The 56984-nt window shown below is 53.4% G+C and carries 59 protein-coding genes (2 of these 59 only partly in view); 28 read left to right on the top strand and 31 right to left on the bottom strand.

Going from position 1 to position 56984, the window contains the following annotated elements; all coding sequences use genetic code 11:
- A protein-coding gene (locus tag JRG72_05610; GenBank protein ID MBW2134697.1) for a YdcF family protein crosses the window boundary here: on the bottom strand, nt 1-369 show its 5' portion. Its footprint begins 408 nt before the window's first position; 369 of the gene's 777 nt are visible here — the first part of the coding sequence; the start codon lies at nt 367-369; its stop codon lies beyond the left edge, outside the window.
- 157 nt (nt 370-526) lie between these two features.
- On the opposite strand from JRG72_05610, the gene JRG72_05605 reads away from it, so the two are divergent.
- The 7 genes from JRG72_05605 to JRG72_05575 all read left to right on the top strand — a co-directional run bounded on the left by JRG72_05605 (nt 527) and on the right by JRG72_05575 (nt 7622).
- On the top strand, nt 527-1300 hold the full coding sequence (locus tag JRG72_05605; GenBank protein MBW2134696.1) for an ABC transporter permease: 774 nt from the start codon (nt 527-529) through the stop codon (nt 1298-1300).
- A 21-nt stretch (nt 1301-1321) separates the two neighbouring features.
- Nucleotides 1322-2056 (top strand): ATP-binding cassette domain-containing protein, encoded by a 735-nt coding sequence (locus tag JRG72_05600; protein MBW2134695.1) that lies wholly within the window; start codon nt 1322-1324, stop codon nt 2054-2056.
- A gap of 171 nt (nt 2057-2227) precedes the next feature.
- The gene (locus tag JRG72_05595) at nt 2228-3211 is read left to right on the top strand and encodes an MCE family protein (protein ID MBW2134694.1); all 984 of its coding nucleotides are present in this window, start codon (nt 2228-2230) and stop codon (nt 3209-3211) included.
- Nucleotides 3212-3220: 9 nt separating this feature from the next.
- Entirely contained in the window at nt 3221-3673 is a 453-nt protein-coding gene (locus JRG72_05590) for a low molecular weight phosphatase family protein (GenBank protein MBW2134693.1), read from the top strand.
- A 133-nt stretch (nt 3674-3806) separates the two neighbouring features.
- Complete coding sequence (locus tag JRG72_05585; GenBank protein ID MBW2134692.1) at nt 3807-5201, top strand: hypothetical protein; 1395 nt, start codon at nt 3807-3809, stop codon at nt 5199-5201.
- Between the two features lie 264 nt (nt 5202-5465).
- Nucleotides 5466-6032 carry a SagB family peptide dehydrogenase gene (locus JRG72_05580; GenBank protein MBW2134691.1) on the top strand — a complete coding sequence of 189 codons (567 nt, stop codon included), beginning with the start codon at nt 5466-5468 and terminating at the stop codon, nt 6030-6032.
- 207 nt (nt 6033-6239) lie between these two features.
- Nucleotides 6240-7622, top strand: coding sequence for an MBL fold metallo-hydrolase (locus JRG72_05575; GenBank protein MBW2134690.1), 1383 nt, complete (start codon nt 6240-6242; stop codon nt 7620-7622).
- Nucleotides 7623-7934: 312 nt separating this feature from the next.
- On the opposite strand, the gene JRG72_05570 is transcribed toward JRG72_05575, so the two are convergent.
- Nucleotides 7935-8249, bottom strand: a complete 315-nt coding sequence (locus tag JRG72_05570) for a hypothetical protein (GenBank protein MBW2134689.1) — start codon at nt 8247-8249, stop codon at nt 7935-7937.
- 50 nt (nt 8250-8299) lie between these two features.
- Nucleotides 8300-9118: an AAA family ATPase gene (locus tag JRG72_05565; GenBank protein MBW2134688.1), complete on the bottom strand. Its 819-nt coding sequence runs from the start codon at nt 9116-9118 to the stop codon at nt 8300-8302.
- A gap of 304 nt (nt 9119-9422) precedes the next feature.
- Here JRG72_05565 and JRG72_05560 point away from each other — a divergent pair, with 304 nt between their 5' ends.
- The 3 genes from JRG72_05560 to mtaB all read left to right on the top strand — a co-directional run bounded on the left by JRG72_05560 (nt 9423) and on the right by mtaB (nt 12390).
- Nucleotides 9423-9770 carry a PilZ domain-containing protein gene (locus JRG72_05560; GenBank protein ID MBW2134687.1) on the top strand — a complete coding sequence of 116 codons (348 nt, stop codon included), beginning with the start codon at nt 9423-9425 and terminating at the stop codon, nt 9768-9770.
- A gap of 262 nt (nt 9771-10032) precedes the next feature.
- On the top strand, nt 10033-11085 hold the full coding sequence (mnmA, locus tag JRG72_05555) for a tRNA 2-thiouridine(34) synthase MnmA (protein MBW2134686.1): 1053 nt from the start codon (nt 10033-10035) through the stop codon (nt 11083-11085).
- Nucleotides 11086-12390, top strand: a complete 1305-nt coding sequence (gene mtaB / locus JRG72_05550) for a tRNA (N(6)-L-threonylcarbamoyladenosine(37)-C(2))-methylthiotransferase MtaB (GenBank protein ID MBW2134685.1) — start codon at nt 11086-11088, stop codon at nt 12388-12390.
- A 166-nt stretch (nt 12391-12556) separates the two neighbouring features.
- On the opposite strand, the gene JRG72_05545 is transcribed toward mtaB, so the two are convergent.
- Both JRG72_05545 and pyk read right to left on the bottom strand, forming a co-directional pair.
- The gene (locus tag JRG72_05545) at nt 12557-13483 is read right to left on the bottom strand and encodes a UDP-3-O-acyl-N-acetylglucosamine deacetylase (GenBank protein ID MBW2134684.1); all 927 of its coding nucleotides are present in this window, start codon (nt 13481-13483) and stop codon (nt 12557-12559) included.
- A gap of 300 nt (nt 13484-13783) precedes the next feature.
- A complete protein-coding gene (pyk, locus tag JRG72_05540; protein ID MBW2134683.1) occupies nt 13784-15211 on the bottom strand; it encodes a pyruvate kinase in 1428 nt (475 codons plus the stop codon).
- Between the two features lie 332 nt (nt 15212-15543).
- On the opposite strand from pyk, the gene JRG72_05535 reads away from it, so the two are divergent.
- Nucleotides 15544-15735 (top strand): zinc ribbon domain-containing protein, encoded by a 192-nt coding sequence (locus JRG72_05535; GenBank protein MBW2134682.1) that lies wholly within the window; start codon nt 15544-15546, stop codon nt 15733-15735.
- Nucleotides 15736-15964: 229 nt separating this feature from the next.
- Here JRG72_05535 and JRG72_05530 read toward each other — a convergent pair whose 3' ends face one another.
- The 3 genes from JRG72_05530 to JRG72_05520 all read right to left on the bottom strand — a co-directional run bounded on the left by JRG72_05530 (nt 15965) and on the right by JRG72_05520 (nt 17991).
- A complete protein-coding gene (locus JRG72_05530; protein MBW2134681.1) occupies nt 15965-16417 on the bottom strand; it encodes a DUF523 domain-containing protein in 453 nt (150 codons plus the stop codon).
- Between the two features lie 8 nt (nt 16418-16425).
- Nucleotides 16426-17469, bottom strand: coding sequence for a phosphoribosylformylglycinamidine cyclo-ligase (locus tag JRG72_05525; protein ID MBW2134680.1), 1044 nt, complete (start codon nt 17467-17469; stop codon nt 16426-16428).
- A 102-nt stretch (nt 17470-17571) separates the two neighbouring features.
- Entirely contained in the window at nt 17572-17991 is a 420-nt protein-coding gene (locus JRG72_05520; GenBank protein MBW2134679.1) for a DUF134 domain-containing protein, read from the bottom strand.
- Between the two features lie 415 nt (nt 17992-18406).
- Here JRG72_05520 and JRG72_05515 point away from each other — a divergent pair, with 415 nt between their 5' ends.
- Entirely contained in the window at nt 18407-19240 is an 834-nt protein-coding gene (locus JRG72_05515; protein ID MBW2134678.1) for a purine-nucleoside phosphorylase, read from the top strand.
- Between the two features lie 164 nt (nt 19241-19404).
- On the opposite strand, the gene JRG72_05510 is transcribed toward JRG72_05515, so the two are convergent.
- Entirely contained in the window at nt 19405-19788 is a 384-nt protein-coding gene (locus JRG72_05510) for a hypothetical protein (GenBank protein MBW2134677.1), read from the bottom strand.
- A 740-nt stretch (nt 19789-20528) separates the two neighbouring features.
- On the opposite strand from JRG72_05510, the gene JRG72_05505 reads away from it, so the two are divergent.
- The 16 genes from JRG72_05505 to JRG72_05430 all read left to right on the top strand — a co-directional run bounded on the left by JRG72_05505 (nt 20529) and on the right by JRG72_05430 (nt 34899).
- A complete protein-coding gene (locus tag JRG72_05505) occupies nt 20529-21926 on the top strand; it encodes a glycosyltransferase (protein ID MBW2134676.1) in 1398 nt (465 codons plus the stop codon).
- 129 nt (nt 21927-22055) lie between these two features.
- Nucleotides 22056-22532 carry a hypothetical protein gene (locus JRG72_05500; GenBank protein MBW2134675.1) on the top strand — a complete coding sequence of 159 codons (477 nt, stop codon included), beginning with the start codon at nt 22056-22058 and terminating at the stop codon, nt 22530-22532.
- Nucleotides 22505-22972, top strand: a complete 468-nt coding sequence (locus JRG72_05495) for a hypothetical protein (protein MBW2134674.1) — start codon at nt 22505-22507, stop codon at nt 22970-22972. Before JRG72_05500 ends, JRG72_05495 begins: the two co-directional genes overlap by 28 nt.
- Before the next feature lie 2 nt (nt 22973-22974).
- Entirely contained in the window at nt 22975-23802 is an 828-nt protein-coding gene (locus JRG72_05490; GenBank protein MBW2134673.1) for a formyl transferase, read from the top strand.
- Nucleotides 23799-24893 carry a hypothetical protein gene (locus tag JRG72_05485; GenBank protein ID MBW2134672.1) on the top strand — a complete coding sequence of 365 codons (1095 nt, stop codon included), beginning with the start codon at nt 23799-23801 and terminating at the stop codon, nt 24891-24893. The genes JRG72_05490 and JRG72_05485 overlap by 4 nt, the downstream gene beginning before the upstream one ends.
- Nucleotides 24894-24931: 38 nt before the next feature.
- Nucleotides 24932-26251, top strand: a complete 1320-nt coding sequence (locus JRG72_05480) for a hypothetical protein (protein MBW2134671.1) — start codon at nt 24932-24934, stop codon at nt 26249-26251.
- A 121-nt stretch (nt 26252-26372) separates the two neighbouring features.
- Nucleotides 26373-26609, top strand: coding sequence for a DUF465 domain-containing protein (locus JRG72_05475; protein MBW2134670.1), 237 nt, complete (start codon nt 26373-26375; stop codon nt 26607-26609).
- Nucleotides 26606-28297: a biosynthetic-type acetolactate synthase large subunit gene (ilvB, locus tag JRG72_05470; protein ID MBW2134669.1), complete on the top strand. Its 1692-nt coding sequence runs from the start codon at nt 26606-26608 to the stop codon at nt 28295-28297. Before JRG72_05475 ends, ilvB begins: the two co-directional genes overlap by 4 nt.
- A 13-nt stretch (nt 28298-28310) precedes the next feature.
- On the top strand, nt 28311-28793 hold the full coding sequence (gene ilvN, locus JRG72_05465) for an acetolactate synthase small subunit (protein ID MBW2134668.1): 483 nt from the start codon (nt 28311-28313) through the stop codon (nt 28791-28793).
- Nucleotides 28794-28880: 87 nt separating this feature from the next.
- Nucleotides 28881-29873: a ketol-acid reductoisomerase gene (ilvC, locus tag JRG72_05460; protein MBW2134667.1), complete on the top strand. Its 993-nt coding sequence runs from the start codon at nt 28881-28883 to the stop codon at nt 29871-29873.
- 7 nt (nt 29874-29880) lie between these two features.
- Nucleotides 29881-30525, top strand: coding sequence for a phosphatidylserine decarboxylase family protein (locus JRG72_05455; protein ID MBW2134666.1), 645 nt, complete (start codon nt 29881-29883; stop codon nt 30523-30525).
- On the top strand, nt 30522-31310 hold the full coding sequence (gene pssA / locus JRG72_05450; protein MBW2134665.1) for a CDP-diacylglycerol--serine O-phosphatidyltransferase: 789 nt from the start codon (nt 30522-30524) through the stop codon (nt 31308-31310). Before JRG72_05455 ends, pssA begins: the two co-directional genes overlap by 4 nt.
- Nucleotides 31311-31440: 130 nt before the next feature.
- Nucleotides 31441-32982 carry a 2-isopropylmalate synthase gene (locus JRG72_05445; GenBank protein MBW2134664.1) on the top strand — a complete coding sequence of 514 codons (1542 nt, stop codon included), beginning with the start codon at nt 31441-31443 and terminating at the stop codon, nt 32980-32982.
- Nucleotides 32983-33066: 84 nt separating this feature from the next.
- On the top strand, nt 33067-34332 hold the full coding sequence (leuC, locus tag JRG72_05440) for a 3-isopropylmalate dehydratase large subunit (GenBank protein ID MBW2134663.1): 1266 nt from the start codon (nt 33067-33069) through the stop codon (nt 34330-34332).
- A gap of 104 nt (nt 34333-34436) precedes the next feature.
- On the top strand, nt 34437-34652 hold the full coding sequence (locus JRG72_05435; GenBank protein MBW2134662.1) for a hypothetical protein: 216 nt from the start codon (nt 34437-34439) through the stop codon (nt 34650-34652).
- Between the two features lie 106 nt (nt 34653-34758).
- On the top strand, nt 34759-34899 hold the full coding sequence (locus JRG72_05430; GenBank protein MBW2134661.1) for a hypothetical protein: 141 nt from the start codon (nt 34759-34761) through the stop codon (nt 34897-34899).
- Between the two features lie 345 nt (nt 34900-35244).
- On the opposite strand, the gene JRG72_05425 is transcribed toward JRG72_05430, so the two are convergent.
- The 22 genes from JRG72_05425 to JRG72_05320 form a co-directional block, all read right to left on the bottom strand.
- Complete coding sequence (locus JRG72_05425) at nt 35245-36606, bottom strand: putative sulfate exporter family transporter (GenBank protein MBW2134660.1); 1362 nt, start codon at nt 36604-36606, stop codon at nt 35245-35247.
- A gap of 261 nt (nt 36607-36867) precedes the next feature.
- Complete coding sequence (locus JRG72_05420) at nt 36868-38325, bottom strand: NADH-quinone oxidoreductase subunit N (protein ID MBW2134659.1); 1458 nt, start codon at nt 38323-38325, stop codon at nt 36868-36870.
- Entirely contained in the window at nt 38322-39857 is a 1536-nt protein-coding gene (locus JRG72_05415) for an NADH-quinone oxidoreductase subunit M (GenBank protein MBW2134658.1), read from the bottom strand. The genes JRG72_05420 and JRG72_05415 overlap by 4 nt, the downstream gene beginning before the upstream one ends.
- A gap of 16 nt (nt 39858-39873) precedes the next feature.
- Complete coding sequence (nuoL, locus tag JRG72_05410) at nt 39874-41781, bottom strand: NADH-quinone oxidoreductase subunit L (protein ID MBW2134657.1); 1908 nt, start codon at nt 41779-41781, stop codon at nt 39874-39876.
- Nucleotides 41782-41791: 10 nt separating this feature from the next.
- Nucleotides 41792-42091, bottom strand: a complete 300-nt coding sequence (gene nuoK / locus JRG72_05405; protein ID MBW2134656.1) for an NADH-quinone oxidoreductase subunit NuoK — start codon at nt 42089-42091, stop codon at nt 41792-41794.
- 91 nt (nt 42092-42182) lie between these two features.
- Nucleotides 42183-42677, bottom strand: coding sequence for an NADH-quinone oxidoreductase subunit J (locus tag JRG72_05400; protein MBW2134655.1), 495 nt, complete (start codon nt 42675-42677; stop codon nt 42183-42185).
- Between the two features lie 28 nt (nt 42678-42705).
- Nucleotides 42706-43110, bottom strand: coding sequence for an NADH-quinone oxidoreductase subunit I (locus JRG72_05395; GenBank protein MBW2134654.1), 405 nt, complete (start codon nt 43108-43110; stop codon nt 42706-42708).
- Between the two features lie 10 nt (nt 43111-43120).
- A complete protein-coding gene (nuoH, locus tag JRG72_05390; protein ID MBW2134653.1) occupies nt 43121-44146 on the bottom strand; it encodes an NADH-quinone oxidoreductase subunit NuoH in 1026 nt (341 codons plus the stop codon).
- A gap of 4 nt (nt 44147-44150) precedes the next feature.
- Nucleotides 44151-46796, bottom strand: coding sequence for a molybdopterin-dependent oxidoreductase (locus tag JRG72_05385; GenBank protein MBW2134652.1), 2646 nt, complete (start codon nt 46794-46796; stop codon nt 44151-44153).
- Between the two features lie 54 nt (nt 46797-46850).
- A complete protein-coding gene (gene nuoD / locus JRG72_05380; protein ID MBW2134651.1) occupies nt 46851-48023 on the bottom strand; it encodes an NADH dehydrogenase (quinone) subunit D in 1173 nt (390 codons plus the stop codon).
- A gap of 30 nt (nt 48024-48053) precedes the next feature.
- A complete protein-coding gene (locus JRG72_05375) occupies nt 48054-48512 on the bottom strand; it encodes an NADH-quinone oxidoreductase subunit C (GenBank protein MBW2134650.1) in 459 nt (152 codons plus the stop codon).
- Nucleotides 48509-49024, bottom strand: coding sequence for an NADH-quinone oxidoreductase subunit B (locus JRG72_05370; GenBank protein MBW2134649.1), 516 nt, complete (start codon nt 49022-49024; stop codon nt 48509-48511). The genes JRG72_05375 and JRG72_05370 overlap by 4 nt, the downstream gene beginning before the upstream one ends.
- Nucleotides 49015-49371, bottom strand: a complete 357-nt coding sequence (ndhC, locus tag JRG72_05365) for an NADH-quinone oxidoreductase subunit A (GenBank protein ID MBW2134648.1) — start codon at nt 49369-49371, stop codon at nt 49015-49017. The genes JRG72_05370 and ndhC overlap by 10 nt, the downstream gene beginning before the upstream one ends.
- 35 nt (nt 49372-49406) lie before the next feature.
- On the bottom strand, nt 49407-51251 hold the full coding sequence (nuoF, locus tag JRG72_05360) for an NADH-quinone oxidoreductase subunit NuoF (GenBank protein ID MBW2134647.1): 1845 nt from the start codon (nt 51249-51251) through the stop codon (nt 49407-49409).
- 400 nt (nt 51252-51651) lie between these two features.
- Entirely contained in the window at nt 51652-52206 is a 555-nt protein-coding gene (locus JRG72_05355; protein ID MBW2134646.1) for a YdcF family protein, read from the bottom strand.
- Nucleotides 52207-52396: 190 nt separating this feature from the next.
- The gene (locus JRG72_05350; protein MBW2134645.1) at nt 52397-52660 is read right to left on the bottom strand and encodes a nucleotidyltransferase domain-containing protein; all 264 of its coding nucleotides are present in this window, start codon (nt 52658-52660) and stop codon (nt 52397-52399) included.
- Nucleotides 52661-52770: 110 nt separating this feature from the next.
- Nucleotides 52771-53526, bottom strand: coding sequence for an RNA 2'-phosphotransferase (locus JRG72_05345; GenBank protein ID MBW2134644.1), 756 nt, complete (start codon nt 53524-53526; stop codon nt 52771-52773).
- A gap of 340 nt (nt 53527-53866) precedes the next feature.
- On the bottom strand, nt 53867-54682 hold the full coding sequence (locus JRG72_05340; GenBank protein MBW2134643.1) for a metal ABC transporter permease: 816 nt from the start codon (nt 54680-54682) through the stop codon (nt 53867-53869).
- Entirely contained in the window at nt 54675-55451 is a 777-nt protein-coding gene (locus JRG72_05335) for an ABC transporter ATP-binding protein (GenBank protein ID MBW2134642.1), read from the bottom strand. Before JRG72_05335 ends, JRG72_05340 begins: the two co-directional genes overlap by 8 nt.
- On the bottom strand, nt 55451-56422 hold the full coding sequence (locus tag JRG72_05330; GenBank protein MBW2134641.1) for a zinc ABC transporter substrate-binding protein: 972 nt from the start codon (nt 56420-56422) through the stop codon (nt 55451-55453). The genes JRG72_05335 and JRG72_05330 overlap by 1 nt, the downstream gene beginning before the upstream one ends.
- The gene (locus tag JRG72_05325) at nt 56380-56754 is read right to left on the bottom strand and encodes a transcriptional repressor (GenBank protein MBW2134640.1); all 375 of its coding nucleotides are present in this window, start codon (nt 56752-56754) and stop codon (nt 56380-56382) included. Before JRG72_05325 ends, JRG72_05330 begins: the two co-directional genes overlap by 43 nt.
- Before the next feature lie 149 nt (nt 56755-56903).
- On the bottom strand, nt 56904-56984 hold the 3' end of the coding sequence (locus JRG72_05320; protein ID MBW2134639.1) for a D-tyrosyl-tRNA(Tyr) deacylase. 369 nt of this gene lie beyond the right edge of the window; 81 of the gene's 450 nt are visible here — the last part of the coding sequence; its start codon lies beyond the right edge, outside the window; its stop codon occupies nt 56904-56906.

Genomic DNA, 56984 nt, shown 5'->3' with positions numbered 1-56984 from the left:
GGAGAGCAGGTGGAACAGACGGATGCCTTCCGCAACCCGCAGGGCGCTACTTTCATCAAGCTGACTGGTAGCAGGGACCTCCGAATTAAACCGGGCCCCGCCGCTAAGTATTACAATATATTGAACCTCGGTTAGCTCCTGGGGTCCGGCAATGGGCTGATACTCGTTCTCCAACGGCCGAATCAAATAATTGGGAAAAGGCTTGGTGGTAAAAAGATAGAAACAAACTATTCCCAGCGCCAGGTAGCCCCAGCCGCGTTTTCGTCCCTCCCGCGCCAGACTCAATTTGAGCAGCCCATAGCCGAGTACAAATAAGACTAAAACTCCCGGGTTCAGAAGGATGTCGATGATTTTTTTCAGCGCCCACATAATGCCAAGTTACCTAGTTTGCTGCGTCATTGTCAAGCTTAGTTTGATGGTCGGTCGCCTCTGAGTCTTTTGGCCTGTCAAGGGCTTCCCGCCTTGACTTCTCCCCCCGTCTCTCATAGGATAAATACTATTATTAAACCTCCTTTAAGGTTGGGAAATGTTTTCCAAGATGTTGGCTTATCTGGGTCGAGTATTCTTAAGCTTGTTGCGGGAATTGGGAGAATTGGCTTTACTTCTGGTTGATTGCCTTTGCTGGTTACCTCGCCCACCTTACCGAATACGTAATTTTTTCAAACAGTTAGACTTTATCGGAGTCCGGTCTTTATTTATCGTCACTCTCACCGGACTGTTTACCGGCATGGTTCTAGCCCTGCAGGCCTACTATGGATTCCGCAAGTTTGGCGGCGAGACCCTTTTGGGAGGGGCAGTGGCCCTGTCCATGACCCGGGAAATCGGACCGGTGCTGACCTCACTGATGGTCGCGGCCCGAGCCGGTTCGGCCATGGCCGCGGAATTAGGCACTATGGCAGTAACTGAGCAGGTAGACGCCCTGCTGGCCATGGCGGTGAATCCGGTGCATTATCTGGCCTTGCCGCGCCTCTTATCCGGCCTGATCATGGTGCCGTTGCTGACTGTGGTGGATGTATTCATCGGCATCCTGGGGGGTTATTTCGTCGGGGTGATGCTGATCGGCATCAATCCCGGTACCTTTATGCAAAACATGATGGAAATGGTAGCGGCCTCCGACCTGTTTAACGGCCTGTTTAAGTCTATGGTTTTTGGTTTGCTGCTGGCGCTGATCAGCTGCCATCAGGGACTAAAAGCCCACGGCGGCGCTGAGGGCGTAGGGTTGGTTACCACCCGGGCCGTGGTCTATTCCGCCATAGCCATCCTGATCGGGGACTACATGCTGACGGCCCTGTTGTTTTAACCAGCCATTTAATTTAAGCTAATGGACATAATCCGTCTGGTAGATTTGTATAAGTCCTTTAATGGCCTGTCGGTTCTGCGGGGCGTCCATCTGACCGTCAAGCGGGGCGAAATTTCCGTTATTCTAGGACGCAGCGGCACTGGAAAAAGCGTCCTGCTCAAACACGTGATCGGTCTGATCCGGCCGGATCGGGGCCAGGTACTGTTGGAAGGGGTAGACCTGGTCCGGTTGCCGGAAAAAGAATTGTTTGCCCTCCGCAAACGGTTCGGGTATCTGTTTCAACATGGGGCCTTGTTAGATTCTTTGAACATTGGAGAAAACATCGCCTTTCCTTTGCAGGAACATACTTCTTTGACCCAGACTCAGATTGAGGAAATTGTTGCGGCTAAACTGACCCAGGTCGGTCTGGCGGGGGTGGAGGCCAAAATGCCGGCGGAACTTTCCGGCGGCATGCGCAAACGGGCCGCACTGGCCCGGGCCCTGGCTTTGGATCCGGAAATTATGTTGTTTGATGAGCCGACTACCGGTCTGGATCCCATCACCACTACCACCATCAGAAATTTGATTGCCGATACCGTCCGTAAATTAAAGCTAACCGCAGTGATCATCAGCCATGATTTAGAATTGGCCCTGTCATTGGCTGATTCCATTGCCTTTTTGCACCAGGGGAAAATTTTAACTCAGGACCCCCCGGCCAGCTTTAAGTCATCGGCTTTGCCCGAAGTGCAGCAGTTTTTACGAGGGGAGCCGGATTAACCCGGCTAAGTACTTATTTCCAGAAGTAATTAATAAATTAACTCTGCGTCGGGGCGATCCGCCGGGTCGCCCCTACCTGAGCAGATCAAAAATATTCAATTTTCTAGATCAAGTTATATCACTCGGAGCATTTAAAAGGTTAATTCGAAGAGACGTCTGCGCGGAGGGTTTATGGAAACAAAATCAGGCTGGAGCCCGGAAATTAAGGTAGGCATCTTTGTGCTGCTGGCTTTGGTGCTGCTGGCCTACATGAGCCTGAAAGTAGGGTTTGCCACCATTGGCTGGCTGCGAGGCGAAACCTACTATGCCCGCTTTGACTCGGTATCTGGGCTGGCCCCTAATGGCCGGGTAGAGATAGCGGGGGTGGAAGTAGGACGCATAAAAAATATTAGCCTTGAAGACCACAAGGCCCGGGTGGAGGTGTTGCTCCGGTCCGGACTGGACCTGCGGCAGGATGCCCAGGCCGCGGTGCTCACCAAAGGTATGTTGGGGGAAAAATATATCGAACTTCAACCTGGCACTACTACATCTCCCCCCTTGGCTCCCGGAGGCACTATCACCAATACCCAGTCGGCGGTGGAATTTGATAAGGTCTTACGTCGGATTCCGGAGTTAATGGAGGAACTCCACCCCATCCTCACCGATGTCCGGGCCATCAGTAATAGCTTGCAACGGGTGATCGGCACCCCTGAAGGGGAATCTTCGCTGAAACAAATGTTGACCAATTTCCAAAGTGCCAGTAAATCATTAAGCCAGTTGGCTCAAGGGCTGGAACAGGGCCAAGGTACCCTGGGCAAACTCCTCAAGGATGATCAGCTCTATCGCCAGGTGCAGGGGACCATGGCGGAACTAGAAACTGCCATCAATAACCTTAACCGCTTTTCTACCAAACTGGCCAAGGGCGAAGGTACTTTGGGGAAACTGGCCAACGATAATAGACTGTATGACCAGGCCCAGCAGGCGATTAACCGCCTCAACCAGCTAGCCCAGAAGATCGATCAGGGCCAGGGCACCTTAGGGAAACTGGTGAACGACGAATCTCTCTACGACGAAACCCAGAAGGCGGTAAAAAATGTCAATCAGGCCATGGAAGGTATCAAGGAACAGACACCCATTACTGTTTTGGGTACCATTGGTTCAACGGTCCTGCGCTGAAGATAAAATATGATGATCAGCTCCAATTCCCTACAGGGTTTAAAGATTTTGTTTGTGTGCCAGGGCAATATCTGTCGCAGTCCCATGGCGGCTGGGCTGGCCTGCCGGCTCTTTTCGGATGGCGTCTATATTGACAGCGCCGGCCTCAACCCGGTTTACGCTCACCCCACTCCAGAGGCCATCCAGGTCATGGAAACCGAGGCCGGAATTGATATCTCAGGTCATTACCCTAAACCGGTGGCCGCGGTCAATCTGGAGGAGTTTGATTATATCATTGCCCTTGACGCAGTAATCTATGCCTATCTGAAGCGGATTTATCCCCAGGCGGACCATCGATTGATCAGCTGGAATATCGCTGATCCCTATTTCGGTGGGATCGCCACTTATCGTAAGTGCTTCAGAGAGATCAAGCTCAATTTGCAAAATTTACGCAGTCAGATAGCTAAACAAACCAGGCATTGAACCTGAGACAATCAAGGTTGGGTGTTACGTTGTTGAGGCATATGTGGAGGGAGGCGGCAGGGCTAAGAGACCCTGACCCCTCCCTAAATATTTTGGTTTAGGGGAGTTGAGCTTAATTAAAAAATTTAAAATTATGTTTTACCGGGCTAAGATCATCCCCACCTTACTAACTTTGCTTTCCCTTGGGGCTTGCGTTCCAGGGCCGCAGGGCGGACAGCGGCTTAATCTAGCTCCCCTGGTCTTTTACAGTCATGATCCTCAGGATGAAGTTACCCGGCTGGAATTGCTAGGGCCGTTGTTTTCCCGGGAACAGACCGCCGCCGTGACCACCACCGTAACGCCCTTGTTTTGCTGGCAGAGTTGGGGGGAAATTCAAGAAGTGGAATTCCTCTATCCCCTGGGACGCTACCGCCGCGATCCTTCCGGGACCCGTTTTAATTTTCTGCCCCTGAGCCGTTACCGGGATATGGGCGAGGCCAACGAGTTCCAGTTTTTTCCCTTTTTTGGGGGTCGCACCGCGGCCGGCGTCCCCTACGGGGGTATCTTTCCTTTGGGCGGCATCCTCAAGGAGCGTTTCGGCCGGGAATCCCTCACCTTTGTACTCTGGCCTTTGTTTTCCACCTCTTCCGGGGAGGGCAGCCGTCATTATCATTTCTTATGGCCCCTTTTTTCTTATTCCACCGGCCGGGAATCAGCTTTCACCTTCTGGCCGTTGATGGGCCGCATCACCAAGTCCGGAGTCTATGACAAATACTATGCCCTATGGCCCCTCCTGCATTATCAGCGCCTGAATCTGGACACCGAGCGGCCCCGCACCCTCAAGGCGGCGCTGCCGTTTTATCTGGAAGACACTACTCCGGTCAGTTTTAGACAGGGCATTATGTACCCTCTTTTCAGCTACTATCGCCAGGATGAGGGAAATTACACCCAATGGGACTTCCCCTGGCCGGTGCTCATCTGGGGGGAGGGAGAGCGATTTTATCTACGCTCCTGCTGGCCCCTTTATTACCGCTGTAAAGATCGGGACCGGGACCGAACGCAACTGTTCTGGCCCCTTTACATCGGCGAGCGGGAAGAAACGGCCGAGCGTCTGGATGTGCAGCATCGGTGGCTGTTATTCAGTAGCTATCGCAGTCGCATCGACCCATCCGGGGATTGGCAAGAGAAGGTCCGTATCTGGCCATTGGTCTATTTTGAAGGTAACTCCGACCGGTCCCGGGCGCATGTTCCTGAGCTGTTGCCTCTCCAGACCGGGGGCTGGTCCCGAATTTATGGTCCCTGGCTCTATCTCTGGTCCCAACAGCGGCAGGGGGAACACCGGCAAGGGCGAGCCCTGTGGGGCCTGTACCGCTGGGAACAGACTCCCAGCTATCGTCTCTGGGAATTGAGTTTTCTGGCCTCCCGTCAGGTGACCCCCGCTGGCAGCACTTTTCGCTTGCTGTCGGGCCTGTTCACCCTGGAGCGCCACGGCGACCTTTGTCGACTGCGCTTCTTCTACCTGCCCTGGAAGCTGAGTTGGCATAATTAATCTGTCCCTGGAAGGGCTGATATGAAATTACGCCATTCTAAAAAATATCCGGCAAAAAATCATTAAATCAATCTCACCTGCTTCCCCGCCCTGAATTTGTTGTTATATTAACTTAGGACGTGATGACATCAATCGAGGGTAAAGGTCATGAAAATTTTAAGGGTATGGGGAGGAATTTTGCTTATGTTAGGGATTTTTCTTAGTCCAGAAGGCTCAAGAGCCGGCCCCCTAATAAGTCTGCCGACGCCCACCAAAAAAGGTAAGATGTCGGTGGAAGAAGCGCTCCAGGCCCGGCGTACTGTCCGCCGGTTTGCTAACCGGGCTTTAACTATGGGCCAATTATCCCAATTGCTGTGGGCCGCGGATGGGATCACCGATCCGGGCCGGGGTTATCGTTCCGCCCCTTCTGCCGGCGCTCTTTATCCGCTGGACCTTTATGTAGCGATTGGAGAACGGATGGTAGCGGAATTGCCACCCGGGGTTTATCACTTTCATCCCGACCGCCATGGCCTAGAACTCCAGAGGAAAGGCGATGTCCGCAAGGAGTTGGCGCGCGCCTCGCTTTATCAGAGTTGGATGGCTGAGGCCCCGATTATGGTTGTGATTACCGGCGAATATGCGCGGTGCACCAGGAAATATGGCGAACGCGGCGTCCTCTACACCCATATCGAAGTGGGTCACGTCGGGCAGAATCTATTCCTCCAGGCCGAAGCCCTGGGTCTGGGGGCCGGAATCGTGGGGGCCTTTGAAAATCGGACGGTGAGCCGGATCCTCAGACTTCCCGAAGCTCATGAACCGCTGTTAATTATGCCTTTCGGTTATAAACATTGATAATCTAAACGTGATAATTAATTTAATGAAGTAATTGTTCCTTTATGGTATTATTTTTTTGATAAATGTCCAAAGGCCTTATAAGTCGCAATGACTATATGCGATTATGGCTGGGCTTAGTCGCAGGAATCGCCCGGTTTGGCCGTTGAATTAACAATCGGGACGGGGCAGGGATCGTCCGGACCTTAGGAAAGTGAAGGAGATTAGATGTTTTTTAAGCAATTTTTCAATGAAGGTTTGGGTTGCTGTTCGTATATGGTCGGCTGTGCCCAGGCCGGGGTAGTGGCCGTCGTGGACCCGCGGCGAGACATTGTCGATTATCTGACTCTGGCCGATCAGGAAGGGTTGAAGATCACTCATATCATTGATACCCATGTCCACGCCGACCACGTTACCGGCAGCCAGGAACTGCAACGGGTGACCAGGGCACCGATTTACATCCATGAGCAGGCGCCGGTGAAATACGATCATCAAGGTTTGCGAGAAGGCCAGGAAATTGTCCTAGGGACAGCCCGATTACAGTTTCTGGATACTCCCGGTCATACCCCGCAGAGCGTGTCGATCCTGGTGACCGATACCGGTCGGGGCCAGGAACCCTGGTTAGTACTCACCGGCGATCTGTTATTTGTCGGCGATGTCGGCCGGCCGGATTTAGCAGGAGCAGAAAAGCTGGAGCAGCAGGTGGAAAATCTGTATCATAGCCTGTACGACAAGCTGGGGAGATTTCCCGGCCGCCTGGAAATTTATCCGGCCCACGGCCACGGCTCCCTCTGCGGGCGGGCGCTGAGCAGCAAGCTGAGCTCCACCCTGGGGTTTGAACGCCATAACAATCCGATCCTGCAGAAGGGTTCCCTGGAAGAATTTAAGGCGGCCATGATGCAGGAATTTCCGGCCCGCCCGAAAAACTTCAGCCACATAATTAGCACCAATATGGCTGGCCCGCAGTTAGTTGACCAGCAGCGGCCTTTCCGACCTATGACCCCGCAAGAGGTCAAAAACAAACTGGACAGCGGCTATGTCGTAGTCGATACCCGGGACGAAGCTGCCTTTGGCGGCGCTCATATCCCCGGAAGCATCAATATCGGCCTGTCGCCGCCCATCGGCAATTGGGCCGGAATGGTGCTTGAACCTGGCTCCCCCTTGGTGGTGCTGGTAGATAACCAAGAACGTCTTAAAGAAGTGGTCAAACAATTCTTCCGGGTCGGCTATGACCAGATTGAAGGCTATCTGCACGGGGGAATCAAGGCCTGGGAGATGGCCGCCTTGTCAACCGCCTTTTTGCCGCAATTGACTCCCCGGGAGTTGGCCGACCTCATAAAGGCCGGAAAACCGGATGTGGTGCTGGACGTCCGGACGCCGACGGAATGGAAGCAGGGTCATATAGCCGAAGCTCAACACGTCCCGTTATCGAACTTGGGGCAGATCGATCTCAGTCCCTATGTTGATCAAAGAGTGGTCACCATTTGCGGCAATGGTTACCGTGCCAATATCGCCGCTAGTCTACTGATGCGGCAAGGGGCCAGAAGAGTGTCGGCAGTTGCTGGAGGTATGGTCTCCTGGCGCAATGCCGGACTACCGGTTACCAAATAACAGCCGGCAAATTTATACGGCTGCTGTTACCTTAGGTCATAAAATAAATGAATCGGGGCCATGACTAACTCTCCCCCCAACCCCTTAATACCGATTAGCTTTCAAATGAGTAATTTTATTCTTTATCCCCTCTACCCCGCTGGCGGGAGAGAGGGCGAGGGTGAGGGGGCCTTTTAGCTCTTTGATTGCAGCTTGGTATAAGTGGGGCCAGGGGGGGCCGGTCACCCGGCTTGCCCTTTAAATTAACCTATTAAATGCATTGAGTAACAAAAAGGCGACCTAGTGGTCGCCTTTTTGTTGGAAGGCACCGGACTAATCTACCAGGGTTCGGAGTTCCTGTAAGGTTGCAACGGTTTGACGGACGATTTCCTGGAAAACCTCCGGACTGGGAAGAAACAACCGGCCCTTTCGTCCCTCTACGGAGGCCGCAGGCAGTCGGCTAGGATGCAGCAATTCTTGCAATTCCTGAAGGTCATGAAGAAGATGAAAGTAGGAATATTCAGCCCCCGGTAAGAATCTTCGGGTGGCCGGGGTTTTCTGGGAAGGCCTCACCGGTGATTGCAACTCGGGATGTAAAGCTCGCAAAGCCTCGACCACTTGGGTCAGGGTAGGTCTTGTCGAGGCCAAAGCAGGGGAAGACTCTGGAACGGAAGGAGATTTATCGGTCAACGCCCGGGTCAGAGCATGCTTAGCAAGCTTGGTCTTTTTTCCGGCAAGCAGTTTCTTTTTTGACATAAGTAAAGGAATTCTTGGGTTAAATGGTAATAATCTCGGGCCCCGGTACCTTTTGGGTCATAATCAAAGACGGTTCGCTGAGCTATGTGGGCCTGATTCAGGGCTTCACATTTCATGATGATAGTGGCAAAGGTAACCTCCAGATAGGGTTTCAGTTGTTCTAAGATATATTCGTTGGTGACCCGATTACGCTTATCAAACATGGTGAGCAGGATACGGAAGAAATTACCGGTGAATAATTCCTCCGCATCCAGATTTTTGACCTCTTCAATAGTGGTTAGCAGGTCAGCCAGGCCATCCAGGGAATAACGAGACATCTGACAGGGAATAATAATGAACTGGGCGGTATAGAGGGAATTGGCGGTAAGCACCCCCAGGGACGGGGGGCAATCAATCAGAATAAAATCATAATCCAATGACCTAAGCGCCTGGTGGAGAATAGTCTCCCGGAATAGACGGGAGTAAACCTGTTCGGAGGCTCGGGCCAGCTTGATGTGACTGGGAGCCAAAAATAAACCATTAATATGAGTAGCCAGGATCACATCCTCAATTTTCTTGCGAGGTATGGTGATGACCTCGGCCATGGACTCCTCGAAGGAATCTGGCTCCACCCCCATACCCAGGGTGGTATGGCCTTGGGGATCAAGATCGAGCAATAGGGTCTGATAGCCCTGATAAGCCAGACCGGCCCCCAGATTAATGGTCGTGGTAGTCTTTCCAGTACCCCCTTTTTGGTTGATGATAGCAACTACTACTGACATCTCGGTCTCTCCTGGAAGTCGGTCAGTAACAATAATGGCCAAAGTGTCGAGCTATTCTGGATCCAATAATAGACTATAAATCTTCGGGGGTATAGAGATTGAATAATTCTGCCCTATAGTAAAAGAAACCCGAGTGGACGTCAAGCGCAAACCCCCCCGACCAGAGTCTTCTGCACCATTTGGCATTTAACGTGAAGCGAAACCGAGTAATTAGAGGCATGAGAATTGCACTTCGAAGGCTATATTGTATGCCAATGGTAACGAAAAATGAAACCAATCATAATCTCCGGCCTGGTTGCCCCTCATGACCTCCTGGTTTGAGAAGCGTCGGCATCAGCGTTTGAATGTCGCCTTGCCCATGGTTTATAAAATTATTAACCGAGGAAGGAAAAACTATAAGGAATATAAGGCTGTTACAAAAAATATCAGCATGGGCGGGATATATTTCGTCTGCCTTGTTTACCAGGACCTAAATATCAATCAAATACTTAATATTACTATTGAACTACCCAGGCAGGCCTTTAACTTACCTGGGACCACGATCTTGAAGACCCGGGGTCAGGTTTTGCGGATCGAAGAAATGCCGCAGCGCCCTTATGTCTTTGGAGTGGCTTTAAAATTTTTAGACACCCTGCAATTTGCCGAAGCTTAACCAATTCTTACGCTCCGTCTGTCTACTTCAGCAATAAAACCGAATAGTTATTCTAAAGGTCTTTTAGGCTCCGCCTTCCTTCTGCCTGGATCAGTAAGTTTTTAAAAAAATCGGCGATTACCGCCATGCTTACCATTTCTATGTCAAAATAATACTTTAAATGATATAAATTATTAATAGTCCACTAACCCCGCCTTGTTTCGCAAAATTAAACATTGTGTTAATAATATTAAACAAAAGAAGCAACCTAATTAAAATATAAATGACCACCAGGGAAGACAACATTGTAATATCATTAAGCGGCGGATTGGACAGTGCGGTCGCCGCGGCTTTGCTTATAAACCAGGGGTGGACAGTCAGGGCCGTGCACCTGCGGCTGGTGGGAGGCCACTTCCAATCCACCCAACTGGCCGCTTTAGCCCACCATTTAGGAGTGGGTTTAGTAGAACTGGATCTCACGAAGGATTTTGCCCATCTGGTGATAGATTACTTCGTCCGGGAATATTATCAGGGTCGGACCCCCAATCCTTGTGTCCGGTGCAATGCGGCCATCAAATTCGGGCGACTTTGGGAAATTATCCAGGGTTGGGGGATTGATTATCTAGCCACCGGCCATTACGTCCGCGCCAAGCGTTTGCCCTCCGGAGAGGTCGCTCTATTACAAGGGGTGGACCGGACTAAAGACCAGTCATATTTTGTCCATCGGTTGAGGCGAGAACTTCTGCCCCATCTGGTCTTTCCCCTGGGAGATTTAAACAAGACCCACGTGCTGGCCCTAAGTCGTGAAATTGGTTTGGAGTCTTATCTCAAGGATTCTGAAAGTCAGGAAATCTGTTTTATCGGTCGAACAAATTATCTGGAATTTCTCAGGTCCCGGCGGCCAGAGGGTTTGAGGACGGAAGGGGATATTGTCAATCGCCAGGGCTGGGTGTTGGGGAAACATTACGGTCTGGAGGGCTATACCGTCGGGCAACGCCGGGGCTTAGGGCTGTGCGCCCCCGAACCTTTTTATGTGCTGGAAATTTTACCTGAGACCAACCGGTTGGTTGTAGGTCATCGGCAAGAGTTGTTTGCCCCGGGATTGGTGGCCGATCATATTAACTGGCTGATTGATCCCCCCGGCCAACCTTTTACGGCCATAGCCCGGATCCGCTACCGTCATCCAGGGGTCACCTGCCAGATCAGGCCGTTGTCTGCCGATCAGGCCGAAGTAATCTTTGCCCAACCCCAGGCGGCCGTGACGCCTGGCCAGGCAGTGGTTTTCTACCAGGAGGAGCGGGTTCTGGGCGGCGGCTGGATTGACCGGAGGCTGTGAATGCCGGAAGCCGCTATCGCCACCTTTGGTTGCAAGGTTAATCAATACGAATCGGCCTTTTTAGCCGAGGTTTTGGCCCGGCACGGTTGGCGGTTGGTGCCGCTGAGCGCCTCCCCGGAATTGGTGGTGGTCAATACTTGCACGGTCACCGGGGCCGCCGATCGCCAGGCCCGTCAGTTTATCCGGCGTCTGGCGCGTACCAGGCCATCGAGCACAGTGCTGGTGACGGGCTGTTATGCCCAACGGGCTCCGGAAGAATTGGCCCCATTGCCAGGAGTGCGCTGGGTACTGGGCAACCGCGAAAAAACCCGGCTGATCAAAATTATCCAAGAAGATTGCCAACATGCCGCTGCCATCATTAGGGTGGGATCGATAGCTGCGGCGCAGACCCTGGAGTCGATGCCCATCACCAGCTTTTATGGACATACCCGCGCCTTTGTGAAAATTCAGGATGGCTGTCAGAACTATTGTAGTTATTGTATCCTTCCTTACGTGCGCGGCCCCTGCCGCAGTCTGCCGCTGACTCAGATTATTGATCAACTAGAACAATTATCCTCCCGGGGTTATCAGGAGATAGTCCTTACCGGCATCAATCTGGGGAAATATGGTCATGATCTGCCCAATCACGAAAACCTCTCGGAGCTGGTCCAGACCCTGGCTCAGGCCGGACTGCCGGGCCGCTACCGTCTCAGTTCAATAGAACCACAGGAGATCACCCCGGCCCTGCTCCGACAACTGGCCGCCTGGCCGCAGTTTTGCCCCCATTTCCACCTGCCGCTGCAAAGCGGCTCGGCCTCAGTGCTGCAAGCCATGCGGCGGCCTTATAGCCCGGAGGATTTTCGGGAATTAGTTAACCAGATCAATCGATACTTTCCCCAAGCGGCCCTGGGAGTGGATGTCCTGGTAGGCTTCCCCGGGGAGACCGCGCGGGATCTGGCTCAGACCCAGGAACTTATCGAAGCCTTGCCGATCAGTTACCTGCATGTCTTCCCGTTTTCGCCGCGCCCGGGGACTGCGGCGGCCCAAATGCCCCAGAGATTATCCACCACTGCGGTAAAAAGACGGGCCCAGAGCCTGCGAGCCTTGGGACAAGAAAAAAAGGCAGTTTTTTATCAGCGACAGGTGGGACAAGAATTAGAAATATTGGTCGAAGGACCCTGTTCTGGGAAACCTGGCTGGGTTAAAGGTTTGTCGGCCAATTATCTGCGCTTGGTGTTAGAGGGTGGGTCTGAGTGGACCAACCGGCTGGTCCGGGCTCGTTTAGTGGGAATAGTCGGAGAACAGGGGGTGGCTCTGCCGGTGTAAGCCCAAGCTTGGGAGAATAGCGGGGTGAGTCCAAAAGGCCAAAGATCAATGCCCGGAAAGTTTAGGCCGCACAGGTGTCTTGCCAGTGTGGCCAATATTTTTATGATTTATGGTTGTCTCACAGGTTCAAGAACCACTGTTCAGCATGGCGGACAAAGACCTAAAGCTAGGCCAGGGCCAACTTTAAGCGGGCCGGTGCCGAGAGACCGGATTCCGGTTGCCGGTCGGTAGACAAGGTGCCTGGTATGCCCAGCCGCCAAGCCTGGGTATGGGAGGCCAGAACTTCCATAAAGCGGTGGTGGAGAGCATGACTGCCTTTGACTACCTGAAGGTGGCCATGGATGGGCCAACCCAACAGGGCCAGGTCGCCGATAAAATCCAACAGCTTGTGCCGCACAAACTCATCCGCAAACCTGAGGCCCCCCGGATTCATAAGGCCAGAAGCAGTCAGGACCAAGGCATTGTCCAGAGAGCCTCCTAAGGCCAGGCCATTGGCCTGCAGGGCTTCAACGTCCTTCAGGAATCCAAAAGTCCGGGCCGGGGCGATTTCCCGACAGAACCTCTCGGGGCGCATCCGGAAATTGACCTGTTGCCTGCCGATCAAGGGATGGGGAAAATCTATGGCATAGCTAAAGCAAGGGTCGGAGGCCGGTTCTACCCGGATAAATTTATCCCCCTCCACCACTTCCAGGGCCTGTTGAATCACGCAATAGATGCGCGGCGACCTCAAAGTCCGCACACCCGCCTGCTGTAACAGGGCGACAAAGGGAGCCGCGCTACCGTCCAGAATAGGCAGTTCGGAACCCCAAACCTCTACCCGGGCATTATCTATACCCAGACCGGCCAAGGCCGCCAGCAAGTGTTCGACAGTGGCCAGGGTGGCTCCCGGCACCCCCAGGGTGGTGGCCATGGCAGTATCCACCACTTGCGAGTAGCAGGCCCGAATCATCGGCCGGGCTGGGAGGTCGGCCCGGACAAATCGGATGCCGCTGTTGGCCGGGGCGGGGGAGATAACCATCCGCACGGACTGCCCGCGGTGGAGGCCAATGCCCTCACAACTGACCCGGTGAGCCACGGTTTGTTGAAATTGCATAGTCTTCCCCTTTGATGATTTTCAATTCAGCAAATCACGTGCCACCGGCTAGTCAGAGCTGAATCGGTCCCAAAGCCTTTAAATATCAAGGGGATAAGCCTGATACGGCCAGGCCAGCAGGTTGATCCTGACAAATCTTGTGGCTAAATTAACACAGAATTTAGTGGATAATTGGCAATATTGACACAAAATATCATGGACAAATGGTATTTATTATTCCCCGGCCTCTGGCTGGGGTAAGCTGATAAAAACTGATTTATAAGTTCAAGGATGCTTTCTGGCTGCGTTTAGATAGTCTTCTCAGGTGATAATGTCAGCCTTGATCAGGTTGGTGGTGCCCCGGATGCCGATCGGGGTACCCGCGGTAACAATTACCCGATCACCTCTGGCCACCCATCCCGTCCGTACCGCTTCGTCTTTGACCAAAGACAGCATATGATCGGTACTTTGCAGATCCCGGCATAATAGCGGGAAAACCCCCCAGGACAGGCATAGACGCCTCCAGGTTTCTACCAGAGGAGTAATACCAATAATCGGGGTCTTAGGGCGGAATCTGCTGATTAACCGGGCAGTGCTACCCGAGGCGGTAGTGGCCAGAATCGCCTGGGCCTTGAGATCATCGGCTATTCCACAAGCCGCATAACTAATCACATCGGAGATCTCCTCCCCCCGAAATCTGCCTCGGGTTTTAAGCCAATCCTCGTAGGGTAAACTGGCTTCTGTTGCCCGGGCGATTCGGTCCATAAATTTAACCGCCTCCCGGGGGTAGAGACCGATGGCGGTCTCCTCGGATAACATTACTGCATCAGTGCCGTCCATGATAGCATTGGCCACATCGGTGGCTTCCGCCCGGCTGGGATTGGGATTGGAAACCATCGAGGCCAGCATCTGGGTGGCGGTAATCACCGGCTTGCCGACCCGGTTGGCAGCCTCGATAAGGTGTTTTTGTACCAGCGGCACCCGCTCCAGGGGCGTTTCCACCCCTAGATCTCCTCGAGCCACCATCAAGCCATCCGCCACGGCCAGAATTTCTTCCAGATTTTCTAAGGCCTTCTGTTTTTCGATCTTGGCAATCACCGGGGTCTCGAAGCCGTGCTTTTTAATCAGCTCTTTCACCTCTTCGACATCGTGGCGATAACGGACATAGGAGAGGGCGATTAAATCAACCCCATTTTTCAGGCCAAAGAGCAGATCTTCACGATCCTTGGCAGTCATTGCCGAAATTGGCAGACCCAAGGAAGGCAGGTTGATGCCTTTGTGGGAACTTAGGGTACCTCCTACCACGACCCGGCAGTGGAGATCTGTATCCGATTTGTCTTGGACCTGAAGTTGAATAAGGCCATCGGCCAGCAATATAGAAGCTCCAACCGGCACCGCCCCGATCAATTCGGGATAGTTTACCGCCCCCTGATGTTGATCCCCGATAATGGGACGGTTGGTCAGGGTAAAACTCTGGCCAGGGGATAAATTCACCCTTTCGGGGTAAAATTCCCCAAGGCGGATCTTAGGGCCGGCTAGATCCTGGAGAACCGCCACCGGTTTCCCCAAGGCCTGGGCCGCCCCTCGCACCTGCCTGATCCATTGGCGGTGTTCTTCCTGAGTGCCATGAGAAAAATTAAGCCGGGCCACATTCATCCCCGCCTCTATCAGGCCAGATAGAACCTCGCCGCGGCAGGCCGGGCCTAAGGTGCAAACAATCTTGGTACGGCGTTGAAAATGTAAATCCACTATCCCTTCCCCCTCAAGTTATCGTTTTTTTTATGCTTATAGCCATGGGCGGGCTAATCATGGCTTAATCTGAGTGATTTATATACTAATCAAATTTTTCGCTTTGGATTCTTATAACCCTTAATGATCCCCAAAAGCTATATTTTTACCGAAAAACCAATGAGACCCTATTGCATCAGCTACAAGAAATTATTATTCTAAAGTAATTATTATTCTAATTTAATTTTTGGTTGAGAAAGAATAAATCACCCTGTCGGTTTTTAATGCAAAATATGGTATAATAATTGCATGTCATTTTTTAAACGTCTTTTTATATGAGGGGGTTGTGGTAAATGCCAGCTTATGAATACCAGTGTATCAATTGTCTCACCAAGGAGTCCCGGATCGGCGGGGTCGATGATAAGACCGCCATCTGTATGGAATGCGGCCATTTGATGCTGCGCCTCGACGAGGATGTTTTCCGACCCTATTTTGACAAGCAGCAAAAAGAAGCTGAGGTCCGGAAAAACACCCGAGTGGCATAAATAGCTATTGGGTTTATCAACTGTTTGGGTTCCCTCCGAGGGGTTGGGGGAGAAACCGGAGCAGGGAACTCTTACAGCCATAAAAGCCGTCGACCGCGCTTGTCCCGAGGCCCGAGTGCAATATTGTTTTAAGCTATCGTTACGCTGAGGAACGAATTCGGTGATTGAGATTCGCTTCCTTAAGAGGGAATTTCTGTGCCTGCTGTCCAGCATGCCATGGCTGTCACCGCTAACCCAATCCAATATTATCTATCCGGCAATCTGCCTCGGACGCTATGACCCGGTATCCTTCCTGAACTAGCAAGCCCGCAAAAACACCCACCACGCCATTGGTTTCTCCTGACTCAGTCCAACCGCAGGACGGACTGCGAGCCTTCAAATAACAGACCGGTGAGGATAGGGAACGGACTAATTCCAAACAGCGGTAGGCCCCCGCCAGAAATTGAGGGGTAACATCCTGTCCCTGGTCATTTATCAGGTAGGCCCGACCTGCCAGGACATCGAAACCATCGCCGCCCTTTATTTCCGCTGGCCGACGGGGAACCGACAGGCCCCCCAGAACCTCGGGACAGAGCGCCAAAAACGGGATCTGGCGTAGGCAGTGGATCAAGGCAGGGGACTGGCAGTGGCCGCCGTTGTAACGGCAAGGGATACCCACTAGGCAAGCACTGATTACTACCACTGCCAGCCTCAGAGGTAGACCAGGGGAAGTTCTTCGGGATTGCGGGCCACGATTTCGCCTATCACAAAGGCCTGCTCATTGACCGCCTCGAGGCGCTGCAAGACCTCGGTCAGCAATTCTTCCGTAACCACTACCACCATGCCGATGCCGTTATTGAAAGTCCGCCACATTTCTGACTCCGGAATGTGACCTCGGTGTTGAATTAAGTCAAAGATCGGCGGCCGGGGCCATCGTCCCGGGTAGATTACTGCCTGACAAGATTTTGGCAAGATCCGGGGAATATTGTCAGTCAGACCCCCACCGGTAATATGAGCCAGGCCGGAGATCTGGAAATCCCGGAGGAGGTTCAGGATGGTGTCAACATAGATCCGGGTGGGTTTCAGGAGCTCCTGGCCCAGCGGTCCCCCCAGTTCCGGGACTTCATCCCAGACGCTGAGCTGGCCCGCCTCTAATAACACCTTGCGCACCAGTGAAAAACCATTGGCATGCAGGCCACTGGAGGCGATGCCCACCAGGCGGTGCCCCACCGCAATCTCCGAGCCATCCAGGAGCCGGTCCCGCTCCACCACCCCGACCACAAATCCGGCCAGATCATAATCCTGATCCTGATAAATGCCGGGCATTTCAGCGGTTTCACCGCCGATCAGAGCACAACGGGCTTGCAGACAGCCATCGGTGATACCTTTGATAATCTGGGTTGCCACCTCCGGCTCAAGCCGCCCCATGGCCAAATAATCTAAAAAAAATAGCGGCGTAGCCCCATGGACAACGATGTCGTTGACACACATAGCCACCAGATCAAGGCCAATGGTATCATGCTTATTCATTAGGGTGGCAATCTTGAGCTTGGTGCCTACCCCATCGGTGGCCGAAACCAGAATAGGATGCCGATATTTTTCCCGATTGAGGCGGAAAAATCCCCCGAACCCACCCAAATCGCTGATAACCCCGCTACGGTAGGTGGATTTTACCATGTCTTTGATGCCGCGGATAAAGCTGTCCGCTTTATCGATGTCGACCCCAGCTTCGCGGTAGGTTATGGACTCGGACACTTTCAGCTCCCTGCTCTGACTTCTAACCCTGATGGCTAAAGGCTAAACGAACCCATTGATCAGATCCTGAACCCTGTTTGGATAAACACCCGAGGGGGTAAATTAAGGGGTAGCATTTTTTTGCAGAGTCTGAATGGCCTCTCCCTGACAGTGGGGACAGGAGCTCGGACGGTTTTCACCGGCAGGAGCAACCCAGGTATGCGCACAGGTCTGGCAGAAAAATCGCTCTTTGGCGATCTGGTAGTCACCACCTTCAATCTTGATGGCTTTACCATGGACCAGGGCATCGGCTATTGCCTGATGGGCTCGGGCCAGCATCCGGGTCACCGTTGGTCGGGAGACATTTAATCCCTGAGCCACCTCTTCCTGATTCATTCCTAAATAATCTGACAGGCGTAAGGCCTCCAGTTCGTCAACACTGATTACCACCTGTTCTAAACCACGAAGCGGAATGCCCTTGGGTTTAAAGAAGGTGATGTCTGGTTCGCTCTCCACCCAGCGAGATTTTCTTGGTCGGGCCATAATTTTTTTTATTCTCTATCTACAGTTATGGTGATCAGTGAGATTTGGCTTAACATAAAAAATAAACCATTTACACAACTTATAAGCCAAGGCTCCTTCGCCCTTTATCTTTCCACCCGGACTGCGGTCTTCCTCGAGGGGGCCGGACCAGGGCCCTTCAACAAAAAGGATTGACAGCGGGGAAAAGTCACTTTATCTATTCAAATAATAACAAAATTTTTAGCAAATGCCCACAAATTTTTCGTGGTCGAAGCGGCAACTATATTGCTTTTCAACCCTGTTCAGAAGAAAGCAAAACCCAGGCCGACAACTCATAGGTATTTAAATTTATTTTATATTTTTAACTTAAAATGCAAATGGAACAATATTACTCCAATACTGGAACAAGGGCTAAATTTGGGAGATTGGCATGCCCATGGAAGTTTATCAGCAACAGGTGGAAGAGAGCGCCGCTTTTCTGAGAACACGATTGGCAGTCCGCCCTCAGGTAGGTATTATCTTAGGTACTGGCCATGGCGCTCTGACCCAAAATCTAAGCCAGCCGCTTATTCTATCTTATGAGGAAATCCCTCATTTTCCGCGCGCAACCGGTCCCAGTCATCGAGGGCAATTGATCAACGGCAGTTTAGGGGGTAAAGCCTTATTAGTATTCCAGGGGCGGTTTCACGCCTATGAAGGTTATTCTCTGCGTCAGGTAACCTTTCCGGTCCGAATCATGGCTGCCTTAGGCATGAAGTTGATCATTATTACTAATGCTGCCGGGGGCCTCAATCCCCTGTTCCGGACCGGAGAGCTGATGCTGATCACTGATCATATCAATCTGATGGGGGATAATCCATTAGTGGGTGACAATGTGGCTGCCTGGGGGCCCCGCTTTCCGGATCTCAGCGCCGTCTATGACCGGCAACTACGGGACTTGACGGAACAGGTAGCCTTAGAGCAAGGATTGATGCTGCGACAGGGGGTCTATGTGGCGGTTAAGGGCCCTAGTCTGGAAACCCCGGCTGAAACCCGGTTCTTACGGTTGATCGGTGCGGATGCGGTGGGGATGTCGAGTGTTCCCGAGGCGATTGTCGCGGTCCATGCTGGGATGCGCATTTTAGGCCTTTCAGTGATCGCCAATGTCAATCTACCCGATGCCATGGCCCCGATCTCCCTGGACGAGATCATCCAGGCAGTTCAGCAGACAGAGCCGCAAGCGGTCCGCCTCCTGGTCGGCTTTCTGGAGAGACTGTCAGCCGAATTTTAATCGGCCTTCCTAGATAATATCGAGCCACGGTCTTAAATAAAAGGTTAACCCCAGATAGGCTAACAGGACCCCGGCCGACTCCCCCAACTAACCTTAATCTGTTACTCAATCCTTATACTTGGTCTAAGTACCGGTTATTCCCAGGCTTCTGGTTATTCCTTGAGTTACTCAGCCTCAGTCGCGGGTTTTTTCTTCTTGCGGGTGCGTTTCTTTTTTTTTGGCTCTTTTTCGGTTTTTTCCGCCTCTTGCTTGGCCTCAACCTTCTTTTTGGCGGCGGCCGGTTCTTGGGCTTCCATTTCTTCCGCCGGTCGGGCCTCGGGAGCAGGAGGCTCGGGTTCGGAGGGCACCGCGGCTAACTCGGCTGCTGGTTCGGCCTCAGGACTCACCTTCTCTTCTGGGGCGGCTGCTTTGATCTCCCCCACCTGCCCCAGGAAATAACGGCGTTGCTCCAGAGGAAGATTTTGCAGATTCGCCCCACATTGAGGACAGATTTGGAAATGCATCGCTACCTTAGCCTGACATTGCGGGCAGATCAAGAAAAGCCCCATAATGATTCTCCTTTATAACTCCCGGATCTAATTAACGTTATACCATTAGCAGAGATAAAGCGATTTTTCAAGTCTTTTTCTGGGCTAAATTTCACATTTTTACTTGCTGGTAACCAATTAATCAATGGTAAGGCCCTCAGGTTCCTGACCTGCTAATACCCGTACTACTGGGTTGACCGCCAATGTCAAAAGGCTATTCTAGTTAGTAAAGACAATATAAAACTGCTAGCCGCAGGTTTAAGTTTACTCAAGCTATTATTTAGGTCCAAAAGCAATGACTTGGGGGCAAAAAAACGGGCCTGGGGAGAGGGGGCCACTATAAAGCTAACTCCGGTTTTTACCAAGACAATTTTTTTTCCTTCGGTTGGCTAGGCGATGCCTAAGTTAGTAATAAATAAACTCTTTTAATTTCAGCATATTATAAGATTATTTATCGCCGCCCAGGGGAAGAAAGGTCCTGGATTTATTCCAACCAGGGGGACCGTTATCATTTTGATAATGAACAAAAGTTGGGCATGGACTTTCTCTCAAAACGAGAAGATCTAACCGGAAAAGATTAGAATTAGCTAGCGGTATTGAAAAAATTACCCGTATTTCCTACAGGTTAATTAATTATAAAATTCAGGCCGACTGGCAAGACACTTGCAGACTTAATGGCAGGTTAATCCTATCGGCCTGGCCAGGCAGAAATCTGGCCATAAATTTCCGTTTAGCAATAATAAGGAGGAAAATCCGCGTCCATGCGCAGCGCCACTTCGATTGTGAGCTTGCCGTCCCTTAGAAAACCACCCATGGAGGGACCTCTTGATTTTCGGCTTAAAAAGATGCAGTGGGTGGATGTGGTTCTCAAGCTGTTGATTCCTGTCTTTCTGGTTAGCCTCTTTGTGCTTTCGCTTCACTATGGTGCCTGGGCGGGTTATCTCGAGCTCTTAAATCGTCACCATTATGTTTCGGGGTTAACAGCGCTGGGAATTGGCCTGGCCTTGTCTTTATTGGTCTTTCAGATCGTGCGGACCATCCTCTGGGCCCGCTACCAACCATATCCGGTGCCCATTGCTCCCTTACCGCGGGTAACGGTTATTATCCCAGCTTACAATGAGGGGGCTATGGTCGAAAAGGCCCTCTACTCGGTGGCCACCTCTAATTATCCGGCCGAGCTTTTGGAAATTATCTGTATCGACGACGGCTCCAAAGATGATACCTGGTTTTATATCAGCCAGGCCCGGCAGCGTTATCCGCACCTCATCAAGACCATTCGCTTCACTCGCAACCAGGGCAAAAAAGAAGGACTTTATGCCGGGTTTCGAAAGGCCACTGGGGAGTTTTTGGTTACGATCGACTCGGATTGCGTCATTGATAAGGATGCCCTGCGGCAGATAGTCGCACCCATGGTCCAAGATCCCCAGATCGGCGCGGTAGCCGGGAATGTCAAGGTCTATAACCGGCATCAGAGTCTGTTTGGCAAGATGCTGGCGGTTCGCTTTGTGTTGGCCTTCGACTTCTTGCGGGCCTCGCAATCCCGGTATGGGGCCGTAGTTTGTACCCCAGGAGCGTTGTCGGCCTATCGCCGCGGCACTATCATGCCTTATTTGGAGGCCTGGCGGCACCAGACCTTTTTGGGAGCGCCATGTCAACACACCGAGGATCGGGCTCTGACTAACTTTGTCTTGCGGGCTGGATACTTCACGGTTTATCAGCGGACCGCGGTGGTCCATACTTTGGTACCCGAAAGCTACCGGGGTTTATGCAAAATGTATTTACGCTGGGAGCGAGGCAATGTCCGCGAATCTTTTGTGCAACTCGGATATTTGCTCACCAGGTACCGTTCTCGCCACTGGCTGCTGCCGGTGGTAGATTTCTTTATGACTCAGGTGGAATTCTTTCTGGCCTTTATCTCCCTGCCAATTTTAGCGCCGCTGTTACTGACTTCATTTGTCCTGCAGCCGCTGGTGATGTTGAAATTTTTCATGGTCCTGGGAATCATATCTTTAATCTACATGCTATACTATATCTGGCTGGAGCGTGACCTGGAGTTTGTCTATGGGGTAATTTACGGCTATTTTGCCTTTTTCTGTTTACAATGGATTTATCCATATGCCTTCCTGACCGTGCGCGACCGTCGCTGGCTGACCCGCTAGCGCTTGTTCAGACCAGTCCCCATACCCAATCAGGGCTGTATTAAGCAGCCTTTTTTTATGTCCTTGGCCTAGCCAAGCGTGCACGTAAAATCCATTGACCCCAGGGGCGATTCTTGTTAGGCTACCGTTATGGAGGCGGTCGTGGTCTGTCTGGGGGCCATTAATGTCGACCTGCTTTATCGGGTTGAGACCCTGGAGCCGTTTGTGGAGGTTGTCCCGGATTTGCGGGCCGGTGGAGAATATGCCCTTACCCCGGTCCAGGAAGGCGAGTTGCAGGACCGTCTGGCTCGCAGGGCCATGGTTGCTGGCCGCGGCGGCGGTGGTCAAGCGGCCAATACGGCCTTTGCCCTGGCTCGCTGGGGCATACCGGTGGCCCTGGCAGGTCGGGTAGGAGAAGACGAGGATGGGGATTTCCTGCTCCAAGGCCTGGCCAAAGTCGACTGCCATGTGGCCCGCCAAGGCAATAGCGGCCGGGCTTATATCCTGGTGGAGCCAAACGGGGAACGGACCATCCTGGTCGCTCCCAATACCAATGATCTCCTGGAACTGGCTGATCTGCCGGTGGCCTTAATTCAAAAGTGCAGATTGACTTGGTCTACCGTTTAGAAGATGGCCCCCATACCAGTTTAGACCCCGGCGAGCTTTACACCCGGCGAGGACGGGAGGTGCTGGCGCCGCTATTGGCCAGAACCGACACGCTGCTGGTAACCGAACGGGAATGGTGTCAGTTAGGCGGCAACGCGTTTATCTGGCCGGACTGGGCCCCAAAGACCGTTATCATTAAATTGGGGCCGCGGGGGGCGCGGCTGATCTCCCCGGCTGGGGTCATCGAGGCCCTCGCTGAAAATACGGCCACCGTAGTGGATACCTTGGGAGCAGGGGATGTTTTTGCCGCGGGTTGGCTGGCGGGTCAGTTGGCCGGCCTGGAACCGAAATCTGCTCTTAGTCTGGCTAACCAGGTAGCCGCGGTTAGTCTGTCTGGCCCCGGGCGGGATAGCTATCCTGGCAAGGTCTTCCTGTATCAACAATTAGCGGCTCTGAGATAAACATGCTGTCCTTTGGCTGGTTTTCCAGTGGCCGGGATCAGGCCGCCATCGATCTATTGGCCGCCACCCATGATCATATGGCCTCCGGATTCATACCCGGACAGATTGCTTATGTCTTTTGTGACCGGGAACCGGGGGAAACCCCAGCTGTCGATCGGTTTCGGGCCGCAGTAGAGGCACGGCACCTGCCGCTGGTCACCTACTCTTCCCGGAATTTAAGGGAAAAAATTCGCCGCCGGGCTCCGGATCTGGAAAAAGTCCGAAAAAATTATGACTTGGGGGTCATCGAGCGCCTGCAGGGCTATGAGGCTCGGATAGTGGTTCTGGCGGGCTACATGCTGGTCTTAAGCCACAGATTATGTTCGACATTTTTATGCCTCAACCTGCACCCCGGCCTCCCCGGCGGTCCCATCGGCACTTGGCAGCAAGTGATGTGGGAGCTGATCGCCCATGAGTACCAGGAAGCCGGGGCCATGATGCATCTGGCCACCCCGGAATTGGACCGCGGACCGCCGGTCACTTATTGTCACTTTTCCCTTACCGGGCCGGAATTTGCTCCTCTGTGGCAGCAATTTCGGAAAAAACGGCAACTCCAGAGTCTACAAGAAATTATCCACCAGGAAGGGGAGGCAGAACCGTTGTTTGCCCGCCTCCGGGCGGAAGAATTGAGGCGGGAATTCCCTCTGATCTTATTAACCTTGAAAAATCTGGCCGAGGGTCGTCTGGTGTTGACTACGCAGGGGGTTCAGTCCCAGGGAAAGTTGAAACCGCAAGGCATTTGTCTTACCGGCCAGGTGGAAGCCTATTTGGCCGGCCGTTTAAACCCATGATCCGTGCCGTTCAGTTAAATACCGATTGCGAAGGCCCGCTCTGTCTCAATGACAATGCCTTTGAATTGTGCCGGGATTTTATGCCCCCGCACGGAGACAAGTTTTTCACCCAGGTAAGTCGCTATGATGATTATCTGGCCGACGTCGTCAAAAAACCGGACTATAAAGCAGGCGACACCCTGAAACTGATTCTGCCCTTCCTCAAGGCCTATGGTTTAACCAACCAACAGATCTTGGATTATTCTTTAAGAACCATGGTGCTGGTGCCGGGAGCCGAGGCGGCTTATCGCTTTCTGCATGGACTGGGGTTGCCGATTTTTGAAATCAGTACCAGTTACCGTCAGTTTGCTCTGGCGGTCGGACTCAAACTTGGGTTTGACGAGGCCCATATTTTTGCCACCCCACTAGATCTGGACCGCTATTCCCTCTCAACCCAGGAAGCCAAGTACTTGCAGCAATTAGCCGTCGAGATTGCGGCTTTGCCTGAAATCCGGGTGCCGGATCCGGCCCTGGCCCCTGCTGACCTGGAAGGCCCGACCCAGGAGGCGATTGCCCGGCTCGATCAGATTTTCGGGGAGCTGATCCGCGAGATGGAGATCGGCACCATCTATCAGGAAGTTAATCCGGTTGGGGGGAGCGAGAAAGAACGGGCCTTGGTGGCAAGCCTGGCCCAGACCGGGTTACCGATGGCGGCCGCCATCTACGTCGGGGATAGCATTACCGACGTTCAGGCCTTCCAGGCCGTCCGAGCCGGGGGAGGCCTGGCAGTCTCGTTCAACGGTAACCGTTATGCGGTTAATCATGCGGAAATCATTGTCATCGCCGATACCGTTTGGCCGGTAGCCCTGATCACCACGCTATTTAGGCAACGGGGCCAGGCCGCGGTGCTGGGAATGGCCCGGCAGGGGCTGCCGGCTGATCTGACCGCCCTGGGACTGCCGCCGGAATGGCGCGCGGCTATCTCCGGTGGTCTGCAAGGTCGAGAAGCAGCCCTTTATGTGGCGGGAATGGACCCGCCCGAGCAAATCATCTCACAGAGTGCAGCCATGCGCGCCCGTCTCCGGGGCGCGGCCATCGCCGCCTTAAGTTGAAGAGATCTCATGCGTTCATATTACCTAGGGTGAATAGGATGGAGCAGTCCTCAGCAAACTCGGAGCTGATTGATAAATTGGCGCACCTGCTGCAGCAGGCTAAGCTTTATGGCTGGGAATTGCGGCGGGTCAAACAGAGTAGCGACCAGCTCTACCTGATCTTTGATGAGGTCGAGTCCCTGCGCCGGGTCGAAACCGACACCGTGCAGGTTAAGATTTATCTGGCCCAGGAAAGAGACGGACAGCCGGTTTTAGGGGAATCCGGCTGGTTCGCCTATCCGGGTGATAATCTGGCTGCGGATCTGGCCCAGGCTCAAGCCCGGGCCCAGTGGGTAGCCAACCCGCCCTTTACCCTCCCCGGCCCGGAGCAACAGTATCAGCCCCTCAAAATGGCAGACGAGACCTGGCTTGACCAGCCCCGGGAGGTGCTATGGCGAGTGCGGGACGATCTACATCAGGCTGAGACCAAGGTTAACAATGTCCGGGTAGCTTCCGCCGAGGTGTTTGCCGAATGCAGGGAGATTAGCTTTCTGAACCACCTGGGACTTAAAGGGAGGTATAATGAAACCGAACTTTTTGTCCAATTTGCCTTGCTGGCCCAGGGAGGGGCAGAGGAAGCCGAAAGCCTGAGTTATAGTCGGGCCCGGTTCTATTCGAATCTAAATCTGATAGAGATAGTGACCCGCTACGGGGTTTATGCCCAAGAGGGCCTACAGGCCGAATTGCCCCCCAGCGGGCGCTATCCGGTGGTGTTCGGGGAAGAGGCCCTAGATACCCTGTTCAACTATTTTACTGCCCAGGCCGGTGGACCGGCCCATTTCCAGGGATGGTCCCGATTTAAACCAGGCGAGCCGGTTATTGCCGAACCGCAAGGTGATCGGCTGACCCTGAGCAGCGACCCCTGGCTGCCGGGCGGACTGGCCAGCCGGCCTTTTGATGCCCAGGGACTGGCCCTCCAACCGGTGACCATTATTGAAAACAATTTTTTCCGACAGGTGCTGGCTGATAAGCGCTATGCCGATTATTTGCAGCTTAAACCGACCGGCAATCTGACCAACCTCAAAGTACAACCCGGCATCACGCCCCTGGCCGCGATGCTCGGCTCAGGAAAAGTGTTGCATTTATTAAGGTTTTCCACCTTGGAACCCAACCCTGTCACCGGAGCCATTTCCGGCGAAATCCGCTCTGGCTATCTCATTGACCATGGCCAGGTTACTCCCATTAAGGGTGGTTCGGTCAGCGGGCGGCTGGACCAGGCCTTTCGTCAGGCGACCTTATCCCAGGAATTGGTGCAGCGCCAATCCTATCGGGGTCCGGCTGGGGTCCGCCTTGAGGATATGTCCCTGTCAGGGGCTTGATCAGTGGCAGCAAGTTGTTAAAATTGAAGGGGGTTAAGGGACCGGTTGACAAACTTGGGAAAATAAAATAGCATTCATAAATCTGATAGATTTGGGATAGATGCGTGTGCAGGGGAGATCTATGGAAAAAAAGGATGAAGAACTAATTGCCCGATGGATTGATCAAGATCCTGAATTGAAACATTTGATGGGGGAACACCAGGAATTTGAACGGCAGTTAGAAGACCTTAACCGACGGTTTTATCTAACCCCCGAGGAAAGCATCGCCCGTAAAAGGATTCAAAAACTCAAACTGGCTGGCCGGGACCGTATTGAGCAACTCCTGGCAAAATATAGAGCAAAGGAAACAACGTCATGACTATGACCGGCGCTCAGATTCTCCTCAAGGCTTTAGAACGAGAGGGTGTCAAGCATATCTTTGGCTTCCCCGGCGGAGCGGTGATCGACCTCTATGACGAATTGAGTCGTTGCCCGCACATCAAGCATTATTTGGTTCGACATGAACAAGGGGCCATTCATGCGGCCGACGGTTATGCGCGGGCAGCCGCCACCGTCGGGGTCTGTTTGGTGACCTCTGGTCCAGGCGCCACCAACACCGTATCTGGGATCGCCTCGGCCTATATGGATTCGATTCCGGTAGTAGTCTTCACCGGCCAGGTCCCGACCGCCCTGATCGGCAACGATGCGTTTCAGGAAGTAGATATTGTGGGCATTACCAGACCCTGTACCAAACATAATTATCTGATTAAATCGGTGAACGATCTGGCCCGGATCGTCCATGAAGCTTTTCATATCGCCCGTTCCGGGCGTCCCGGGCCGGTGCTGGTGGATTTGCCCAAGGATGTGCTGGCCGGCCGGACCACCCCCAAGTTTCCCGAGACCATCAAGATTAAGAGTTATAATCCGACTTACCATGCCAATCCGCGCCAAGTTAAACGGGCTCTAGACCTGATCCTCAAGGCCCAGCGGCCGGTGATTTATGCCGGGGGTGGGGTCATCTCTTCGGGGGCCGCTGAGGAACTGACCAAATTGGCCGAATCCCTGCAGATTCCGGTGACCAACACCTTGATGGGATTGGGAGGATTCCCCGCCCCGCATGACCTGTGGCTGGGAATGCTGGGTATGCATGGCACTTATTATGCCAATATGGCCATTCACCACTGTGATGTGCTGATTGCCATCGGAGCCCGATTCGATGACCGGGTTACCGGTAAAATTGAAGAGTTTGCCCCGGAGGCGAAGATCATTCATATTGATATTGACCCCACTTCCATCAGTAAAAATGTGGTGGTGGACATTCCCATCGTTGGTGACTGCAAAAATGCTCTGGGTCAGCTCAATCAATTGATTGCGGCCCTGGAACCCCGGGACTGGGGAGCAGCACGTCAGCTCTGGTTAGACCAAATCGCCGTCTGGAAACGTGATCACCCCCTGACCTATGACCGCCACAGTGGCGAACTCAAGCCCCAGTTTGTGGTGGAAAAGCTCTATGAGTTGACCAAAGGGGAAGCGATTATCACCACTGAAGTGGGACAGAATCAGATGTGGGCGGCCCAGTTTTATCTCATGAAACGGCCCAACCGATGGATGAGTTCCGGTGGTTTGGGATGTATGGGCTATGGCTTTCCCGCGGCGTTGGGGGCCCAGGTGGCCTGCCCCAATGATCTGGTCATTGACATTGCCGGAGATGGCAGCATCCAGATGAACATTCAGGAAATGGCCACCGCAGTGGAATATGATCTGCCGGTGAAAGTAGCCATCCTCAATAATCAATATTTGGGCATGGTCCGCCAATGGCAACAGCTATTCTATAAAGGCGTTTATAGTCAGACTTCCTTACAGATAGCCCCCGATTTTGTAAAATTGGCCGAGGCTTATGGCGGTTTGGGGCTACGGGCGGAAAAACCGGAGGAAGTGGAGCCGGTGATCCTTGAGGCCATCAATACCCGTAAGCCGGTGCTGATCGATTTCCGGGTAGCTCCTGAAGAATGTGTCACTCCTATGGTCCCTGCCGGGGCACCAACGCACAAAATGATACTGGTTTAAAGAGGAGCAAATCATGCGGCATACTATCTCGGTGTGGGTGGATAACGAACCTGGAGTGCTCTCCCGGGTCACCAGTCTGTTCAGTGGCCGGGGCTTCAATATCGAAAGTCTGTGCGTGGCTGAAACCATTGAACCGGATGTCTCTCGGATTACCCTGGTAACTTCGGGAAATGAGCAGATCATCGAACAGATTATCAAGCAACTGCGGAAGTTGATCAATGTTATCCGGGTGGTGGACCTGACCAGAACCGAGCACGTCGAACGCGAAATGGCCTTGGTGAAAATTAAGGCCGAGGACCGTTCCCGGGCGGAAGTATTGCGGATTGCCGACATCTTTAGATGCCGGGTGGTGGATGTCAGCCCCCACTCTTATACATTGGAAATTACCGGCAATAACGAAAAGATCAGAGCAGTGTTGGATCTCTTGAAAAGCATTGGCATCCAGGAAGTAGTCCGGACTGGGACCTTGGCCATCCAGCGGAGTAAAAAAAGCTGATCGCTGCCCAGTCTGGATCAGGGATGGTTTTGGGCAACCCCAAGTTTATCGACGACGCGTTAATTGCTGTACTCGAAAGGATTGATAATGAAAATCTATTATGACCAAGATGCTGATCTGAAGGTTCTTCAAGGCAAGAAAATAGCTATCATCGGCTTCGGCTCCCAGGGGCATGCCCAGGCTCTCAACCTGCGGGACAGCGGCTTGGAGGTAGTGGTCTCCGAGATGCCCGGTACCTCGAACCATGATCTGGCGGTTCGATACGGCTTTACACCGGTGGCTGCAGCCGAAGCCGCTCAACAATCCCAGGTAGTACAGATTCTGACCCAGGATCATGTCCAGGCCCAGGTTTATGAACACGATCTTCGGCCCCACATGGGTCCGGGGAAAACTCTGCTATTTTCCCACGGTTTCAATATCCATTTCGGCCAGATCGTGCCCGATCCCCAGGTCGATGTGGTAATGATCGCCCCCAAAGGACCGGGGCATCTGGTGCGCAGTGAATATGAGAAGGGAGCTGGTGTGCCCTCCCTGGTGGCCATTCATCAGGATGCTTCCGGCCAGGCTCTCCAGACTGCCCTGGCCTATGCCAAAGGCATTGGGGCGACCCGCGCCGGGGTAATTGAAACTACCTTTAAAGAGGAGACCGAAACCGATCTGTTCGGAGAACAGGCCGTCCTCTGTGGCGGGGTGTCGGAGTTAGTCAAGGCCGGATTTGATACCTTGGTGGCGGCCGGTTATCAACCGGAAATTGCCTATTTTGAGTGTCTGCATGAACTGAAGTTGATCGTCGACCTGTTTTATCAGGGCGGCATCAGTTACATGCGCTATTCGGTCTCGGATACCGCGGAATTCGGGGATTATACCCGCGGCAAGCGCCTCATCAACGAAGAAACCCGGCAGGAAATGCGCCGCATACTGTCGGAGATACAGAACGGCTCCTTTGCCCGGGAATGGATTTTGGAGAACCAGGCGCGGCGGCCGCTGTTCAATGCCTTAAGAAAACAGGAAGCCGAACATCCCCTCGAGGAGGTCGGTAAAAAACTGCGGGCCATGATGAGTTGGCTGCAGAAGACTTGAATTGACTATGAAGGCACCTTCGGGCCCGATTGCCCATCCGGGTTTCCTGTTTATCGGTGGCGGCGTAGCGATGCTACTGGTAGGTCTCTGGAGCGGGAGTCGGTTGATAACCTTGGTGGGGCTGGGGATGATGGGCTTTTTTACCTACTTTTTCCGAGATCCGGAACGCCCCATTACCTCCGAACCCGCTGCCATTGTCTCCCCCGCGGATGGCCGGATAATTTTTCTGGGTCAGGCCCAGGAAGACCAATTTCTCCACCAGCCCATGCAAAGGGTAAGTATTTTCATGAATCTGTTTGACGTTCATGTCAATCGAGCTCCGATTGCGGCTCAGGTCAAGGCCATGGCTTATCGGCCAGGTCAGTTTGTGCCAGCCAACCACCCGGAGTCTTCCCAGGTCAACGAGCAACAGAGCCTATGGCTGGAGACCGAGTCGGGACAGCACCTGGTCATGGTCCAGATTGCCGGCGTGCTGGCCCGCCGCATCATTACTTATGTGCGTGAGCACAAGCAGGTGCAGAAAGGCGAGCGGGTGGGACTGATCTGTTTCGGGTCCCGGGTTGATCTCTATTTGCCTGAGGAGTGGACGCTCAGCGTCAAGCTCGGCGACCGGGTTAAGGCGGGAAGCAGTATTTTAGGGAGGTTGTCATGAAAAAGCGCCGTAAAAAAAACAAGGGCCGCAATAAATTTCGGGGAATCTACATCCTCCCTAACCTGCTCACCACGGCCAGCCTGTTCAGTGGCTTTTATGCCATCATCGCCGCCATTAATGGTCGTTTTGAAGCCGCGGCGCTGGCCATCTTGGTCTCGCTGGTTCTGGATGGCCTGGATGGCCGGGTGGCCCGCATGACCAAAAGCGCCTCTAATTTTGGCTTGCAATACGATTCGCTTGCCGATCTGGTGGCCTTTGGGGTGGCTCCGGGGCTGCTGGTCTATCTCTGGGCCTTGCAACCCTACGGGCGTTTCGGCTGGGTGGCGGCCTTTCTGTTTGTGGTGTGTGGAGCCTTGCGTCTGGCCCGGTTCAATGTTCAGATCGGCAGCATCGACCCCCGCTATTTCAACGGCCTGCCGATCCCGGCGGCGGCGACCATGGTGGCCACCACCATCCTGTTTTATTATCATATCGGCGAATGGGCCCCAAACCGGCATATTCCCATTCTGATAATGATTTATATTTTATCATTTCTTATGGTTAGTAATATCAAATTCTATAGTTTTAAAAAGTTTGAACTGTTTAAACGCAAACCCTTTCATGTGTTGGTAGCGGCGATTCTTATATTCATTGTGGTCGCTACCGAGCCTTTCTTTATGGGTTTCTTGCTGATGACCAGCTATGTAATCTCCGGGCCGATCTGCACCCTGCTCCTCCTGGAGAGGAGGAGCACCCAAAAACGAGATGAATCAGAGGCCCTGGAAGTAAAGACCTCGGAGACTTAGTGACACGGACCGCAATCACCTCTTAATACTCAGATATTATCATCCGAGGTTCAGATTTAACCCCTGCCCCTCGGGGCCCTGTGACTATAGATCTTGAACAGGCCCCCTATCGGGTTTAAGGAGCTTATACATGGCTGAGAAAATTGTTATATTTGATACCACTCTGCGCGACGGGGAGCAGTCTCCCGGCGCCAGCCTCAATATTGACGAAAAACTGCAGATCGCCCGGCAACTGGCCCTCCTTAAGGTGGATGTCATTGAGGCCGGTTTTCCTTATGCCTCTCGGGGAGATCGGGAAGCAGTCCGCCAGGTGGCCCGGGAAATTCGGGGCCCGCAAATCGCGGGCCTGGCGCGGGCCATGGTCGGTGATTTAGACGCAGCCTGGGAAGCGGTCAAGGAAGCGGAAAATCCACGTATCCATACCTTTATCTCTACTTCCGACATTCATCTGAAATACCAGATGCGTAAGACCCGAGAGGAGGTATTGGAGGCCGCGGTGGCCGCGGTCCGCTACGCCAAACGGTATACCCCCAATGTGGAATTTTCCGCCATGGACGCGGCCCGCAGTGATCTGGCCTATGTGGCCCAGGTCTTTACCGCGGTGATCGACGCCGGCGCTACTACGGTCAATTTTCCGGATACTGTGGGTTATGCCATTCCCCACGAATTCGGGGCCAAAATCAAGTACCTGATGGAAAACATCCCCAATATTGATCGGGCCGTGCTCAGTGTTCATTGCCACAATGACCTGGGACTGGCGGTGGCCAACTCGCTGGCGGCAATCATGAACGGGGCGCGGCAGGTGGAGTGTACCATCAATGGCATCGGTGAACGGGCCGGCAATACCTCCCTGGAAGAGGTGGTCATGGCCTTGGCAACCCGCAGGGACCTATTTGATTATTATACTGATATCGCTACCCAGCACATTTATCCCACTAGTCGACTGGTCAGCAAACTGACCGGGATGATTGTGCAGCCTAACAAGGCGATTGTCGGGGCCAATGCCTTTGCCCACGAATCCGGCATCCACCAGGACGCGGTGTTGAAGGAAGCCAGCACCTTTGAGATCATGACGCCCACTGCTATCGGCATCAAGAAGAGCACCCTGCCGCTGGGCAAACTTTCCGGTCGCCACGCCCTGAAAGAGAAGTTGATAGAAATGGGCTATAATCTTTCCGACGAACTCTTGTCACAGGTCTTTGCCCGCTTCAAGGATCTGGCCGATCGCAAGAAAACCGTATTCGACGAAGACCTGGAAAGCCTGGTGGAGATCGAGGTCTTGCGCAAGTCAGTGCCGGATCACTACAAACTCCAGGAATTGGTGGTGCTCACAGGCACCATGGCCAAACCCTCGGCTACGGTGAAAATGGAAGTTGGGGATGAAATCCAGCGTTACTCGGCCTTCGGAGATGGCCCGATCGACGCTACCTTTAAGGCCATTACCCATATTACCAAATCAAAATGCCGGCTCCTCAAATTTTCGGTGAATTCGATCACCGGCGGCACCGACGCCCTGGGGGAAATTACCGTGCGCCTGGAAGAGGACGGCATCACAGTTACCGGCCACGGGGTGGACCCGGACATTGTCACGGCCAGTGCGCGGGCATTCATTAATGGACTGAACCGTCTGTTTTACTTGAAAAATATGGCTGCCAAGCCAGGGTCGGAGTAAACCGGGCTGATCTGTTGAGCCTCCGGGCAAAACCCTTTACCCCGGCTTTACTCCTGAATCATTCTGATTGACTGAGAACAAGATATGACCCCTCCGATGACCATTACCGAAAAGATTCTGGCGGCTCACGCTGATCAGGAATATGTTGCACCCGGACAGTTGATCGAGGCCCGGGTGGATATCGCCCTGGGCAATGATATTACTGCCCCCATCGCCATCAAGGCCTTTCGCCAGGCCGGGGCCCGAAAAGTTTTCGACCCCGAACGAGTAGTACTGGTCTCGGATCATTTTGCCCCCCATAAAGACATTGCCTCCGCCACCCAGTGTCAGATTCTGCGCCAGTTTGCCAAGGAGCAGCAATTGGTCCATTTCTACGAAGGCGGCGATATGGGCATTGAGCATGCCCTCCTCCCCGAGAAAGGCATCGTCGGCCCCGGAGACCTGGTCATCGGTGCGGACAGCCATACCTGTACCTATGGCGGCCTGGGGGCCTTTGCCACCGGCATCGGCTCCACTGATCTGGCCGCCACCATGATCACCGGCGACTGCTGGTTCAAGGTACCGGAGACCATGCTGTTTATCTATACCGGCCAGTTGCCCCGCTGGGTGGGAGGCAAGGACCTGATTCTTTATACCATCGGCGACATCGGGGTGGACGGTGCCCTGTACCGGGCCATGGAGTTCGCGGGCGACACCATCGACACTCTGCCCATGAGCGACCGCCTGACCATGTGCAACATGGCCATCGAGGCCGGAGCCAAAAACGGCATCATTGCCCCTGATGAGATTACCCGGCAGTATGTCACCGAGCGGGCCTTGCGGCCCTTTTCCTTTTATACCACTGACCCGGGGGCCAACTATGCCTTTGTCCGGGAGTATGACATCAGTACTCTGGAACCCCAGGTGGCCTTCCCCCATCTGCCCGAAAATACCCGACCGCTGTCCCAGGTAGGCCGGGTATCCATCGACCAGGCAGTCATTGGCTCCTGCACCAACGGCCGTCTGGAGGATTTGCGGCTGGCGGCCCAAGTGCTCAACGGCCATCGGGCCGCCCCTGGCGTCCGTCTGATCATCATCCCGGCCACCCCCTGGATCTACCGCCAGGCCCTGAAGGAAGGTCTGTTTGACATCTTTTTAGAGGCTGGGGCGATAATCAGCCCCCCCACCTGCGGGCCGTGCCTGGGGGGGCACATGGGCATCCTGGCCGCCGGGGAGACCGCCATCGCCACCACCAACCGTAACTTCGTCGGCCGCATGGGGCATCCTGAATCCCAGGTCTATCTGGCCAACCCGGCGATAACCGCAGCCTCGGCGGTGGCCGGGTGCATCGTCGGGCCTGACGACTTGTAACGGTTAACCATAAGATATTGATTTTAGCAGCATATAATACGGAGTACCCCAATAATCGCTGATTTAAATTTTATCTTGCTCCTTCCCATCAAGGAGGTAAAATTATGATCAGGAGGTCCAATCCTTTCTGGCCAGCCCTGTTCTTGCTCGCGTTTATCACTGGGGCTTGCTCCGGGATTCTGGCCGAGGAGCAACGCAGCGACGGCAATATCGAACGGATCAAAGTCGGCTCCGGAGGTTATTCCTGGAAAAGTTGGGATCGTAATCCTCAGAAAAAGGATGACGGTGCCATCATGATCAAAAAAGAGTCCACTTTTTAACCAGTTATCAACCTGAGCTCCGGCTTGTTAGAGCCTGTCTAGGGCACCCAGACCCGTCGCAGAACCCGGGTTCTATCAAGCATAAGGCAGGATAAGGAAGGTGCTGATGGACATTAATGACTATCAGGAAATATTAGCGGATCTTTTCCAACGCGCCGTGCGCTTGCGGAGCCTAACCGCAGATGACGTAACCTCCGAAGAACTTGATACTGAACTGCCTGAACTCCCCGACCAGGAAGAAGCCTGACCAGGAATCACTTTAGCTATTTTTATATGATTGGCCACCCAGGGATGGGCCGATCGATTTCGGGCATCAGACGCCGGGTTTCGTGCAAGGCCACCACGATGCGCTGATAATGGTTGATACCGATTACCTTTCAAATGAGTAATTTTATCCTTTATCCCCTCTCCCCCGCTGGCGGGGGAGAGGGCGAGAGGGCATTTTAGCTCTTTGATCGTAACTTGGTATAGTCGGTATGACAGATTTCTGTCGCCAGGTTTTGGAACAGAAAGGGGCAGGTATGAAACCCACCCCTAAAAATTTTCCAGGCCGGATCACGGCCCCTTGCAAGAAGGCAATTATTCTCCGGGCTTAATACATATACTCCATGACCCTCATCCAGTAGCCCTTGAAGACTACGGCGGACAGAAAATAGCCCAGGGGCACATTGATGGCCACTCCGATGGTGAAGGCCCACAGCGGCGCCCAGCCGAACTGGGTCAGTTCCTTAAAGCGGGTGGTATAGCCGATGCTCAGAAAGCAGAACAGGAAGGTCCAGGTGCGCAGGGTTTTGACCGGCTTGACTACCAAGGGCTTGATGGAGTTGGAATAAAGCTCAGGGCCGTAGGAGAGGCCGACGATAAACATGATCAACGAAGCGATGAAAAAGCCGATGACAAATTTGGGAAAGCGTTGCCAGATTTCGCCGACCCCGACCTGGGTGGCGCTGGCGGACCGTTTCTCCCAAAACACCACCGAGATGATGGCCAGCATCAGCGACCAGATGCCGATGAAGATATCCCGGCCGATAACCTTCATCATGGTAAAGGAGCGGATGGCTGCTTCGTGGCCGATGGCCACCGCAGCGGCAAAACCGGCGGCGTCAGCGAACTCGGAAGTGCCGATCCAGGCCCCGGCTACCCCGGGATGCAGTTCAAAGGCCCGGCAGAGAATGGGCAGAATGTAAATCATCACCAAGGCCCACAAGGCCACCAGGGAGATGCCCACCGACATATAATCCTTATGGGCCCGCACCGCCCCGCCCACGGCAATGGTGGCCGAAACGCCGCAGACCGAGGCTCCGGCCCCCAGACAGGCCCCGAAATGGGGTTCCAGCCTGAAAAGGCGGGTGGCAGCCAGATAGGTGGCCACAAAGGTGGTCACCGCCACCATGGTGGCCTGTAAAATGGCGATACCGCCAGTGTAGATAATCAAAGTAAACGGTAAGGTCGCTCCTAACAAGATGATGCCGGTCTTGATGTAATATTCCACCCGAAAGGCGGACTCCATCCAGCGGGGGAATAGACCCAAGTTGCCAAAAATCAGCCCTACCGCCAGGGCTACCAGCGGAGACTCCAGATTGTTATCCTTGAAAAATTTGGAGCTGGAGACCAAAAAGATGATCAGACACATGATATAAAGCAGGGTAAAACCCTTGACGTAATCAATGATGTCCACCTTCATGATGCCGCAACTCATGGTGAAGATGGTCAGCCAGAGAATAAAGTTAATGGTGTACCAGGGCCATTGGGCCGCGAAGTGTTGCCCCAACTCCACAATTGAAGTCCACTTTCCCGGTGGCGATACCGCGGCTAGCTTGATACTGGCCCCGCCCCAATAAAACAGCAGGGCGATCAGTATTAGGCCTAAGGCTAAATAAATGGCCCAGTAATCTTCTTTGAGAAGCCAGATTGGGAGTTCCCGTTCAACCCCTTGCTCATTTTCTGTCGTCATTGATCTACCCCCCTAAGCCAGGTTTATTTCCATTTTTCTAATATCTAGAGACCTATTTTGGTTATTAACCATCTTTTATCTAAGCCCCGGTAAAGTTTTTTGTCAAGTATATCTGTCCAGGTCATATTTCCTAACCAAGCTTTAATAATTTAAGGCAGAAAAAAAGGCCCTGAAGTTATCCTTCAAGGCCTTGATTATTACTCCGCAGAGAGGAGATAAAGTTTAATTTCTCCTCAGCTCGATTTCTCTCCCTTTTAGTACCTACAGACCCACAAATATCTTGACGCTGTTCAGGGCCAGATGATAGAGGGGGCCCGGGAAAATGCCGACAGCCAGAACCCCGGCGGCGGTCACCAGAACTGCTGAAGAAATAGCCGGCGTCATGGTGATCGGACCCAGATCTGCTTCGGCCGGACGCATGTACATCAACACGGTGATGCGCAGGTAGTAAAAGACCGAAATCAGGCTGTTCATGACGCCGATGATTGCCAGCCAGATATAGCCCGCTTCCACCGCGGCAGAAAAGACATAGAATTTCCCCACAAATCCGGCTGTGGGGGGAATACCGGCCAGGGCAAACATGAAGACGCTCATGGCCGCGGCCAGGGCCGGGTGCTGAAATCCCAGGCCACAATAATCATAGATATTTAGATAATTATCTTTCTTGCGAGCCACCAGGATGACAATGGCAAAGGCCCCCAAGTTCATCAGGGTGTAGGCCACCAGATAGTACAGGAAGCTAATGGCCCCCAACTGGTTGGCGGCCACCAAGGCCACCAAGAGGTAGCCGGCATGCGCAATGGAGGAATAAGCCAGCATGCGCTTAATGTTGGTCTGGGCAATAGCCACCACATTTCCCAGGGTCATGGTGGCAACGGCAAAGACCCACATCAGCATATTCCATTCCATCTTGATCTCAGGGAAGACTAGGAAAAAGATGCGCACAAAGGCGGCAAAGGCCGCAGCTTTGGTCCCTACCGACATAAAGGCGGTGACCGAGGTCGGCGCCCCTTCATAGACATCCGGCGTCCACATGTGAAAGGGCACTGAGGACACTTTAAAGCCGAAGCCGACGATCAGCAGCCCCATGCCAAACAGGAGCAAGGGATTGGTGCCCACCCCAGCTTTGATGGCCTGGGCCAGATCATCCAGAAACAGGCTACCGGTAACCCCATAGAGCATGGCCATGCCAAACAGTAAGAAAGCCGAGGAGAAAGCGCCTAAAATAAGGTATTTGATCGCCGCTTCATTGGATTTTAGATCTTCTCGGAACAGTCCGGCCAGGATGTAGATGGCAATGGAGAGAATTTCCAAACCCAGGAAAATCAGGATCAGGTGCCCGCCAGCGGCCATGAGCATCATACCAATGGTAGCAAAGATTAACAGCGTATAATACTCTTCAACATTGCGATTATAATCCTCTAAATATTTAACGGAGATCAAAATGGTCAGGGACGTGCCCAGGATAAAAATAAAGTAAAAGAAGAAGGCAAAATTATCGACGTAGAGCATGCGGGCGAAATCAGTGCCACTGCGGTTCCAGAGCATCCAGGTCTGCGCCGCGGCGATGGCCAGGCCGACCAGCGCCAGGTAGGGGAAATAAGCTTTTTTGCCTTTGGGGGACAGTGCGTCCACCAACAGGAGCAGCAGCCCGGCCACGGTTAAGGTCAGCAGCGGCCCAATATTGCTTAAGGTAATGCTGGGAATGCTGATGGTCATCTTAGGTCCCCCTTAATCACATCAACTAATGCCACTTTTGGTGCTTTGGCCCTTTCCATCTGGGCCACAAAATTTTCCGTCGAGGCCTTGGTTTTATCCAGGAAGGTATTGGGGTAAACGCCGATCCAGACGATGAATACTAACAGTGGGGTCAGATAGGCAATTTCCCGCAGCGACAGGTCAGGAAGATTTCGGTTTTTCTCGTTGGTGACTACTCCGAACATTACCCGCTGGAACATCCACAGCATATAACAGGCGGCGAAAATCACCCCGGAGGCCCCCAAGATGGCGTAAATTTTATTAACTTTAAACGCTCCCAACAGTATCAGGAACTCACCCACGAAGCCATTGAGGCCCGGCAGGCCTATGGACGACAAGGCGACAATCATGAAAATGGCCGCATAGACCGGCATGGGAGTGGAAAGGCCGCCGAATTCGGCAATCAGCCGGGTGTGACGACGTTCGTAGATTATGCCGACGATCAAGAACAGGGCCCCGGTAGAAAGACCGTGGTTAATCATCTGAATGATGCCGCCTTGAACCCCGGCCATATTGTAGGTAAACAATCCCAGCATGACAAACCCCAAATGGCTCACCGAAGAAAAGGCGATCAGCCGTTTGAGATCCAGTTGCATCATACACACCAGGGCCCCGTAAATGATCCCGATAATGGCCAACACACTGAACAGCGGTACAAAGTACCAGGCCGCTTCCGGGAATAAGGGCATGTTGAAGCGCAGGAACCCGTAAGTCCCCATTTTCAGCAGAACCGCGGCCAGCATCACGCTGCCGACGGTGGGGGCTTCGGTATGGGCATCCGGTAACCAGGTATGGAAGGGGAACATCGGCACTTTAATGGCAAAGGCCAAGGCAAAGGCGAGAAACATCCAGAACTGCATCTGGAAGGGAACCTGCAGGCCGTAGATTTTGAGCAGATCAAAGGTATAAACCCCGGTGACCTTGTGGTGGTAGAAATAGAGCACCAGGATGGCCACTAACATCAGCAGGCTGCCGAACATGGTGAACAGAAAGAACTTGACCGCGGCATAGATGCGGCGGGCCGGCGCGCCCCAGACCCCGATCAAGAGATACATGGGGATCAGCATGACTTCCCAGAAAATATAGAACAGGAACAGATCCAGGGCGCAGAAAACGCCGATCATTCCGGTTTCCAGGAAGAGCAGGCAGATCATGAATTCCTTGACCTTGTCCTGAATATCCTGCCAGCAGGCCATAACGCAGATGGGGGTCAGAAAGGTAGTCAGTAAGACCAACAGGAGGGAAATCCCATCAATGCCTATATAATAACTGATGCCGTAACTGGGGAACCAGCTATATTTTTCGACGAACTGCATGGCTGCAGTATCAGAATTGAACTGGAACCACAGAGGCAAGGAGAAGATAAACTCGAGCACTGCCACCACCAGGGTGGTCCATTTAATCACCCACTGGTTTTCCCGACTCAGCATGGTGATCAGCACCACCCCCAGCATGGGGAAGAAGATCAGGATAGATAAAATCGGCAAGTTCATCAGTCAGCTCCTTCTCCTAGCGCCCGAGATAATAACCGGCGATGATAAACACTCCGATCAGAATGGCGAGGGCATAGTTCTGCACATAGCCGGTTTCAAGTTTGCGGATATGGTAACTCAGCCATTCGATGACCCCGGCGCTGCCATTGACCGCCCCATCTACCACCTGGTCATCCACTCCCTTCCAGAGAAAGTCGGACCCGACTTTGATGGGATTGACCACGGTGGCATCGTAGAGTTCATCGACATAATATTTATGATAGATCAGATCATAGAGCAAAGGCACTTTTTCGGTGACCACCTGGGGCAATTCCGGCCGCTTGATATACATTCGATAGGCAGTATTAATGCCCAACAGCGCGATGACGACGCTGACCACCATCATGGTCACTTCAAAGCTGATGGGATAGTGAATTTCCGGCCGGTGCACATGGGCGATGGCCGGGACCAGAAATTCATGAAAGACATTCGCCCCCTCAATTATGGGAATGCCGACAAACCCACCGATGGTCGACAATACCGCCAAGGCCATGAGGGGCAAGGTCATCACCGGTGGTGACTCATGGACATGATGCAAGACTTCGGGATCAACCCGGCTTTCCCCGTGGAAGGTTAAAAAGATCAGCCGGAACATGTAAAAAGCGGTCATAAAGGCCGCAGAGGCGGCAATCAACCAGTAGAGAATATGCCCGTCCACCAATGACTTATAAAGAATTTCGTCCTTGCTGAAAAAGCCGGCGAAGGGGAAGATCCCGGCAATGGCCAAGGTGGCGATAATAAAGGTCCAGTAAGTAATGGGCAGGTGCTTTTTAAGATCGCCCATTTTGCGCATATCCTGTTCACCGCTCAGGGCATGGATGACGCTGCCGGAACCCAGAAAGAGCAGGGCCTTAAAGAAGGCATGGGTCATGAGATGGAAAATACCGGCGGCAAAGGCTCCCACCCCACAGGCTAGGAACATATAGCCTAACTGACTGACCGTGGAATAAGCCAACACCCGCTTGATATCATTCTGGGCCATACCAATAGACGCCGAGTAAATCGCGGTAATGGCCCCCACCAGGGCGACTACCGTCAGGGACACGGGAGCCAGGACATAAAGGGCGCTGCACCGGGCCACCATATAAACGCCCGCGGTTACCATGGTGGCGGCGTGGATCAAGGCGCTGACCGGCGTCGGGCCTTCCATGGCGTCCGGCAACCAGACGTAAAGCGGCAATTGAGCGGATTTGCCGGTTGCGCCGACAAATAGCAGCAAGGTGATGGCGGTAATAACCAAGCTCCCGACTTCGTAATGAGAACTGGCCAGGGAAAAGACTTCACGGAAATTAATAGTATTAAAAGTCCAGAAAATCAGGAAGATGCCTAACAGGAAGCCGAAATCCCCGATGCGGTTGACTACAAAGGCCTTCTTGCCGGCATCGCTGGCCGATTGTTTTTCGTACCAGTAGCCGATCAGCAGATAGGAGCATAAACCAACGCCTTCCCAGCCCACGAACATTAGCAAAAAGTTGTTGGCGGACACCAGGATCAGCATGGCAAAAACAAACAGGTTGAGGAAAGCAAAGTATCGGGGGTAGCCCTCATCATCATGCATGTAGCCTACCGAATAGATGTGGATGATGAAGCTCACCCCGGAAACTACCAGCATCATAACCAAGGACAGCGGATCGACTAAAAAGGCCGCCAGGGCATTGAAGTTGCCGGAGCTGATCCAATCATAAACTACGACTTCGACAGGCTTGGCGTCGGCGGGAAGATTCACATATTCTCGGAAGATTAAAATGACAATCAGAAAGGAAATGCCGATCACCGAGCAGCCGACCAGACTGACGAGCCATTTGGGAACTCGCCTCCCCAGCAAGCCATTAAACAGGAAACCCAGGATCGGCACCAAAGGCACCAGCCAGACATATTGAATCATGGCCTGCTCCTTACCACTTCATGAGATTAAGTTCATCGACGTATACGGTGGCTTTATTGCGGAAGATGGCGACAATCAGCGCCAGTCCGACTGCCACCTCAGCGGCCGCCACCGTCATCACAAAAAAGACAAACATCTGTCCATCGACGGCCTGGTAGTAATCGGCAAAACCGATCAGGGACAGATTAACGGCGTTGAGCATCATTTCAATGCACATGAAGATGATGATGGCATTGCGCCGGATCAGGACCCCAATAACTCCGATGGCAAACAGGGCACTACTCAGAGCAATGTAGTAAATCAAGGGCACTACCATATCTGTTATTCTCCCCTCAGTTCTAGTGAACCGGTTTTTCCCAGGGGTTGAGGCAAGATCTGAGGTCCTGCCCCGTTAACTCAATCTAATCTCTGGCTCGGGCCAGAATAACCGCCCCGATTAAAGCCACTAATAACAATACCGAGGTCACTTCAAAGGGCAGTAAATAATCGGTAAACAAAGAACTAGCTACCGATTCGGTACTACCGTATCCCGGCACCATCTCTTTCCCGGGGACCAGTTTAATCCGGGTAAAGGTATAAATTACCAAGAGGGCCGTGGCCCCGGCCAAGGCCGCGCCGCTGATCTTCTGGGCCAGGTGCTGTTTTTCTCCGCCTTCCTCTGGATGACGCAGATTTAGCAACATGATCACGAACAGGAACAGCACCATGATCGCCCCAGCGTAAACGATCACCTGGATGGCCGCGATAAATTCGGCATGGGCCAACAGATAGAGCCCGGCGACGGTAAAGAAGTTGAGAATCAGGTATAAGGCACTGTGCACCGGATTGACCTGGATGACTACCAGAACCCCCGATACCAGGGCCACCGCGGCCAGGATAAAAAATATTATTTCCATGCTCTAAACTCCTTGACCCCGAAAGAATTTATGCCTGGGCCTTCAGCTTCTCCATGTCATAGATCAATACCCGTTTATCGTACTGGGCCAACTCATATTTATTATTCAAGGCAATGGCCGCCTTGGGGCAGGCTTCCTGACAGAAGCCGCAAAAGATGCAACGGGTCAGATCAATAACAAATTCAACCGGATACTTTTCGTGATTCGGACCTTCGGCTGGAGTAATTTTGATGATCGCACGGGACGGACAGACCGTCATGCATAAGGTACAGGCCACACACTTGAGACGGCCGTCCTCGTCCACCTGCAACTCCGGGTGGCCACGAAATCTAGGGTAGACCTGGCGCTTCTCCTCCGGATATTGCAGAGTAATCGGCTTGGAGACGCAATGCTTAAAAGTGGTGACTAAGCCTTTGATTAAGGGATAAATCATGGTTCTACCTCTATACATACATCATGATGACGCCGGTTAAGAGGATATTGAGTAACGCCAGGGGGATCAGGATCTTCCAGCCAAAGTACATCAATTGGTCGAACCGGAACCGGGGATAGGTCCCTCGAACCCAGATGAATAAGAAAATCAAGGCAAAGGTTTTAATTAAGAACCAAACAATGGGGGGCAAAAAGGGTCCCTGCCAGCCGCCCAGGAAAAGAGTTACCGCCAGGGCGCTGGCGATAATCATATGGCCATATTCACCCAGCATCAACAGCCCCCACTTCATGGAGCTGTACTCGGTCTGATACCCGGCAACCAACTCATTTTCACACTCGATCAGGTCAAAGGGGGTCCGGGCGCATTCCGCGAAAGCCGCGCATAGGTACAATAGGAAACCCAGGGGTTGATAGGCGATGAACCACATATTCTTCTGGGCTTCGACAATGGTTACCAGGCTTAGGCTGCCAGCCACCATCAGCACTCCGATCACTGACAATCCCAGGGCCACTTCGTAGCTGACCATCTGAGCACAGAGCCGCAACCCGCCCAACAGAGAGTACTTATTATTGGAAGCCCAACCACCGATCACCGCCCCATAAACCGCCAATGAAGAGATGGCAAAGATATACAGGATGCCAATGTTGATATCGGCAATAACTCCTCGGTTGAGCGCGGCCACGGTCAGATCCACCTGATAGCCATAGATGGTTAGGCTGTCGGGGAGGATACGGTCGGCAAACGGTATGGCCGCAAAGGGCAGGAAAGCGGTAATGGCGACAATTATCGGAGCCAGTTCAAAGAGCACCTTATTGGCGTGCGGCGGGGTATATTCTTCTTTGAACAAAAGCTTGATCAGGTCAGCCAGAGGCTGGAGCAATCCCCAGGGTCCCACCCGGTTAGGACCATAGCGCAACTGGATAAAACCCAGGACCTTGCGCTCCATCAATACCACATAGGCAATGGTGGTAAGAAAAACCACCAACACCAGGGTAATCTTAACTACCATCAAGCCAACGAGCACCGGCAGGTTCATCTCTTTAACCCTTCTGAAGCTGTACGCGGCAAAGGTTAGAATTAGAAGTCAGGAGATTGGCCGGCGTATCACCAAAGTGATCTGCCAAAAACACCACTCCCCGGGGCAACTCCACCGTCACGGCAATGGGCACGGTAATTTCACCCTGAGTGGAAATAACTCTGACCGAATCGCCCTCTGCCACTTTCAGGGCCTTGGCATCGGCCGGATTGATTTTTAAAGTTGCGCCCGGCATAATCGTCTGGGGGCCTTGGGCATGGGTGGTATAGGAGCCGGAGTGCGCCAGAGTCTTGCCCACCATCAACGTATACTTGCCTTCTCCGGGAATGCTGATTGCGGTCGAGAAGGGCACGAAATTTCCGCTTAGAGAGGCTCTGATCTTTTTGTGCGGCCAACGATGGCCATTTTTAATTCCGGCCCAGATCGGCAACAGTTGGGCCATCTCCGCAAATATCGCTTGCGGACTACCATAATTCATGGGATATCCCAGGCGACGGCTCATTTCCTCGATGATCTCCCAGTCCGGCCGTCCCCCCTCAGGCGATAGGGCTGGCTGCAGGCAGCCCAGACGACCGTCGGTACTGGTGTAGGTACCATCGAGTTCGGCATGGATCGCCACTGGCAATACCACATCCGCCAGCCGGGCGGTGTCGGTCAGAAAGGCGTCCTGGACTACCATAAATCTGACTTTTTGCAGCAGTTTCTCAGTGCGCGCCGAATTGGGAAGCAACCGCACCAGATCACCCCCCAGCAGATATAAAGCTCTAGGGGCATCGGGTTCGTTGTCCTCCAACTTGTTCAGCATCTCCGCCAGGTTTATCCCTGGCTGGGCCGGCACCGGCCTTTCCCAGAGTTTAGCAAACGGTCCACCGCTCTCTTCCAGCGACTGGTAACCTGGTAAATAATTCGGCAAAACCCCGACATCGCAGACGCCATGGGTGTTATTCTTCTCAGCGATCGGATAGAGGCCGCTCCCCTTATTGCAGGGCTGCCCAATTAGCAGGAATAGATCGGCCACCGCGGTAGCGTTTTCCTGCCCCTGTTCCTGGGCCAGCAGATCATGGCCGAAGATAATCGCCGGAGCCTGGGCCTGAGCCAGCATTTTACCGGCCTGCCGCAAATCGGCATCCTTTACTCCGGCCTGTTTGGCTACCTTGGCAAGGGAGGTTTTAAGCAGGTTCTTTTTAAAGTCTTCGAATTCTTCGGCCTCCAGATGAGGAGTATAACCGGGTTGTGCTTCCAGGACCGCTTCCATTAAGCCCATCAGCAGCAACCGTTCACTTCCCGGGTGGTAGCGCAGATTCAGGTGAGCAAAGCGGTCAAATTTGGTCTTACGGGGATTGGCAACCAGCAGGCGGAAGTTCTCATTTTTTAACGCATCCATTATGCGCCAGCCATAAGTCGGCATCTCGGGAGTAACGTCGGCCCCGATCACCAAAATCACATCGGCATGGTTGAGATGGTGAGTGTTGCCTAAGACAAAGGGGAAGCCGCTCCCACTGGCCTCCTCCTGAATTTTCCAGGGGCTTTGATAAACTTTTATTTTGCCGGATTCCAGCTCGAGCCCAGAAAGCTTGGGTTCGCCAAAGACCGCAGCGATCCCGGCCAGTGCCCGGGCGAAATTATAACGGGCCGGACTGTCTAGATTATTGTGGCCCAGGCCAACCCGGAAAAATTTCTGGAACAGATAATTGGCCTCATTGGTAGCCCGGGGCGAGCCGATGCCGTAAACTGCCGTCGGCCCCGCACTATCGATAACTTCCTTCAGTCCCCGGGCAGCAAAATTCAGGGCTTCCTCCCAACCAGCTTCCACCAGTTGTCCGTCCCGTTTGATCATGGGAGTGCGTAGACGATCCGGGGCCTCCACTACAGTGAACCCAAAGCGGCCCCGCCCACACAGCAGCAGCGAACCTTCGCTGCGCACCCGATGCACATGGCCGTCCTTGGTTTGCACTTCATAGTTACAGCCGCCGCCGCAATAGGGGCAAATGGTCTGAGTCTTGGTCAACTCCCAGGACCGGGCGCTGTATTTAAATAATTTATTGATCAAGGCCCCCACCGGGCAGATATCAATGCAGGTACCGCAAAATTCACATTCCAGGGGAACATGCCCGCAGCCCAGTTCGGTGAAATAACCCCGACTTTCAAAATTGATGGCGCTGGCCCCGACCCGATCCCGGCAGACCCGCACACAACGCCCGCAGGTAACACAGCGGGTGGAATAACGTTCGATCAGGGGCGATTCATAATCAATATGCGGCGGTAACTTTAAGGCCTCATAATCAACTAGGTCAATGCCCAATTCATGGGTCAGGTCCTGAAGGAGACACTCACCGCCCTTGTCGCACCAGGGGCAGTCCAGGGGATGGTTGACCAGGATAAATTTCACCAGTTCCCGCCGCAGTTCCAACAGGCGCTCGGACTGGGTGATCACCTCCATACCCTCGGCCACTTGCGTGGTACAGGCCGGTTGCGGCCGCGGCGGCCCGGGTTTGACCTCAACCACACAGATCCGGCACGACCCGATCGGTTTAATGGCCGGATGGTAGCAGAGATGCGGGATATGGATGCCGTTCTCTAAGGCAGCCTCCAGGACCGTCTTACCTTTTTTCACCTGCAGGGCTTTACCATCGATCGTCAGGTTGATCATCTTCTATTCCTAACTGTAAGGCCGCTAGTTAAATATCCAATCTCTTAAACATCATCACCGATCCACATCGGCCAGGACGATATCCATGGTGCCGATGAGGGCGATTAAATCTGCCAACAGCCGGCCCTGAGCCAGCTTCCCCAGAGCCGCCAGATTAACAAAGGAGGGCGCCCGGATTTTCACCCGCAGCGGATGAACGCTACCATCGCTGACAATATAAAATCCTAACTCCCCTTTGGGAGCCTCAATGGCCTGATAAACCTCCCCGACCGGGGGCTTGATCCCTTCTTCGATGATCAGGAAATGATTGATCAAGGCCTCGATGTTGTTGTACACCCGCTCCTTGGGCGGCAGGGCGATTCGGGGGTCAGCAACATTTATATCGCCGGCGGGCAGATTTTCCAATACCTGGCGGATAATCCGGTTGCTTTGGCGCATTTCCTCCATACGGACCAAGTAGCGGTCATAGGTATCACCATTTTTCCCCAAGGGGACGACAAAATCAAAATCTTCGTAACTGGAATAGGGATTATCGCGGCGCAGATCCCAATCCACTCCCGAGCCGCGGGCCATAGGGCCGGACCAGCCCCAATCCAGCACCTCATCCGGGGTCATCACCCCCACCCCTTTGGTCCGGGCAATCCAGATGCGATTATAGGTTAACAGATTTTCATAATCCTCGATTTTCTTGGGAAAGGTCTCCACAAACTCCCAGACCTTATCGGTAAAACCTTCCGGCAAGTCCGCCGCCAGCCCGCCGATGCGAAAATAACAGGGAAACAGCCGTCCGCCCCAAACCATTTCGAACAGGTCCATCAGCTTTTCCCGTTCACGGAAGGCGTAGAATAACGGGGTCATGGCTCCCAGGTCATGACCGTGGGTACCCAGCCAGAACAGATGGCTGGAAATCCGGGTCATCTCGGCGATCATCACCCGGATATATTGGGTCCGCTTGGGGACCTCGACACCCAGGAGTTTTTCTACCGCTAGCACAAAACCCAAATTGTTGGCCGAGCCCGCCAGATAATCAATCCGGTCGGTCAAGGGCAGACACTGATGATAAGTCCGGAACTCGCACATCTTTTCGATACCGCGGTGCAAGTAGCCGATATCCGGGTCGGCCTTGACAATAAGCTCGCCATCGAGCTCCAGCACCACCCGCAACACCCCGTGAGTGCTGGGATGCTGGGGACCCAGATTGAGGACCATGGTTTCGGTCTGAGGCATAGTTTGCGCGCCATTCATGGTTTCGACTTCCTATAGACCCCGCACAGGGATTTCTTTACGTAGGGGAAAATATCCTTCGCATTCCGGCGGCGTTAAAATCCGCCGTAAATCCGGGTGACCACGGAACTGGATGCCCATCAGGTCATAACACTCCCGCTCGTGCCAGTTGGCGGTCGACCAGACCGGCACCACCGAGTGGATGCTGGGGTAGGCATCATCCTCCAGGAAGGCCTTCAGGGCCACCCGATTTTTGTAGCGGTGGGAATAGAGATGATAGACCACCGCAAACCGCGGGCTGGCCGGCAGGTAATCTACCGCCGACACCGAAGATAGATAGCGGAAGGAGGTTGCCCGGTCGTCCCGCAACAGGGTGCAAATGTCAACCACCTTCTCCGGCTTGATGATGATCGTGGTGTCACCCCGGAATTCGCTGATTTCCACGATTTCGTCAGGGAACTGGGCCTGGAGTTTTTCTACCGCCGCGCTCATGCCGCCTCCTGCCTGGCTTGCACTCTTTCGCGATATTGCTTGGTTAAGAAGGGATCCTGAAGAATCTTTTCGTGCAATTTCAGGATGCCATACAGTAAACCCTCGGGGCGGGGCGGACAGCCGGGCACATACACATCAACCGGTAAATATAAATCAATGCCCTGGACCACCGCGTAGCTATCAAAGATGCCCCCCGAGGAGGCACAGGCCCCCATGGCAATCACCCATTTGGGTTCAGTCATCTGCTCATAGATGCGCACCACCGCCGGCACCATTTTTTTGGTAACTGTTCCGGCGACAATCATTAAATCGGCCTGGCGGGGCGAAGCCCGAAAGGCCTCCATGCCGAACCGGGCAATATCCCAGCGATTGGCGGCAGTGACAATCATTTCGATGGCACAACAGGCCAGACCAAAAGTACAGGGCCAGAGGGAACTCTTCCGCCCCCAGTCCACTAACTTCTCCAGAGTTGTAGTCAGGACATTATTTCCTAAATGCTCTTCTATTCCCATTCCAAGGCCCCCTTACCCCAAACATAGGCCAACCCCACCACCAGGATGAGGATAAAAATTCCCATCTCGATCAGGCCAAATAACCCCAGAGGTTTAAATATCACCCCCCAGGGATACAGGAAGATCGCTTCAATATCGAACACCAAAAAAAACATGGTGATGACATAGAATCTGACCGCGTAACGGTGGCGGGCATCGCTGATCGGCACCATGCCGCACTCATAAGGAAGATCTTTGACTGGCGTATGGGTTTTCTTCCCTATAGTTTCGGAGAGAGCGACAATCAATACCGCCAATCCGATTGAGATGATCAGATAAACCAGGATTGGTAAGTAACTGATGAGCATTTTTGGGTGCTCCTTTGGTCCGCCGGTCTTCCTAATTATTTCTTGATCTTACAGACCCCGGCCGGGCAGTGGCCCGCAAGATGGGCCAGGTATTCGTCGCGGAAACGTTCAATGGTGGTTTTGATAAAAAAGATCGGGCTCATGGCCAAGGCGCAGTTGGCGGTATCGGCCATCACCTGGGCCACATTAATCATTTTGTCCAGATCCGCTTCCTGGCCCCGGCCGCTGGCAATCTTGCAAATCAGATCGTAGAGGATACGCGTCCCCCGGCGACAGGGCAGGCAGAATCCGCAGGACTCATGCTGGAAAAATTTTAAGATACAGCGTACCACATCAACAATACAGGTATTCTCATCCATGACCAGCATGGTCCCCGACCCCAAGGCACCGCCGGCTTTGGCCAAGGCCGCATATTCCATGGGGGTATCAAGCTGGTCTTCGGTGAGGAAGCCGAAGGAGGTGCCGCCGGTCTGGCAGGCTTTGAACTTTTTGCCTTCCCGGACCCCATCGCCATATTTTTCAATCAACTCCCGCAGAGGCATGCCGAGATTGGCCTCCACCACCGCCGGACGATTGATATGCCCCACCACCTGGAAGATCTTGGTGCCGGCCGAGTCCTCGGTGCCTTTCTTTTTATACCATTCGCCGCCGTGCAAGATAATGGAGGGCACGCTGGACAAGGTCTCGACGTTGTTGACGATGGTCGGCTTGCCCCAGACGCCCACTACCCCGGGAAACGGCGGCTTCACCCGGGGATTGCCTCTCTTGCCCTCGATCGATTCGATCAGCGCAGTTTCTTCGCCGCACACATAGGCCCCGCCGCCGGTCTGGACTTCAATAGTAAAATTGAAGTCGGTGCCGAAAATATTTTTGCCCAGATAACCCTGCGCGGTGGCCTGATCAATGGCGTTTTGCAGCCGCAACATGGACAGATAATATTCACCCCGGACATAGATGTAGCCGTGCGACGCCCCTACCGCATAACCGGCGATGGCCATGCCCTCCAGCACCCGGTGGGGGTCGCCTTCCATGATGTAACGGTCTTTAATAGTGCCGGGCTCGCCTTCATCAGCATTACAGACAATGTATTTCGGGGTATTGGGGTTGGGCAGGGTAAAGGACCACTTCAGCCCGGCCGGGAAGCCAGCGCCGCCGCGGCCCCTCAGACCCGAAGCCTTGGCCTCATTGACCACCTCTTCCGGAGACATGCTGGTCACCGCCTTTTTCAGGGCCTCATAACCACCCCGCTCCAGATAGTCCTCGATTTTCATGGGATCGATCTGGTCGACGTTCTGGAACAGGATCAATTCATCGGGACCGGACGGGTAGGCACTCAAAGGATTGGTGGTGCGGGGCAAGGTCCGGTAATCCACGGTTTTCCCGGCCCGGTAATCCGCAATGATCTGCTTCACCCGGTCCGCGGTCAGATTGCCGAACACCACCTCATTGATCTGCATGGCCGGGGCCACTTCGCATACCCCCAGACAGGCGGTCAGCTCCAGAGTAAACAGGCCATCCTCAGTGGTTTGCCCCACCTTAATGCCCAATTCCGTCTTTAAGGTGTCCAGGATATTGTCGGCCCCATTGATGTGGCAGGGCGGTGATTCGCACATCCGGATGATATATTTACCCCGGGGCGAAGTAGAATACATGGAGTAAAAGCTCAGCACCCCATAAAGATAGCCGTAAGGGATCTCCAGCTCCTGGGCCACTAACTGCAAGGCTTCCAGAGGCAGCCAGTTGTTACAGATGTCCTGCACGGCATGCAAGATGGGCAGTAGTTTGCCTCGCACCTGCTTCAGTTTGGTGCAAACTTCGATTATGCTATTCACCTGCTCGGGGGTCAATTCGGCGCTTACCGGCCTTTTCAAATCCACCATCTTAGCTAGCCTCAACCAGAGGAATGGTTATATAAAGAAAAAATCCACAATCTCTTCAGCGGATCAACCATGTTTACCCAAGACAGGTAGTTTTTACGATCATCTGGCCTTTTTGTCAAGAATAATTTGTGACCAGAAGTATTTTTTTAAAATTTCCTTAAAACTCTAAGAAGTTACGCTGCTCAGGGTTGGGCCGTTCCCTGAATGACACCAAAATGCTGGCCGCCGACTTAATTATCCGTTATCTTGTTCACTAAAGTTACCGGGAAACCTGGAAAAGTAGGGCATGATGCATCACGCCCCTATAGCACTGCAGCACCAAATACCTCAATCATCGTCACCGGAGGGGTATAGGGGGTATAATTAAAATAAAAACCTGCCTTCTTTAAACGGAAAATACTCAGACCGGTCCCCGGCTCAGTAGCTGTTGTCCCAGCAACTTCACCCAGGCCCCCCCTTCCCGCAATACCAGTTTGGCCAGCCGGGCATAGCGCCGCCGCCGCCAGTAATCGGTAAAAAGGCCGGGGACCGGCAAAGGGTGGAGGCGGAGCTGGTGGTCGGCAAAATGGCGGGTAAACAGATAGGCGGCCCGGTAAATATGCAGGCTGTCGGTCACCAGGCCAGCCTGGGTTAAGCCCTTCTCTCTCAACAGCAAGGCGGTATTGCGAGCCGATTGCTTGGTGGTCAGACTGCTTTCCTCATAGAGCAGGCGCGCCGCCAGACGCTGCCTGATCTGGTTATTCCATTCTGATTCCGCCCATGTCAATCCCCAGGCCGCCAGGGCCCGGGCTTCCGAGGTGGGAGTGCCCGGCTGCTGGCCGCCGCTTAGGATCAGGCAACTATGGGGATACTGCTCCACGGCTAACCGCAGCGCATGGCTCATTCGGAAGCGAGCCACCCGACCCGGATAGCCGTCCTCCCCGATCAGGCAACCCAAGACAATCAGGGCATCCATATCGTCCCCAAATTCCTGCTCAGCTTTCGATATAATAACCAGAGATAGGCTTTCCAGGATTTTAAGGTTGGGATTCGGCTGCTTAGAAAGACTTCGGTCACGATTAGAAATCTCTCCGTCTCAGCCTTTAAGTCTTGAACGTCGATGTCATCAATACCGGTCACAAAGCGGTTGATTTCCTCATCCAGGGTCACGGGATTACTCCTTCCCCATGGATATTCTCAAAGAAAGGGCTTTTTCTGGTCTTTAGCCACTCTTCTGGAACTGGAAGAATCGCGCTCAGAAGATTATATCGCAAGCAGAGGTCTGAAACTAGTTCACAAAACCGATTTATCTCGTCACCGGCCTTAATCTCGCCTTTAAGGAGAATCAGGAGGTCAACATCGGAATCAGCGTGATAATCACCGCGTGCCTGAGAGCCATAGAGATAAATGCCACTCACGCGGGGACGCAAGTCTGCTCCAAAGATAGCCGCAGTTCCTTTAGTGCCTGACGGACCGCCGGAGGAACCTCATGCCTTAGCATAGTGTCACTCTTTCGACCTTAGGAGGCCGGCCCGGATGGTCAGCGCTGGCGGCGGCGCTGACGGCGTTCGGCCCGCGCCTGCTCTTTCCACTCCGGTCCCTGTTTTCGCCGCTTCTCTTGACGCCGGTTTACCGGCTTCCCTTGAATATCAAGCAGCACTGATCCGGGGATTACAAGCTCACGGCGGTTCTTTTCGAGGGCCGCGGGCTTGGGGGGCGGTTTCTTGGCTTCCGGTTTAGGACAGGGGGGAACCTGTAGGAAGTTCGGCGGGATCGCGTCGGTTAAAAAAAGCTTCTCGCCATAAGGAAAAAATAGCTTACCGGCCGCGGCCGCAGCCTGGGCCTGGACAGTGATCAGCATTGCCTTAGGATCGCGGCGCCGACCCATGCGCAGTGCCATCTCCGGGCCGCGGGCCAGCACCAGATGCCCGTTGGTGGGGGGCCGCAGACCATGTTGGGCGACCACGGGATGGGATTTCCGTGTAATGGCGCGATAAAGCAGGGATGGGGGCCACTCACTTTCCTGGGACCGGCACGCCGCGCCGCCGGGTGGCCGGCACCGGATGAGATTATCGTAAATTTCAAAACGCGGCGGAGTGAGGAGGTGAACCGCATCCAGCAGATGCGAGCGGCGGACAAACCCCCAGCCGGGCTCTTCGGCCAGAACCTGGAGGAGGTGTTTAATAGGCAGCCAGCCCTCGGCGTTTAGCACCAGGCCGAATTCATCCGGCCGGTGACTGAGGATGTAGGTCAGCATCCGTCCCAAAGACTCCAACCGTTGTTGCGGCCGTGACATGATTACCCCGAATCGGTTAGGAAGTAACTGGTGACATCGGCATCTTGCCGGTGCAATTGTACTCCCTGGAAGCCGGGGCCGCCAACTTTATTGTATGTCTTGCCCCATGCTGAACAAGTTCACTAATTCTGTTCATGGCCTTGTCTTAACAGTTATAACTGCCAATTTGTTATATGCCTAAGTAAAGAGTTTAGGCTACCATTGGTGTTTAGGGTTGCCAGTATTATAATAGATTTGCCATTAAAATTTAAAGCTTAAACTAATCCTGACATTGTGACCCGGCTGGACGGTGAGCCAGGTTCCCCTTGGTGAAACTGGCTGGGAAGGGACATGAGGGGAATTATCCCATCTGCCTGGTGGCGGAACGGCTAAATAGGGCAACCATGATAAATAACAAGGACAACAGCAAGACCACTGTCGCCCCCGAAGGCCAATCTACCTGGTAAGAAAAATATAGCCCCCCCAGGGTCGAACCCAGGGCGGCGCTGATCGAGACTGCCACCATGGTGCGGATCTTTTGGGTCAGGTTTCGGGCAATCGCGCCGGGGATGACCATCAGGGCTGATACCAGGATTATCCCGACCAGATAAATGGAGGCAATGATGACCAAGGCCATGATGACCAGGAACAGGCAGCGCAGGGCCTCCACCGGCACGCCGCTGACCCAGGCCATCTCTTCATCGAAGCTCAAAAAGACCAGTTCTTTGAAAATGGCCATCATGGTGGCCAAGACGACCAGGGTAACGATCAGAATCTGCATTAATTGGTCTTCGCCGATAGCCAGGATGTTGCCAAACAACACCCCGAAAACATCGACATTGTAAGTGCGGGAGAAGTGCAGAAAGACCACCCCCAGGGCCATGGCGGCGGCAAAGAAGATGCCAATGGCGGCATCCTCCTCCAGGCGGCCCTGGCTGCGGACCCACTCGATGAGCAGGGCCACCACCACCGAGAAACCGACGCCGGTCCACAAGGGATCAATACCCAGGAGAAATCCCAGGGCCACCCCTCCGAAGGCGGAGTGCGATATGCCGACCCCAATAAAAGCCATGCGGCGGAGAATGACAAATACCGACAGCATCCCGCACAGCAGGCTCAACATTACTCCAGCCAGTAAGGCCCGTTGGAAAAAATCCAGAGGCAAAAAGTTAGCCATCGTGGACTCGGACCACGCGATGCGGAATTTCCCCGTGGAACAGAAATTCCACGCTGCAACCGAAGGTGTTTTCCAGGGCAATGCGACCGATGGGCGGCGGCTGGTGGACGTGGATGCGGCGGTTAATGCAGATGATATCGTCGACATGGGTGGCCACCGCCCCGATATCGTGGGAGACCAGGATTACCGTAAGGTTGAGTTCAAGTTTGACCTTGTTGATCAGATCGTACAATTCGTCCTGGGAACAGACATCCAAGGACACGGTAGGTTCGTCCAACAGCAGCAGTCGCGGTTCCTCGGCTAGGGCCCGGGCGATAAAAACCCGCTGTTGTTCGCCGCCGGACAGCGCGCCGATCGGCCGGTCGGCCAGATGGGCAATTCCCACCCGTTTCAAATTCTGACGGGCGATTTCCTTATCCGCGGCACTGGGCCATTTTAACAGCCCGATATGGCCATACCTGCCCATCAGCACCACATCCATCACCGACACCGGAAAATGGGGATTGCCCAGTGGCCGTTGGGGCAGATAGCCCACCAGATGCCCTGTCCGTCGAAGCTTCCGGGGGGGGTCGCCGAATACCCGCACCTCTCCCCGGGTCGGTTTTACCAGCCCCAGAATAACCTTGATTAACGAGCTTTTCCCCGCGCCATTGGGTCCCAAGACCCCCACAAACCGGCCCGCCTGGATCTCTAAGTTGATATCTTCCAGAATTAACAGGTTGTTAAGCCTGAGATAAAGGTTTTTAATTTCGACCGCTTGGGCGCCCATCAACGTAAGGTCCGTCGCATTACCGAGAGATTATAACGCATCATTTTTAGATAGTCCGAACCATAGGGAGCCCGACCACCCAGAGGATCCAGACTTGCGACCTTAACCCCGGCTTCCCGGGCAATCACTTCGGCCACCCGAGAGCTAAGTTGGGGTTCGGTAAAAACCACTGGCACCCGATACCGGCGGATAGCGTCAATGATATTCTGGATATGACGGGGACTGGGCTCGCGGCCCGGAGCGATTTCGATAACCCCCACTTCCTTAAGATTATAGCGCCGGGCAAAATAGCTGAAAGCCGGATGAAAGCAGACATAGGCCCGGCGGCGGAAGGTGGTCACCTCGTTCAGGATGTCATGATGGAGTTGGGCCAATTTATTTAAATAGCTAGTGAGATTAGCCTTATATTGCTGGCGATAATCAGGGTCAACTCTGATAAAGGCCTGCGCGATATCCTGGCAGATACGCTGGGCCAACACCGGGTCCAGCCAGACATGCGGGTTGCCTTGCTCATGAGGGTGGGAATTCCATTGCCGCAGCAAAGGGATTGCCCGTACTGCTTCGACTACCACCATATTACGGGTGCCTCTGGCCCTCAGCAGCCGCTCCACCCAAGGGTCCAGACCGGCTCCCACATAAACCACAACCGCCGCCTCCAGGGCCTGGGCTACTACTGAAGGCGGTGGTTCGAATATATGGGGGCTGGCTCCGGGCGGAACCAGCACCTGTACCTTTATCCGCTCTCCGCCGATCTTTTGGCAAAAATCTCCCAATGGAATGATACTGGCGGCGACGACAATCTTTTCTTGGGGTGCAGCAACTCCTGTCCATCCCAATATTAAAGCCAACCCTAAGGCTGCCGCCAGGATGACGGCCAGAAATTTTTTGTACCGCTCAGGGGCCAGGCCCCTGCGCTGCTGAAATAATTTTAAGCCCCAATTACCAAAAAAAAATTCCCCTTTTCGGTCCATCTGTTAAGCAAAGATTCCAGACACTGCACCTCGCCACAGTTCAGACACTGGAAATGGGGATGCGGAGGGTGGTGCTCACAGGCCAGCTCATAAAGGGTCGATCTGCCCTCGGGATTAATTTTGCGGATAATCCCATATTGCCAAAAACCACTTAAAATTCTATAGATAGTTACTTTATTGACCTGACGCTGGGTCCTGATGAGGTCCAAAATTTTCTGAGCCGGCAGGGCTTGCGATGCTCCTCCCAAAATCTCCAAGACCCTCAGCCGCAAAGCTGTGGGCCGGAGATGATGACGGCCCAGTAGTTGTCGAAAATTACACCATTCACTCATTTTTCAACTTAGTTGCAAAATAACCCAAATTTATCAGATAGTCAATGCATTTTAACAAACTTTGGTGGGGCGGTTAGGAGAATTAAAGCTAATAACGGCGGCACCAATAATTTAAACTGGGGCAAATCTCTGGCTGGCAACGGCAGGCGTTAAAATTGCTTTTTACTATCCAGCAACAGGGTTACCGGACCGTCATTAATCAGGCTGACGTCCATCATTTCCCGAAACCG

This window comes from Deltaproteobacteria bacterium, assembly GCA_019309545.1.
Lineage (GTDB): Bacteria > Desulfobacterota > Desulfobaccia > Desulfobaccales > Desulfobaccaceae > Desulfobacca_B.
This window is presented reverse-complemented; position numbering and strand designations above follow the sequence as displayed.

Excerpts from the sequence above, each read along its gene's own strand:
- JRG72_05605 (MBW2134696.1), top strand. The coding sequence starts at position 527 with ATGTTTTCCAAGATGTTGGCTTATCTGGGTCGAGTATTCTTAAGCTTG.
- JRG72_05600 (MBW2134695.1), top strand. The coding sequence starts at position 1,322 with ATGGACATAATCCGTCTGGTAGATTTGTATAAGTCCTTTAATGGCCTG.
- JRG72_05595 (MBW2134694.1), top strand. The coding sequence starts at position 2,228 with ATGGAAACAAAATCAGGCTGGAGCCCGGAAATTAAGGTAGGCATCTTT.
- JRG72_05590 (MBW2134693.1), top strand. The coding sequence starts at position 3,221 with ATGATGATCAGCTCCAATTCCCTACAGGGTTTAAAGATTTTGTTTGTG.
- JRG72_05585 (MBW2134692.1), top strand. The coding sequence starts at position 3,807 with ATGTTTTACCGGGCTAAGATCATCCCCACCTTACTAACTTTGCTTTCC.
- JRG72_05580 (MBW2134691.1), top strand. The coding sequence starts at position 5,466 with ATGTCGGTGGAAGAAGCGCTCCAGGCCCGGCGTACTGTCCGCCGGTTT.
- JRG72_05575 (MBW2134690.1), top strand. The coding sequence starts at position 6,240 with ATGTTTTTTAAGCAATTTTTCAATGAAGGTTTGGGTTGCTGTTCGTAT.
- JRG72_05565 (MBW2134688.1), bottom strand. The coding sequence starts at position 9,118 with ATGTCAGTAGTAGTTGCTATCATCAACCAAAAAGGGGGTACTGGAAAG.
- JRG72_05560 (MBW2134687.1), top strand. The coding sequence starts at position 9,423 with ATGACCTCCTGGTTTGAGAAGCGTCGGCATCAGCGTTTGAATGTCGCC.
- mnmA (MBW2134686.1), top strand. The coding sequence starts at position 10,033 with ATGACCACCAGGGAAGACAACATTGTAATATCATTAAGCGGCGGATTG.
- mtaB (MBW2134685.1), top strand. The coding sequence starts at position 11,086 with ATGCCGGAAGCCGCTATCGCCACCTTTGGTTGCAAGGTTAATCAATAC.
- JRG72_05545 (MBW2134684.1), bottom strand. The coding sequence starts at position 13,483 with ATGCAATTTCAACAAACCGTGGCTCACCGGGTCAGTTGTGAGGGCATT.
- JRG72_05535 (MBW2134682.1), top strand. The coding sequence starts at position 15,544 with ATGCCAGCTTATGAATACCAGTGTATCAATTGTCTCACCAAGGAGTCC.
- JRG72_05520 (MBW2134679.1), bottom strand. The coding sequence starts at position 17,991 with ATGGCCCGACCAAGAAAATCTCGCTGGGTGGAGAGCGAACCAGACATC.
- JRG72_05515 (MBW2134678.1), top strand. The coding sequence starts at position 18,407 with ATGGAAGTTTATCAGCAACAGGTGGAAGAGAGCGCCGCTTTTCTGAGA.
- JRG72_05510 (MBW2134677.1), bottom strand. The coding sequence starts at position 19,788 with ATGGGGCTTTTCTTGATCTGCCCGCAATGTCAGGCTAAGGTAGCGATG.
- JRG72_05505 (MBW2134676.1), top strand. The coding sequence starts at position 20,529 with ATGCGCAGCGCCACTTCGATTGTGAGCTTGCCGTCCCTTAGAAAACCA.
- JRG72_05500 (MBW2134675.1), top strand. The coding sequence starts at position 22,056 with ATGGAGGCGGTCGTGGTCTGTCTGGGGGCCATTAATGTCGACCTGCTT.
- JRG72_05490 (MBW2134673.1), top strand. The coding sequence starts at position 22,975 with ATGCTGTCCTTTGGCTGGTTTTCCAGTGGCCGGGATCAGGCCGCCATC.
- JRG72_05485 (MBW2134672.1), top strand. The coding sequence starts at position 23,799 with ATGATCCGTGCCGTTCAGTTAAATACCGATTGCGAAGGCCCGCTCTGT.
- JRG72_05480 (MBW2134671.1), top strand. The coding sequence starts at position 24,932 with ATGGAGCAGTCCTCAGCAAACTCGGAGCTGATTGATAAATTGGCGCAC.
- JRG72_05475 (MBW2134670.1), top strand. The coding sequence starts at position 26,373 with ATGGAAAAAAAGGATGAAGAACTAATTGCCCGATGGATTGATCAAGAT.
- ilvB (MBW2134669.1), top strand. The coding sequence starts at position 26,606 with ATGACTATGACCGGCGCTCAGATTCTCCTCAAGGCTTTAGAACGAGAG.
- ilvN (MBW2134668.1), top strand. The coding sequence starts at position 28,311 with ATGCGGCATACTATCTCGGTGTGGGTGGATAACGAACCTGGAGTGCTC.
- ilvC (MBW2134667.1), top strand. The coding sequence starts at position 28,881 with ATGAAAATCTATTATGACCAAGATGCTGATCTGAAGGTTCTTCAAGGC.
- JRG72_05455 (MBW2134666.1), top strand. The coding sequence starts at position 29,881 with ATGAAGGCACCTTCGGGCCCGATTGCCCATCCGGGTTTCCTGTTTATC.
- pssA (MBW2134665.1), top strand. The coding sequence starts at position 30,522 with ATGAAAAAGCGCCGTAAAAAAAACAAGGGCCGCAATAAATTTCGGGGA.
- JRG72_05445 (MBW2134664.1), top strand. The coding sequence starts at position 31,441 with ATGGCTGAGAAAATTGTTATATTTGATACCACTCTGCGCGACGGGGAG.
- leuC (MBW2134663.1), top strand. The coding sequence starts at position 33,067 with ATGACCCCTCCGATGACCATTACCGAAAAGATTCTGGCGGCTCACGCT.
- JRG72_05435 (MBW2134662.1), top strand. The coding sequence starts at position 34,437 with ATGATCAGGAGGTCCAATCCTTTCTGGCCAGCCCTGTTCTTGCTCGCG.
- JRG72_05430 (MBW2134661.1), top strand. The coding sequence starts at position 34,759 with ATGGACATTAATGACTATCAGGAAATATTAGCGGATCTTTTCCAACGC.
- JRG72_05425 (MBW2134660.1), bottom strand. The coding sequence starts at position 36,606 with ATGACGACAGAAAATGAGCAAGGGGTTGAACGGGAACTCCCAATCTGG.
- JRG72_05420 (MBW2134659.1), bottom strand. The coding sequence starts at position 38,325 with ATGACCATCAGCATTCCCAGCATTACCTTAAGCAATATTGGGCCGCTG.
- JRG72_05415 (MBW2134658.1), bottom strand. The coding sequence starts at position 39,857 with ATGAACTTGCCGATTTTATCTATCCTGATCTTCTTCCCCATGCTGGGG.
- nuoL (MBW2134657.1), bottom strand. The coding sequence starts at position 41,781 with ATGATTCAATATGTCTGGCTGGTGCCTTTGGTGCCGATCCTGGGTTTC.
- JRG72_05400 (MBW2134655.1), bottom strand. The coding sequence starts at position 42,677 with ATGGAAATAATATTTTTTATCCTGGCCGCGGTGGCCCTGGTATCGGGG.
- JRG72_05395 (MBW2134654.1), bottom strand. The coding sequence starts at position 43,110 with ATGATTTATCCCTTAATCAAAGGCTTAGTCACCACTTTTAAGCATTGC.
- nuoH (MBW2134653.1), bottom strand. The coding sequence starts at position 44,146 with ATGAACCTGCCGGTGCTCGTTGGCTTGATGGTAGTTAAGATTACCCTG.
- JRG72_05385 (MBW2134652.1), bottom strand. The coding sequence starts at position 46,796 with ATGATCAACCTGACGATCGATGGTAAAGCCCTGCAGGTGAAAAAAGGT.
- nuoD (MBW2134651.1), bottom strand. The coding sequence starts at position 48,023 with ATGCCTCAGACCGAAACCATGGTCCTCAATCTGGGTCCCCAGCATCCC.
- JRG72_05375 (MBW2134650.1), bottom strand. The coding sequence starts at position 48,512 with ATGAGCGCGGCGGTAGAAAAACTCCAGGCCCAGTTCCCTGACGAAATC.
- JRG72_05370 (MBW2134649.1), bottom strand. The coding sequence starts at position 49,024 with ATGGGAATAGAAGAGCATTTAGGAAATAATGTCCTGACTACAACTCTG.
- ndhC (MBW2134648.1), bottom strand. The coding sequence starts at position 49,371 with ATGCTCATCAGTTACTTACCAATCCTGGTTTATCTGATCATCTCAATC.
- nuoF (MBW2134647.1), bottom strand. The coding sequence starts at position 51,251 with ATGGTGGATTTGAAAAGGCCGGTAAGCGCCGAATTGACCCCCGAGCAG.
- JRG72_05355 (MBW2134646.1), bottom strand. The coding sequence starts at position 52,206 with ATGGATGCCCTGATTGTCTTGGGTTGCCTGATCGGGGAGGACGGCTAT.
- JRG72_05345 (MBW2134644.1), bottom strand. The coding sequence starts at position 53,526 with ATGTCACGGCCGCAACAACGGTTGGAGTCTTTGGGACGGATGCTGACC.
- JRG72_05340 (MBW2134643.1), bottom strand. The coding sequence starts at position 54,682 with ATGGCTAACTTTTTGCCTCTGGATTTTTTCCAACGGGCCTTACTGGCT.
- JRG72_05335 (MBW2134642.1), bottom strand. The coding sequence starts at position 55,451 with ATGGGCGCCCAAGCGGTCGAAATTAAAAACCTTTATCTCAGGCTTAAC.
- JRG72_05330 (MBW2134641.1), bottom strand. The coding sequence starts at position 56,422 with ATGGACCGAAAAGGGGAATTTTTTTTTGGTAATTGGGGCTTAAAATTA.
- JRG72_05325 (MBW2134640.1), bottom strand. The coding sequence starts at position 56,754 with ATGAGTGAATGGTGTAATTTTCGACAACTACTGGGCCGTCATCATCTC.